This window comes from Streptomyces sp. NPDC127108 (assembly GCF_042677545.1).
Classification (GTDB): Bacteria; Actinomycetota; Actinomycetes; order Streptomycetales; family Streptomycetaceae; genus Streptomyces.
The window spans coordinates 66426-124096 of sequence record NZ_JBHXTE010000007.1 but is presented as its reverse complement, the minus strand read 5'-3'; the positions used below and the strand labels follow the sequence as shown (position 1 = coordinate 124096).

Here is a 57671-nt window from a genome sequence, read left to right as displayed (position 1 = left end):
GAATACGAAGACGACTGCGTGGAGAGCTTCCTGGTGAACCGCCCGCCGGACAAGGTGCCGGGGTCGCCCGCGTGGCAGGACGTGCCCGCCTGGGTGGGCGAACTCGGTGCCGTCTCGGCCCGTGAGCAGTTCGTCGAGGTCACCGTGCAGGGCACGGACAAGGATCCGGTCGTCGTGAAGGACATGAACGTCCGCGTGCGGTCCACCGGTGAGCCGCTGCCCTGGAACAACTTCCTGATCGGGAACGGCTGCGGCGAGACCGTGGAGACCAAGTACTTCTCCGTCGACCTGGACGACGCGAAGCCGCGCCTCACACCGATGGCGGGCCAGGACGGCTTCCCGTACCGGGTCAGCGAGAGCGACCCCCTGGTCTTCTACGTCTCGGCCCGGGCCGAGAACCACGACGTCCGCTGGTACTTGGACGTGGAGTGGTCCAAGGGCGACCGGCACGGGACGCTCCGGATCGACGACCAGGGCAAGCCGTTCCGCACCAGTGGCGCGAAGGGGCGCCCCACGTACCAGTGGGGCGGTGCGGACGAGTGGCTGAGGGACACACGGGGGGCCGGGGGCGTTCCGTAGGCCGGCCGACGGCCTGTTGCCGAGCCACCGGGGTGCCCGAGTAGGGTCGGAGGCCGCGTGACGGCTGACGGCTGCGTCCTGGCCTCCCTGCCCCCGCGGGGGCAGATGTCGTACGGGCCCCTCCCGGCCCCACCCGGGAAGGGCGCGGGCATGCGCGCGCACGGAGGGCTCCGTGCGCGCCGGGCACCGGGATGCGGCTTCTGACGTCTCACGGGCAGTACCGCGGGCCCTCGGGTCCGTACCCCCCCCACATACAAAGAGTCGCGCGTGCGCGGCCGCAGATCAGGAGCACCAGTGCAGGGCAACCCCCACATAGCCAGCACACCGCACGACGGGCGATCGTCGCCCGTACCCCCTGCGCGCGGGGCGCGGCCCACGGGCCGCGACATGACACCGCGCGTGCCGTACGAGGCGATGGCGCCTCATGTGCCGCCGGTGGCGCCGCGTCCCCGTGCCGCCGACCCGGAACTCCCCGTGTTCATCGACGAGTCGGGCTGGCGCCGACGGGCCCTGCAGGGTGTCGCGGTGGTCGTGAGCTGCGCCTGCGTCGGGTATCTGGTGTTCGTCGGCACGCTGATGACCGGACTGCTGCGGCCCGTCGGCACAGAGCCGCCGAGCACGAACGGGCCGGTGCCAGCCGGTCCGGACAGCGGGGAGCGGGCGCAGGGCCCCGACGCACCGGGGCGGACCGATGCCGACCGCCCGCGGGCAGGGGACCACCGCCCGCAGTCCGACGCCCACGCCGAGGCAGGGGCCCACGCGGACCGCGACCACCACCGCCGCCCGTCCACCGGCAGATCCGTCCCACCCCCGGCCGGAGGCCCGAGGCAGTGAGGCGCGGTGCCGCTGTCCGCCGCCCGCCGCGCGGACACTGGCTCGTGCTCCTCCTCGTCCTCCTGGTGGTCGCCGTCACCCTCCTCTTCGAAGGCTGGACGACCCACCAGGTCGACGCCGCGCGCACCAAACCGCCGTGCACCCGCCCGATCCCCCGCGAAGCGGACGACGGGCAGCCGCTGCTGCGGTTCGGCCCGAAGGGCGTGAGCACCACGGGCATGCCGCCGGGAACCGTCGCGCTCACCTTCGACGGCGGGCCCGACCCGGTGTGGACGCCGCGCCTGCTCGACCTGCTGCGCAGGCACCAGGCGCGGGCGACCTTCTTCGTCTACGGGAAGGACGCGGCCCGGCACCCGAAGCTGATGCGGCGGATCCTCTACGAGGGCCACGAGGTCGGCTCGTACACCTACAGCGGCGGCGACCTCGGCGTCGCGTCGCCGCTGCGCGCCCGCCTCGAACTGTCCCTCACCCAGACCGCTCTCGCGGGCGCGGCCGGTGTCAACACCACCCTGCTGCGGCTGCCGCACACCACGGCCGCGGACACGCTCTGCGGCCCCCAGTGGCCGGCCGCGAAGCGCGCGGCGGAGCAGGGGTACCTGGTGGTCGCCTCGGACCACAAGGCCCGGAAGCCGTGGCGGGGCCTCGTGTCGCAGCACAGCCAGACCGACCTGGGCTACCGCGAGGCGCAGGACCTGCTGCGGGACCGCAGGGTGAAGCGGTTCACCACCATCAGCGGCGGGCTCGGGCGGCCGTCCTTCGTCGCCGGGGTCCCGGTCGCCGACGAGGTCGAGGGCGCGGGTCTGATCTGGTCGAAGAAGCTCGGGCAGGCCTTCCTCACCGTGATGGTGTGGACGCTGACCCTCGCGGGCACGCTCGGCGTCCTGCGGATGCTCCTGTTCGCGGTGTTCGCCCGGCTCCACGTGCGCAGGCTGCACCGGTACCGGCCCGGCGCGCCGCGTCTGCGCGAGGTCAGGGACCCGGTGACGGTCCTGGTGCCCGCGTACAACGAAGAGGCCGGAATCGCCTCCACGGTGTACTCGCTGCTCGCCTCCACCCACCCGCACTTCCAGATCATCGTGATCGACGACGGCTCGACCGACGCGACCGCCGACATCGCCGAGTCCATCGCCGACGCCGACCCGCGCGTGACGGTGATCCGGCAGCCCAACGGAGGCAAGCCCAGCGCCCTCAACACCGGCCTGGCGCACGCCCGCCACGACATCGTCGTCATGGTCGACGCGGACACCGTCTTCGAACCCGAGGCGCTGGCCCGGCTCGTCCAGCCGCTCGCCCACCCGGCGGTCGGCGCGGTCAGCGGCAACACCAAGGTCGGCAACCGGCGCAGCCTCATGGGCAAGTGGCAGCACCTGGAGTACGTGCTCGGCTTCAACCTCGACCGGCGGATGTTCGAGGTCCTGGAGTGCATGCCGACGGTGCCCGGGGCGATCGGCGCCTTCCGCAGGGACGCGCTGATGGGCGTCGGCGGCGTCAGCGACGAGACCCTCGCCGAGGACACCGACCTCACGATGGCGCTCTGGCGCGCCGGCTGGCGCGTCGTCTACGAGCAGTCGGCGGTCGCTTGGACCGAAGTGCCGGGCACCCTGCGGCAGTTGTGGCGCCAGCGCTACCGCTGGTGCTACGGCACCCTCCAGTCGATGTGGAAGCACCGGCGCGCGGTGGTGGAGGTCGGCCCCGCCGGACGCTTCGGCCGCCGGGTGATGCTCTACGTCACGCTGTTCCAGATCGTCCTGCCGCTGTGCGCGCCGGTCGTCGACATGTTCGCGCTGTTCGGGGCGCTGTTCCGGGACCCCGTGGAGGCCGCCCTCGTCTGGTTCGGGTTCCTGTCCGTCCAGCTGGTCACCGCCGCGTACGCGCTGCGGCTCGACCGGGAACGGCTGCGGGTGCTGTGGGTCCTGCCGCTCCAGCAGTTCGTCTACCGGCAGTTGATGTACCTCGTGGTCATCCACTCCGTGACCACGGCGCTGCTCGGCACCCGGCTGAAGTGGCACAGCATGAAGCGCGCCGGGACCGCCGACCCGTATCTGCTCGAAGCGCCGTCCGAAGAGACACGGCCGAGCCTGCAAGGGAGCTGACCATGACGGACCCGCTCGACCCGCGGGCCGGGCACGCCCCGCCCGCGGGGGACCCCGGCTCCCCGGAGGGCCTCGGCTCCCCGGAGGACCCCGCCGCGCCCGACCCGATCGAGAGCCCCGCCCGGCCCGACCCGATCGGGCGCTTCACCGACCGCCCCAGCTCCCGATACGGGCCCCGGCGCGCCCACGCCCGGCAGCCGAAGAAGAAGCGCCGGAGGCTGCGCCGCGCGGTGCTCGCTCTCCTCGCCCTGGTGCTCGTCGCCGTGGGCGGGGCGTACGGATGGGCCGAGACCCGGCTCCAGCGCGAGGTCGACCTCGGCGCGTACGGGGACCGGCCGCCGCCCGGCGAGGGCACCAACTACCTGATCGTGGGCTCCGACAGCCGCGACGGGCTCTCCGAGGGGGACGTGCAGGACCTGCACGCGGGCGGGGGCGGCGGGCGGCGCACCGACTCGATGATGCTGCTCCACACCGGGGCCCACGGCACCAGCATGGTCAGCCTGCCGCGCGACTCCTGGGTCACCGTGCCCGGCCGCCTCGACACGCTCACCGGCAAGACGAAGCGCCCCGAGGGCGACAAGCTGAACGCCGCCTTCGCCTACGGCGGCCCCGAACTCCTGGTCCACACCGTCGAGAAGAACACCGGCCTGCGCATCGACCACTACGCCGAGATCGGCTTCGCCGGGTTCGTGAACATCGTCGACGCCATCGGAGGCGTACGGATGTGTCTGGACCGGGACATCAAGGACAAGAAGTCGGGTGCCGACCTGCGCAAGGGCTGCCAGACCCTGGACGGCCGGCAGGCGCTCGCCTTCGTCCGCCAGCGGCACCAGGAGCGGGAGGGCGACCTGGGCCGCTCCAAGAACCAGCAGAAGTTCCTGTCGACCCTCGCCCACCAGGCAGCCCGCCCCGGCACGCTCTTCGACCCGACGGAGATCGGCCCCGCCCTGCGGGCCGGGCTCGACACCCTCATCGTCGACAAGGACATGAGCCTGCGCGACCTCGCCACGATGTTCCGCGCCGTACAGGGCGTCGCGGGCGGACGGGGCAAGCAGATCAACGTCCCCGTCTCCGGCATCGGCGTCCCCACCCCCAAGGGCAACGTACTGAAGTGGGACGCCAAGCGCTCCGCCCGCCTCTTCGCCGACCTGCGACATGACCGGCCGGTCACGGAGACGGGGGAGACGTCCCGCGAGCGCCGTCGAGCAGCCGCCCGCCCACAGCGCTGACCCGCGCACCGTCCGCCTGCCATCGGCCTCACGATTCGAGGGGGTACGTCGTCGTACTGCATGGGACCGCGGCCGTCAGCTCGCAACGGCCCCGTTCGATGCAGGAGGTACTCATGAGGATTGTTGTGGCAGGCGCCGGGTACGCCGGGACGTTGGCGGCGAACCGGCTGGCGAAGAAGCTGCCGGAGGCGGAGGTCGTCGTGGTCAACCCGCGGGCGGACTTCGTCGAACGGGTGCGGTTGCACCAGCACGTCGCCGGCACCGCGAAGGTCGCGACCCCGCTCGTGGAGATGCTGCGTGACGGCGTCGAGGCGCGGCTGGCAGCGGTGGAGAAGATCGGGGACGGCGGTGTGGCCCTGGACAGCGGGGAGTTCGTCGACTTCGACCATCTGGTCCTGGCGGTGGGGTCCACGGTCTCGCCGCTGCCGGGCACGATCCCGGTGGGGACGTGGGAGGGCGCGGAGTACGCCCGCGCCGCGCTGGCGCAGCTTCCCCCGGGCGCCACGGTGACGGTCATCGGTACCGGCGCGACCGGGATCGAGACGGCCGCCGAGATCGCCGACGGGCGGCCCGACCTGGGCCTGCGGCTCGTGGGGAACCGGCTCGCGGCCGGCTTCTCCGACGGCGCCCGGCGACGCGTGCGCGCCGGACTCGAACGGCTGAAGGTGTCGGTGATCGAGGACACCGTGACGCAAGTGCTGCGCGACCAGGGGGAGGAGGGCGCCGACAGGCTGCGGCTCAGGTCGGCGGGGCCGGGCGGGGACGTCCGTTCCGATCTGACCCTGTGGGGCGTCCTCGGCGGCGTTCCCGATCTGGCCGGGCGCAGCGGCCTCGAGGTCGACGAGCGCGGCCGCGCCGTCGTCGACGAGCATCTGCGCAGTGTGAGCGACCCGCGGATCTTCGTCGTGGGCGACTGCGCGGCCGTCCCCGGTTCCCGGGCCGCCTGCCAGACCGCGGGCCCGCAGGGCGCGCACGCCGCCGACACGCTGGTCAGGATGGTCAAGGGGCGGGGGCTCAAGCCGTACTCCATGGGGTACTTCGGCACGGGGCTCACCCTCGGTCGTCGCGACGGCGTGATCCAGCTGTCCCGGCGCGACGACACCGCGCGGCGGCAGTATCTCGCGGGCCGTCCCGCGGTCGTGGTCAAGGAAGGCGCGACCTCGGGAGCCAAGTACGGGTCCCGCACCGCCACCATCGCCTGGCTGCGGGGACCGAAGTGAGGGGCCGGGTACTCGTGGTCGGGCTCGGCATCGCGGGCATCGCCACCGCCGTGCGGCTGCGGCAGACGGGTTGGGATCCGGTCGTGGTCGAGCGGGCTCCCGCCCGGCGCTCGGGCGGGTACTACATCGCGCTGTTCGGCTCGGGAGTCGCCTCGGCGCGGCGGCTCGGCGCGCTGGAGCGAATCGGTGACCGGGGCGGCCCGCAGATCGCCCTGTACGACGTCGACCGCGGCGGCAACCGCCGCCCCCGGGTCAACCTGGGATCCCTGGAGGGCGGTCCTCGGCCGCTGCTGCGCGGCGACGTGGAACAAGGGCTGTTCGCGGCGCTGCCGGAGGACGTGGAGATCCGCTACGCCACGGTGCCCACCCGTATCGACCAGGACGAGTCCGGCGTACGGGTCCCGCTGCGCGACACGGTGGCCGACACCACCGTCGACGAGCGCTTCGACCTGGTCGTGGGCGCGGACGGCATGCGTTCCACGGTGCGGGAGCTGGTCTTCGGCCCCCGGCGCTTCCTGCGCCCGACGAACTACATGATCGGCGTCACCCTCCTGGACGGGCCGGTCGACGGATTCGGCCCGTCCGAGGGCCTGATCCTGGCCGAGCCGGGACGCTCGGTCTGGGCCTTCCCCTTCGCCGACCGGGCACCGAGCCTGCTGTTCTCGTACCGCACGCATGACGTCGACGCCGAGTTCCGTCGTCCACCGGTCGAGTCCGTCCGCGCCGCCTTCGGCCCCGAGCCGACAGGTCCGCTCCTCGAAGGCCTGCTGGCCCGCTACGAGCAGGCTCCTGACGCCCTGTTCGACTCGGTGCAGCAGGTGAGGATGGACAGTTGGCACCGCGGCCGGGTCGTCCTCGTCGGTGACGCGGCCTGGTGCATGACGCTGTACTCGGGCATGGGGGTGTCCGGCGGCATGGCCGGTGGAGAACTGCTCGGCACCATGCTCGAGCGCCACCAGGGCGACGTGTCCGGTGCGCTGCGGGCCTGGGAGGCGCGCATGCGGCCGTTCATCCGCGCCCAGCAGGACAGCGCACTGGTCTCCGGGCGGCGGATGTTCACCCCGCTGGACCGCAAAGAGCTGATCGTGCGGGCCGGGATCAGTCGGCTGATGCGCGTGCCCGGCCTCGGCAAGGCGTTCTGCAGGAGACTGCTCGACAGCAAGGACATGCGGGCCAAGAACACCGATGTCGCCGCACCCTGGGCGTAGGCGAGGCCCGAACGACGCCACGCGGCGGCCGTGGGGGCATCGGGCCCGGGCGGATCGCTTCGCCGCTACGGCACCAGGAAATCCCGCAGGTCCACCACTCCATAACCCGCCGCCCCGATCGCGTCGAGGATCCGCGGCAGCGCCTGGGCGTCGAGCACGACCCCGCCGCTGCTGCTGCCCACGTGCATCTGGATGATCGCGCCGGGTGCGAGGGCGGCGACGGCCCGCCCGACGACCCGCTCCACGGTCATGCCGCGGCCCGGGCCGAGATAGCCGTTGGTGTCCGTGGTGAACTCGATCGCCGCGTACCCGAGGGCGTTGACGTCGGCGACCGAGGCGGTCGTGGTGGAGCTGTAGGGGAAGCGGAAGAAGGGCAGCGGCTCGGTCCCCGACGCGGCCCGGATCGCCGCGTCGGCGCGGCGCACCTCCCGCGCGCGTGCGGCGGTGCTCAGGCCGTCGAAGTACGGGTGGCTGTGGGAGTGGTTGCCGAGGCCGTGCTCGGCGCCCATGGCCCGCACCGCCGAGGGGTGGGTCTCGGCGTACCTCCCGGTCGGGAAGAACGTGGCCGCCAGGCGTCGGCGCCGCAGCTCGGCCAGGACGACGTCGACGCCGCTCTCGTCCCACGCCGCGTTGAAGGTCAGCGCCACCACTGCGCGTGCCGTGGGCAGTCGGCGGATCTCCCGGCCCAGCAGTGAGGCGGGAGGGCGGGGGCGGGCCGCAGTGGCGCGTGCCGTCGCGCCGGGCGTGAGGGCCGCGGTGGTCAACAGGCCCGCCAGGACGGCTCGTCGTGTGGGGTTCATGGGTCGTGAGTCTGCGCGGGCGGGGCCTGTCGCTCCTGTCCGCCATGCCGCGCAACCGGGTGGTCCCGGCCGGCCGCCTGGCGGGGCGGCGCCGGGGATGACCGTGATGTCCCGCCACCAGGACGCCTCGACGCGGCACCACTGCCGGGAAGTTGGATGAGGGCGGGGGAGGGCGGACCCGCGGGGGTGGCGGACGCCGCCGGGTGGGTCCGTGCCTGACCGTGCCGCGGCTTCTTTGCCCTCTCCGTACCTCCTGCGCGCGCTCCCGTCGCCACGGGGTGCTCTTGCCTGGACACGGGGTGCTGCCGGTCCGTTGACTTCTGGTCCGGGAGCGGACGTCCACCGCTCGTCGTCCCCGACCACACCGGAGCCATGACCACACCCATCGGCAGCCCGCTGCCCCACATGCGCGCCTACGTCCTCGGCCCCTGGCTGACGCCGCTTCCGACGGGCGTCGTCGGTGAGTTGTACGTCGCCGGGCAGCTGGCCCGCGGCTACCTCGGCCAAGCGGCCCTGACCGCCCAGCGGTTCGTCGCCGACCCGTTCGGCCCGCCCGGATCCCGTCTGTACCGCACCGGGGACCTCGCCCGCTGGAACGACGACGGGCGCCTGGAGTACGCGGGCCGCGCCGACACCCAGACCAAGATCCGCGGCTTCCGCGTCGAACCCGGCGAGGTCGAAGCCGTCCTCACCGCCCACCCCGACGTCCAGCAGGCAGCCGTCATCACCCGGGACACGCCAGCCGGGAAGCAGCTCGTGGCCTACGTGACGGGCGCGGGCGTCGACGTCGGGGCCCTGCGCGCGTACGCGTTCGGCAAGCTGCCCGACTTCATGGTCCCTTCGGCCGTCACGGCCCTGGACCGGATCCCGCTGGCCCCCAACGGCAAGCTGGACCGTGCCGCCCTGCCCGCCCCGGACCTCGCCGTCGGCGCGGCGGCGTACCGGGCCCCGCGCACCGCGCACGAGGGGACGCTGTGCGCCCTGTTCGCGGAGGTCCTTGGCGTGGCACGGGTCGGCGTCGACGACGACTTCTTCGCCCTGGGCGGCCACTCGCTGCTCAGCGTGCGCCTGCTCGCGCGCGTGGACGCCGAGTTCGGCGTGCGCGTCGCGCTGCGGGACTTCCTCGGCGGGCCACGGCCGGGCGACCTCGCCCGGACCGTCGCGAACACGGCGGCGGGCCACCCGGCGGCCGCCCCCGCCGTGGTGCCGTGCTCGGAGGCGCGGCTCGCCCCGGGCCTGTGCTTCCCGGACGCCGGAGGCTTCGGCGCGCCCCCGCGGCAGGTGCTGCTCACCGGAGCCACGGGCTTCGTCGGCGCCTTCCTGCTGCGCGAGCTGCGCACCCGGACCGACGCGGAGGTGCACTGCCTGGTGCGCGCGGAGTCGGAGCGGGCGGCCCGCACCCGTCTGCACGCCGTCCTGCGCTCCTACGGCATCGACCCGGACATCGGCTCCGGGCGCGTGCACATCGTGCTCGGCGACCTCGCGCGCGAGGGCCTCGGCGTCGACACCGACCACTGGGCGCGGCTGCGGGCCGAGGTCGACACGATCGTCCACGCGGGCGCGTACGTACACCACTTGTCGTCGTACGAGCGGCTGAAGGCGGCGAACGTGGCGGGCACCCGGACCCTGCTGCACCTCGCGGCCGAGGGCAGGCCCAAGCGCTTCCACCACGTCTCCACGCTGGGAGTCTTCGGAGCCGCGGCCGTTCCTCGGCTGCTCACCGAGGACTCCCCGGTCGCGCGGGCCCGGCACACGTCCGCCGACGGCTACGGGGCGAGCAAGTGGGTGGCCGACGTGATGGTGCAGGACGCCGTCGCCCGCGGGGCGTCCGCCCGCGTGTACCGGCTCGGCCGGATCTGGGCCGAGTCGGAGCGGGGCGCCATCAACACGGACGACATGTTCTGCCGCCTCCTGGCCAGCTGCGCCGCCCTGGGCTGCCATCCGCAGGACGCGGCGCTGCGGGCCGAGCTGCTGCCCGTCGACGTCGCCGCCCGCGCCCTGGTGGCCCTCGCCCGCACCGCCGAAGGGCCGGACCCCGCCGTGGTGCACCATCTGCACCACCCCCGGCAGACCAGCGTGGGCGCGTTCCTGCGGGTGCTCGACGAGCGGCGGGGCGGCCGGTCGGAGCCGGTGGGGCTCGGCGTGTGGCTGCGCCGCCTCAGGCAGGCGGGCGAGGCCGGGCGCGAGCTGCCGTTCCTGCCGTACCTGGACGTGTTCCGGCAGTTCGAGGACGGCCTCGGGGACACGGCGGACCTGCCGTGCGACACCTGGCGCAACGAGCGGACGCTGCGCGCCCTGGAGCGGATCGGCGTGACCTTCCCCGAGGTCGACACCCGGATGATCCAGGACTTCTGGCGGCACTTGGAGGGGGCCGGGGAGATCGTCTGAGGGGTCGCGACCCGGTGGGAGCGGCGGCCTCCGCTCCGCTTCGGTGCAGGGGTTTCTGGCGCGGACTCGCGGGTCGTTTGGCCGATAGGCATACCTGTATGACTCGTTGGAGTGACAGCGTCGCGGGATCGGTTTTCTGGTTTCCGGGGCGGGCATCCCGTGGAGCGGCACGCTGTCGACGCGCGACTCGGCCCACGCGGTTCGGCATCCGGCGCCAAGAGGCTCGCCAGGGGGTGGCTGGATGCGTACGGGGGACAGGCGCCGGTTTCGGCAGGATCCACTGGAATATCTCGAGGACCTCCGTCGGCAGAGCACGACGGGCCTGATTCCGCTGCCCGGGGGCGGCTGGTGCGTCAGCGACGCGGAGCTGGCACAAACGTTGCTGCGCGGCCCCGAGTACAACACGGGCAGGTCGGGCTTCTTCGGCGAACTCCTGCCCACCCGCGGCGCACAGATCGAGGTCGGCCACGCGGTCCGCGACCTGATGCGGTCCGGCGTGCCGCACTACCGCGCCGCCCTGACCGGGGCGGTGGCCGCGCTCCCGGCCGTCGGCCGCTGGCCCGACACCGGTACGCGACTGGTCCACCGAGGCCTGGAAGACCTGCTGCTGCACCCCGAAACCCCCATTCGTACGCGGAAGTTGATGCGCAAGGCCGCCCTCGGGGGCGTGGCGGTCCGCGCGCCGCACGTGTGGCAGCGGGCCCGGGCGGAGGTCCTTCGTCCCAAGCTGGTCGCCGCCCTGACCGAGGAAGCGGGGCGCCGCAGGAAGGAGTGCGGCGGCCAACCGCGGGACGTGCTGGACGCGGTGCTCGGCGCGTGCCCTCCTGGCGAGACGGACTACCGGACCGTGGCCGAGCTGCATCTGATGATGTTCCGGGCGGTCATGGCTCCGCTCAGCGCCTCCCTCGCCTGGTCGGTGCTGCTGGCCTGCCTGCGCCACGAGGCGGCCTCGCCCTGGCCGTGGCCCGCCGACGCCGTCGTGCGCGAGGCGCTCAGGCACCGCCCGATGGCCTGGATGCTCGGCCGCGTCCTGCCGCACGCCGTCAAGCTCGGCGACACCGCCTTCGAAGCGGGCGACCTCGTGTCCGTCAGCCCGCACCTGCTGCACCACGACGTCCACCACTGGAGCGACCCGGACACGTTCCGGCCCGAGCGCTGGGCCGAAGCGGACGCGCGGCACGGTCCCTACATCCCGTTCGGCGCGGGCCCCTTCACCTGTGCGGGCGCGGCGGTGGCGCACACGCTGATCACCGAGTCGCTGACCGCCCTGTCCCGCGACGCCCACCTGACCGTCACGGGCGGCGACACCCGCCCGGCCATGGCCGAGGGCAACGTCCCCCGGCCGTTCACGCTCCGCCGCACGCTCAAGCCACCTGTCGCAGACGACACCGGACACGACACAGGAGGGAGGTGAACAGCAATGGCCGCGATGCGTCGCATCTTCACCAACCAGCCGGCTCGCCGCTGGTACTGGTACTGACCTTGACAGTGCCACCACCGGCCCGGACGTCGCCCAGACGTCCGGGCCACCCGGGCGCCGCCCACGCCCGTCCGCTCAGCCGCGCAGACACCACTCGACGAACACCGCGACACTGGGGTCCACGCGCCCCCGCTCGTCCGCCACCGCCGCCGTGCAGAAGAAACGGACCTCGCCGAACTCCAGGTCCATCGCCTTCACCAGGTTCCGCAGCCCCAACTGCTTGCGCAGCCACTCCCGGGTGGCGTCGCTGTCGTCCGGGCGGTCCGGCAGGAGGGCGGGCTGCCCCGCCAGCAGATCCCTCTTGCTGACGGCGACGGCGAGCCGTGCCTTGTCGAGACGGGTGCCCATCGTGCGGACCGTCTGCACCGAGCGCGAGAACACGTCCTCCGGGTCGACCGTCGAGGCCAGCGTGCGGTCCACCTTCGGGTGCTCCGGGGCGAGACGGGTCCAGAACGCGTCGACGGCCATCGGGTCGAGGACGAAGACGAAGGTGCGGGCCTCGCGGACGTAGCGCAGCGCGTCGGTCTCCTCCCGGTTGACGAACCGCTCGCCGGCCGTGTCGAAGACGTGCACCAGGCGCTCGGCGCGGCCACCTCCGAGCACGAACGAATGCGCTCGGGGCAGCGTCTTCTGCGTGGGACGGGTGTGGCCCTGGATCTCCAGGACCTCGTTCAGTACCTGCTGGTTGGCGGTCGACTCGGGGTCGGCGAGCCGGACCGCGGGGCCGCCGTTCGCCGCCGCGTCCTCCAGCGACTTCACCATCGCCGCCATCAGCTGCGTCTTGCCCGCGGCCCGGCCGCCGACCAGCGGCAGGATCAGCTCGGGCATGTGCCCGGCGTCCGGGTTCATCGGCTTGCCGCAGTTCTCGTGCACGCACGTGCCGTCGAGGCGGGCGTCCCGGCTCATGAGCAGCAGCAGGGTCGGCATCCGGTGGCCGCAGGCGCACCGGCGCCGGAAGAGGCCGAAGGTGCCCGGACGGATGTCCGTGTGCCGACGCCGACAGGTCGGGCTCGGGCAGTCGTACGCCGGGTGCGGGACCCGTTCGAAACAGCTCGGGCACAGCATCCCCCGGGGCAGCCCGCGCAGGCTCATCACCGCGCGGTCGGTGCCCCGCAGGGCGAGCGCGAGCAGCCGTGCCCCGACGGTGAGCAGGCCCACGCCGAGGGCCTGGGCGGCGAAGAGCACCCCCCACAGCGGCAGTGTGACGGCGGCGCCGAGAGCGAGGCCCAGATAGAGGGTCAGACCGTACGGGATCGAGACCGCCCGGTGCGTCGTCGGCGCGGTGAACTGGTGGTCGGTCACCCGGCGGTAGGCGTCGTTGACCGAGCGGACGTACAACCGGCGCCCCTGCGTGAGGAGTTGGCGCAGGTCGCGGACGGCCGGACCGAAGAAGTAGTTGCGGTGGGCCAGTTCGTCGGCGGGCCGGTACGGCGGGATCGTCACGAACGCGGGGGTGCGCAGGCGCAGCACGCCGTGGAGCAACTGGACGTAGCGCCACAGGAGTTCACTGACCAGGGCGGCCCCGCGCAGGACCGCGATCAGGGGGGCGACGAACAGATAGAGCAGGAGCAGGACCAGATAGAGCGCGGGGACGACGATGAAGGTCAGGATCTCGGACATCGCGCGCTCACCCCTCTTCCGGTCGGGGGGCGTCCGTGGAGCGCCGCTGGGTGAGCTTGCGGCTCCACTTCTTCACGCGGCCCAGACGGTTCGCCGCGTACTCCTGATAGGTGTCCGCGAGCCGTGTGTCGTAGGGGCGGACCGCACGGGCGAGGCGGTCCAGCTCGTCGGGCGGCCAGTGCATGGCCAGGTGCAGGCGCAGCGCCCGGATGATCTCCAGCTGCGCGTGCGGCAGCCCGACCCGTGCGTCGTTGATCGCGACCACCCCGGTGACATGACTGAACAGCACCCCGTCGGGTCGCCCCGAGGCCAGCACGGCCGCCTGCACGGCGCGCAGATAGGCGTCGGCCAGGGGGAAGCCGAACTCCCCGATGTCCGTGCGCAGCCGCGCCGGGTCGGCGGGCAGCGGCAGCATGGCGGGGACCAGGCGGTGGCGCTTCAGGGCCAGGGGCGCCGCCCAGACCTCGATCTGCGGGATCCGGAACGCGCGGGCGAGCGCGGTGGCCTCGGCGGCCTCGCGCAGGGCCACGTCCAACCGCAGGGTGACGTGCACGCACTCCCGGGTGACGGGCCGCAGCCAGTCGAGGCGGCCGGGCGCGGAGAGCGTCTCGCACAGCACCAGACAGGCTTGGAGATCCCCCTCGTCCCGGATCTTCTGCTTCACCGCGCGGTCGAACCACTCGCCGACCGCCTCGGTCACCGGCTCGTCCTTCGGCAGCCGGCGGGCGATCTCGATGGCCTCCTCGTGCGTCCACGTCGGCGACGGCTGCGGCCACATCCTGCGCAGCAGCGCGGCGTCCGGTGACGCCTCGGCACGTACCGCCAGGGTCCGGAAGAGCAGCTCGATCGTGCGGTCGGGCTGCCGCTCGGCCTGCGCCGCCCAGTAGTGCTCGAGAAGCTGCCGCTGCCCACCGAGGTCACGCTCGACCAACAAGGCGGCGGGGAACTGGGTGAACAGCTGCTCCTGGCCGCCCCGCTCCTCCAGGGCCTCCCGCACCGCCGTGGCCAGCGCGGCCCTGAACTCCGGTACGGCGTTCACGAGACGGCCGACCTCCTCGCGCAGCCCCGGGCCGGCGTCACCGGAGCCGAGCAGGGCGCGGGCCAGGTCCAGGCTCTGCGCCGCGAGCAGCTCCGGCGCCGGATCGAGCCGCGCGCCCACCGCCCACAGCAGCAGCCGGACCCGCTGACGGCTGGTGGTGGCCTCGCCGAGCAGCCGCTGCCACAGGGCCGTGGCCCGCCGCTGCTCGGTGGGGCGGGTGATCGGCACCGGGCCCGGCGCGTTCTCCACGCCGGTCATGTAGGCGCGGATCCGGGACTGGTGGAGCTTGCCCTCCAGCTCCTGGTGCAGCGCCGCGTCGCCGCCCGCCTCGGCGGCCGCGCTCAGCAGCGCGAGCTGGTCGTCGGCCAGGTCCCGGTGCCGGTGGTGGATGTCCGCCGCCACCGCCGCCCGGCGCGGCCCCAGATGAGCCGCGCCCGGCAGCCAGTCGACGACCGCGCGCACGTCGGCGTCGGTCAGCTCGATGCCGCCCGCCGCCGCGGCCGCCGCCACCGGGGCGTGCCAGTCGCCGAGCTCCCGCTCCTGGCCGTCCGTGTACTCGGCCGTCCAGGACCACACGGAGCGGATCGAGCCGACGCCGATCCGGGTGAGGAGCCGGATCAGATGGTGGGTGGGCACCACGTCGGGGAAGCGGCCCGCGCGGAAGTCGAAGACGGTGTACGACTCCTCGTCGTCGGGGCCGAAGTCGGGGTGCGCCTCGGGCACCGTGCCGATCAGGTGCAGTCGGCTGCGGGTGGGCCGCAGGAGGTAGGTGGCGAAGGTGAGGGTGCGGGCCAGCGGGGGCGGCAGGAGGTAGGAGACGGCCGCGAACCAGTGGGCGATCCGGTCCGTGGTCTCGTCGATCACGACGACCGAGCCGTCCTCCGCGAGCGCCGCGAACACCGCCGCGAGCAGGGCGGGGAGTTGCCCGGCGCCCGGGTGCCCGCGCAGGAACGCGTGCGCCGAGCGCGGGGACAGCGGGCCGCGGGGCAGGGGCGCGGGCAGCTCCGGGATCTCGGTGGTGTCGGCGACGCGGGTGGTCCACACCGGGGACTCCCACAGCTCGATGGCGAGCGGCCCGCCGCCGTCCCGTACGCCTTCGCGCTCGGTGTGCAGGGCGTGGGCGAAGTAGTTGCCGAAGCGGCGCGCCGAGTCCCGGCCGACGTACCGCACGCACAGCGTGGTGGCGCCGCCCTGGCGGTCCCGGGTGTGGCACAGGTTCACCGGGCAGCGGGCAAGGAGCTCCGGGGCGTCCGACTCCAGCAGGGAGCGCGGCGGTTCGTACCCGGCGAGGCCCTCCACCCGGTGCCGGGTCTCGGCCGAGACCTGCTCGCTGACCGCGTTGAACTGGAAGCCGGACGAACCGCTGAGGCCGTGCTCGCAGGAGGTGTAGTAGAGCTGCTGGAAGCCGCTCATCCGCGGCCCGCCCTCGGCACCGATCCGAACTCGCTCAGCAGCCACAGGAGCGGGTCCGCGACCCGGTAGGGCTGGATGCCGGTGGCCGCGACGCGGGCCTCGGGCGTGGCGCTGCGGCCGAGGGCGGAGACACCGAAGTAGCGGTAGCGGGCGAAGGTGTTCTCCAGGGACTGGTCGATGGGCACGCCGTCCCACTCCTTGAGCAGCTGGCGCACCTCCTCGTGGACGCTGAGGCTGTCGCCGACGTCGAAGCGGCCGCGCGCGGGCGCGTGCGAGCGCAGCGGGCTGCCGTTCTCCATCAGGTGCCAGAAGGCGTCCATCTTGGAGAACACCACCGCGATCGGGGTGTCGATCTTCGCCGCCTTGCCGCCCCGGGCGGCGAGCAGCATGCCGCTCACCCGGCTCAGTACGTTGATCGGCGGATCGATGCCGTCGGTGCCGGGCAGGGCCGTGCCGGGCGCCGCGTTGTCCCGGGCGCCCGGCATCTGCAGCGGGTCGAGCAGCAGGATGATGCCGTCGGCGTTCGTCAGGTAGCGGGTGTTCAGCTCCACGCTCTCGCGGCTGTTGAAGTCCTCGCCCGCCGTGTCGAAGAACGACAGGACGCTGTGCTGCGGCCGCTCCCGGAACAGCACCTTGCGGCGCAGGCCGAACCTGAACACCAGCGGATCCACGCGGTTGGCGTTGGTCGTCGCGGTCTGGGTGGGCGGGAACATCTGCCGGTCGCGGTAGAGCCGGTCCTCGTACTCCGAGCTGTAGCGGCGCATGGTCGTGTCGTCCAGGCCCATCAGCGAGGCTCCGTAGGCCTCGCCGACCTGGTGGCGCATCTCGTGCAGGAGCACGGTCATGTAGATCGTCTTGCCGGAGGAGCGCGCGCCCACCATCGCGATCAGCCGGTTGTCCACCATCCCGAACTGCACCGGCAGTTCGACGTGGCAGACCGGGCAGACGCGGTAGGCCGTCTCGCCGTCGCAGTCCGGGCACACCGCCGTCGACTTGCGGCCGTCGGCGGCGAAGTCCGGGCCCACGTCGTGGCTCGGGCGCCTGCCGAAGCGTTCGTCGAGCACCGGGTCGCGGCGGCGCTGGCACTGCTTGCGGGTGCGGCTGAGCCGGCTGTTGCAGCGGAACCGGATCTCACGCGGGGAGAACGTCTCGTAGCAGTAGGGGCAGGTCAGTCGTTTGGCCATTCAGGTCACTCGCAGCCGGTGCAGCGCCGTGGGGCGGAGGTCGATGTCGGAGTCGGGGGCGTCCGCCGGGAAGCAGACGAGCCAGGAGGGGCCCCGGGTGGCGGGGAAGGGGAACTTCACGACGAGCGGGGCACCGGAGTGCAGGCGCTGGGCGGGGACCTCGTGCAGGACGGTGCCCTCGGCCGTGCTGGTGGGGCGGTAGCGGCCGAGGCCGTGGACGACGCGGACCACGGGGAGGTCGCAGCCGGTGCGGGTGGTGAAGGTGACGGTCGCGACGCGGGTGCCGTTGAGGCGGCGGCGCAGGGTGGGTTCGTACTCGACGATGGGCGGTTCGGCCGGGATGCGCAGGGAGGAGGCGCCCTCGGTGTCGACGGCGGGGTCGGGGACCAGGGCCTCGACGGTGAGGGTGACGGCGCCCCGGCCCAGGCGGAGGTCCAGGCCGCCGTCGTGTTCGTAGACCCGGCGCTGACAGCGGATGTCGCCCTCACGGGGGCCTTCGCCGCCCGCGGTCACGTCCTCACGGCGCCAGCGGACCCGGGCGGTCAGGGCGGCGTCGGGCCAGGCCCAGAGGACGAGGAGGTGGTCGTCGCGGCGGATGGCCTGGAGTTGGGGTACGGGAACGGAACGCTGGCGGGGCGCCTCCGGGGACGGGTGCGGTTGGGGTCGGGGGTGCGTTTCGGCTTCTGAGTCTGGGGTTGGGTCCCGTTCGGGGGTGGTTGTGGGTGGTGGTTCGCTGCGGGGTGGTGGGGGTTGTTCGCGCAGTTCCTCGCGCCCCTGAGGGGTGGTTTCTGTTCGTGGTTCGCCGCGGGGCGGTGGGGGTTGGTCGCGCAGTTCCCCGCGCCCCTCGGGGGTGGATTCCGTTGGTGGATTGCTGTGCGGCGGTGGGGGTTGGTCGCGCAGCTTCTCGTGCCCCTGCGGGGCGTTCGCGGGTGGGGCGCTCTTTGGGTCGGGGTCTTCCGGTGGCGTGGGCCAGGCTCCCGGTTCCGGGTCCTCCAGGGGAGGGGGGAAGGCGGTGCTCGTCGGTGCGGGGCCGGTGGCGATGCGCAGAAGGCCGAACTCGTCGAGGAGCAACAGGCCCTGTACGACGGCCAGTTCGGGGGTACGGCAACGGATCATCAGGCCCTGCGCGGCGGGCAGGTTCTCGATGTCCGTGCGGCGGGCGGGCGTGGCGTACAGGTCGCCGGAGAGCAGGACGGCGTCCGGAGCCGAATCCGCCAGCTCCCGGGACAGCGCCGCCAGTGCGTGGTCGTGGGCCAGTTGTTCCGTGCGCGTGCTGACGACGCGCACCGTCAGGTCCGGGGTGATGGCGAGGACCGTGAGGTCCACCTCGGCCGCCGTCTGGTCGGCCACCAGGACCGTGCGGTGCACGCCCTCGGCTATCGCGCCGTAGTGCAGGGCCGCCGCGACCGGCTCCGGGACGATCCTGCCGACGCGCAGACCGATGTCCTCGGCGGCGCGCCGCAGCCGGGCCCCGGCCTGGCGGTCCGCGGACGCGGGCAGCGCGAGCGCCGCCTCCTCGTCGATGGCTCCGGCGCCGAGTGCGGCAAGGGCGGCGGCGGGGTCGGCGACCGGGTCCGTGCCGGACAGGTCCGTCACTGTCACGGTGGGGCGGCCGTCCGGGTCGAGTCGGCCGACGCGGGCGACGCGGTGGCCGATGGCGATGCCGAGCATGTGGTCAGCCGTTCCCTTCCTCGGTCCTGCCCCACGACCCGTCGGCCCCGGGCGGTGGCTCCTCGGCCCTGACCCACGGCGTGCCGTCGGCGTCGACGCCGAGCCGGATCCGGCTGCCCGGGGTCGGACGGCGGGCCAGGAAGTGGGTGACGACGGCGGCCCGCAGCCGCTCCAGTTCGTTGCGGATCTGACGGCCGCCGTACGCCTGGTGCTCCGGATCGCTCATCCGCTCGGTGATCCAGGGGTGCAGGCTGTCCGGGTCGGCGACGAGCTCGACCTGGTGGCGCTCGCGGACGGACTCGGTGAGCTGGCCGAGCAGCCGGTCGGCGATCTTCACGATGTGCTCGCGGCGCAGCATGTCGAAGACGACCACGCCCGGCTTGAGGCGGCCGTAGATCTCCGGTCGCCCGATCGCCCGGAACTTCTCCTCCACGGCCCGCGTGAAGTGCGTCTCCAGGGCCGCGTACGGCACGTCCTCGTCGCCGTCGGCCAGCAGGTCCTGGACCGCGTCCGCGCCCGTGTTGGAGGTGAAGATGATCAGGCACTGGGAGAAGTACGCGGTCTGGCCGCGGCCGTCGGTGAGGCGGCCGTCCTCCAGGATCTGGAGGAACTTGTCCAGGACCCGCGGGTGCGCCTTCTCGATCTCGTCGAAGAGAAGCACGCTGAACGGCCGTTCCTGGACGCGCCGGGTCAGCTCGCCGCCCTGCTCGTGGCCGATGTAGCCGGGCGGCGCGCCCGCGAGCCGCTCCGCCGCGTGTTCCTGCTGGTACTCGCTCATGTCGAAGCGGGCGTACGCGCTCTGGTCGCCGAACATCAACTCGGCGACGGCCTTGGCCAGTTCGGTCTTGCCGACGCCGGTCGGGCCGACGAAGAAGAAGGCGCCGCGGGGGCGGGCGTTGCCGGAGCCGCCGAAGTCCACGCCCACATAGGCCGACCGGAGCGCGGCGGCCACCGCGTCGACGGCCGTGGACTGGCCGACCACCCGGTCGCCCAGGACGTCGGCCGCACGGGCGACGGTGTCCCGGTCGAGCTGGGTCCAGGGGTCGACGCTCACGTTGAGCCGGTGCAGTTCCAAGAGCTTGTCCGGTTTCTGGAGGGGGGCCTCGCGCAGCCACGAGGTCCGGGCGAGCGCGTCGATGTCCCAGCCGCGCATGCCGTCGGTCGCGCCGACCAGGGCTTCGAGGTCGTGCCGGGTGGCGTCCGTGGCGCCGTTGAAGTCGCCGCGCAGCCAGGACAGCCACAGGCGGCGCTCGCTCGGGTCCGGCGGGCCGACGTGCAGGGTGGCGATCCGGGGATCCTCCAGGTGGAACCAGCCGGGCAGCCGGCCGACGTCGCCCACCGCGCACAGGACGGCGTTGCGGGCGTGCGGGCGGCGTCCCGCCAGGGCCGAGTGCGGGGGCACGGCGTCCGTCATCGCGGCGCGCAGCCGGAGGTAACCGGCGTTCGACTCGGGCTGGCCGGGCGGAAGATGGTGGTCGACGTCCTGGAAGACGAAGGCCGTGGCGGCGTCGGGGGACGCGGCGAGCCGGTGTGCGACGGCGACGGCGTCGTCGAAGGCGCGGGGCGGGGCGGCCTGGCGCGGGGCGAGCAGGCTCGACCGGTCCCGGCGGCGTTCGGCGCCGCGCCGGGTGCGCGCGTCGGGCTGTGGACGGCCGTCGTCGGGGGTACGTGAGTCGACCTGCGGCCGGTCGTCTTCGAGGGGGCCCGATTCGGCCCGTGTCCGGCCGTCGTCGGGGGTGCCCGGTTCGGCCCACGGCCGATCGCCTTCAGGCGCGCGGGAGTCGGCCCGCCGATCGGACCCGGGCGCGGCAGGTCCCTCGCTCCTCGCGGCGCCCCCCGGCCGGTTCGCCGCCAGCTGCGCGAAGCGCTCCGCGTGGCCCGGCAGCGGGAAGGTGAGCCCGGCCACCGGGTCCCACCAGCCCACCACGTCGGCGCCGCGCACTTCAAGGACCCCGGCGACCAGCTCACGGAAGGAGGCGGGCCGGTCCTCGAACCACCAGCGGTCCCGGATCTGCCCGCTGATGACCACCTGACGTCCGCGCCGCAGCTCCCAGCCGAGCGACACCGCCCACAGGGGCATCATGCCGTCGGCGGTCACGGGCCCCGAACCGCCGTCGTCCTTGGTGAAGTCGAACGCGCTCACGGAGCCGTCCACCTCCAGCCGGTTTCCCGGGGCAGCGGTTTGGCGCGTCGGCCCGGCGGTTTGCCGTCCCAGGTGAGCTCGCCCGGCACGAAGCCGTCGTCGCCGCCCAGCGCCTCGTGCACCCGCTCCAGGAGCGCCTCGGTGGTGTCGCACACCGCCTCGTCGCGCGGGGCGTGCAGCGTCACGTCCGGCTCGCCCTCCACGCGGTAGACGAGGACAGGCGTGCCGTCGTGCTCGACGCCGACCGTCGTCTCGTACGTCGCCCCGGTCGGCCGCGTGAAGTGCAGCCGGAAGCTGCCGCCCTCGTCCTCGCCGCCCTCGAAGGCGAACCCCTCGCCTGTCATGGCGTCCCGGAGCGCCGCCACCAGGTCCCGGCTCCGCTGGTAGGCCAGCTCCAGCTCGTCCAGGCGGCGCTCGGCGTCGGGGAGCCGGTGTTCCAGGTCGGAGACGGCCGTCAGGGCCTCCGTCGCCGAGCGCGCGGCGAGGGCCTCGGTGGCCGCGCGCAGGGCGTCACCGATCTCGTCGGCGAGCCCGGGGTCGCCGAGTTCGGCGGCGGTGTCGACGACGCCCCTGGCCGCCGGACGCACGACGTCGAGCCGTTCGGTGGCCTCGGTGAGGGCCAGCTCCAGGGCCGCCGCCGCGGCCTCGGCGCGCTGCCGTTCCGCCGCCTCGCGCTCCTGCTCCTGTTCCTGTTGCAGCGCCTTCCGCTCCTGCTCCGCCCGGGTGTGCCGCTCGGCGGCCGCTCGTGCCTCGGCGACCGTCGCCGCGTGCCGGGCCAGGGCGTGCTCGACCGTGCCGAGCAGGGCGTCGAAGCGGACCCGCCGGTCCGGACCGGCGGCCGCGCGCAGCTGGTCGAGCAGCTCCGCGCACCGCCGGTGCCCGTCCGCGTCGAGGGCGGCGCCGTCCGGGCCGGTCGCGGTGAACCCGCGCTCCAGGTCGGCGAGGACGGCGGCGGGGTCGCCCGCAGGGCCGTCGGCGGCTGCCGGGCGCAGGCTCACGACCCGGCCGCGCAGGCGCTCCACCGCGTCCCCGAGCTGCTCACCGCGCGCGACCCGGCCCCGCAGCTCGGCCAACTGACCCTCCAGGGAGCTGACATCGGACCGCGCCCCGGACCGCTGGGCTTCCTCGATGAGCACCCGCACCTCGTCGAGGCCCCGCTCGTCGGCCCGGTTCTGCTCCGCCCGGGTGCGGGCGAGCCGGGCGTCGCGCTCCGCCTCCCGACGGGTGGCCAACTCGGCGTCCCTGCGCGCGAGCTCGGCGCGGAGGGCCGCCAACTGGGCCCGCTGGGCGGCGCGTTTGCGTTCCTTGGCCCGGCGCTCCTCGGCCCGGCGCCTGCGCTCGGCCGCCTCCCGCTGGGCGTACAGCACGCCGATACGGACGCTGCTGTACTTCGGTGATCCGCTCATCGTTCCCTCCGTGCCTCGGTGTGCAGCACGAACCCCCGTGCCGCGAGCCGGTCCTCAAGTCTTCTCCGGAATCCGGGGCTCGGCGGCACTCCGGCCCAGGAGAGCGATCCGCCCGGCTCCACGGACAGTTCGACCCCGGCGGTCGTGTCCGGCTCGGCCAGGCTCCGGGCATAGCGGTCGGTGAGCGGGATCAGCCGCTGGTTGTCCGAGCCGCGCCAGCGCAGACTGCCGTGCCGCGCGGCGACGTAGGGTCCGTCGACCAGCAGGTCGAGCCGCTCCAGGAGGGCGAGCCCGTCCGGTCCGCCGCGCCGCAGAGCCTCGTGCCGGAACCCGGAGTACGCCATCGCGCCGAAGTCGGGTCGCCGCTCCCGCACCGCGTCGAGCAGCTCGGCCAGCGCCCCGGCCTGACTGAACGGCTCACCGCCGGAGAACGTGACGCCCTCGATGCCATCCAACTGGCAGAGCCAGTCCGCGAGTTCGGTGACCGTCCGGCTGGTGCCGCCCTCGAAGGGCAGGGTCTCCGCGGCCACGCAGCCCCGGCAGCGCAGCGGGCAGCCCTGCACCCAGACGACCGCGCGGACGCCGGGGCCGAGGACCGTGCAGCGGTCCAGTGTCCGGGCGACGGATATCAGGGTCCCCTCGCGCGAGCTGGGCCGTGGGTGGGGGAGGGCCGTCATGCTTCCTCCTGCGGCTCGTCGGGGTAGCTGTCGGAACCCTGCTCGGCCTGGTCGCACCACGGGCACCACGGGCGTTCCACGGTGTGGATGTGGCGGGGGTTGAGCGCGCAGACACGCAGGCGGCCGGGGGCCAGTTCGGCCGCGAGCGCCTCGGCCCACGCGGTTGCCGCCGGGCGGCGGGCCGCGTCCGTGAAGGCTCTGCGGAACAGCTCCGCGAGCCGTCGCGGCAGCAGGTCGGCGGGCGGCACGGAGCGGGGCAGCAGCACCGACGTGCGGTCCACGATCCGGCAGCGGCCGTGGAGGACGTTGTCGTCGTACGACCGGTAGTCGCCGCCGTCCGCCGGGTGACCGGCGAACGGGTGCAGCCCGGCGAGGAGCAGTTGGTGCACCAGGACGGCCAGGGCGAAGTCGTCGGACGCGGTGTCGGGCGGCTTGCCGGTGGCCGCGCCGAGCCGCTCGGGGGCCGTGTAGCCGGGGGTGCGCATCCGGCCGGGGAACAGCTCGCGGCCGTCCGTGAACTGCCAGGAGTCGACGTCCGCCATGCCGACACGGCCGCTCTCGCCGACCCACAGGTTGTCGGGCTTGAGGTCGCCCACCACATAGCCCTCGACGTGCAGTTCGCCGAGGAGCCGGGCGAGGGCGACGGCGGCGCGCAGTGCGGTCGCCCAGGTCGCCAGGGGCAGGAAGGCCCGCCGGGCGGAGACGCTGAGGAGGTGGCTGAACGGCTGGTAGGCGTGCCGCATGTCGGGCATCACATAGCCGTCGACGCGGTCCGTGGCGGCGCCCTCCGCCGTGCGGACCGGGACCAACGGCCAGGCGAGCCGGACGGGGGTGCCGGAGAGCAGGCCGACGGTGCGCGGTTCGCGGCGCTGGCACACCAGGCGGGCCACGCGGCGCCGGTAGGCCTCGGGGTCCGGCGGGTCCGGGACGAGCTTCGCGACGAGGGGGCGGGCGTCGTCGACTCCGTACACGAACCCCTCCGAGCCGCTGCCGATCTGCTCGGTGAGGCGCCATGTGTGTCCGTGCCCGGACACCACTGTCAGTCCCACGCTCACCCCCCTTCGACGAGAGCACACACGACGGTCAGATCGTCACCGGTCCGGCCCGCCTCCGGCCCGGAGAGGCGACGGCGAAGGGGCTCGGCGTCCCCGTGGTTCTCGCGGAGCGCGGCGGCGAGGCCGAGGAAGAAGCCCTCGGCCGGTAACGGCCCCGCCTCCGGCGGGAGTTGGCGGACGGCCGGGTGGTCAAGGGCGAGCGCGGCACAGCCGTCGGTGGCCAGGACCACTCCGGCGAGGTCCGGTTCCCACACGACGAAGGTACGGACGCGCAGGGCCGCGCCGGGGGAGGAGAGGAAGGGGGCCGGGGCGGTGGGCGGCGGCAGAACCAGGTGGCAGCGCCCGTCGTGGGTCAGCAGCGTCCCGAACCCGTCACCCACGCAGACGAAGGCCACCCAGGGCGGGGCGACGACCACCGCGGTGAGGGTGGCGGCCAGGGCGCCGGGATCCGGTGCGCCCATGTCCGCGCTCACCGCGCGGGGGGCCGCAGAATCCGCGCCCGCGCCTCGCAGGCGGGGGTCAGCCGAGTCCCGCCCCGGGGCCGATGCCCCCGCCACTGCGCCGGTGCCGGCTGCGCTCGCGTCCGCGCCCGGTACGCGGGGGGCAGCCGAGTCCGCCCCTGGGCTCGACGCCCCCGCCACTGCGCCGGTGTCCGCTGCGCTCGCGTCCGTGCCCAGCACGCGGGAGTCCGCCCCACCCGCATCCGCCCCCAGCGCGCGAGGGCCCGCCGCACCCTTGTCCGCGTTCAGCACGCGAGGGCCAGCCGAGTCCACCTCCGCGCCCCACACCCCCGCCACCTCGTCGCTTCCCACCGCACCCGCATCCGTCACCGCCGCGCGGGGGCCCGCTGCCTTCGTATCCGCGCCCACCACCCGGGGCTCCACTGCCCTCGCATCCGCGCCCAGCGCGCCGGAGACCGCTCCACCCGCACCCGCACCGGCACCCGCACTCACCCCCAACACCCCCACCACCGCCCGCAGATACTCCTCGACCACCCTCCTCCCGCGCTCCGCGATCCACCGGGTCCACACTTCCGGCCTCTCCGTCGCGTCCGGTACGTCCTCCGACAGGAGGCGGCACGCCGCGTCGACCGCGATGTGGGCGCCCAGGGCGCTGCGGTCGCGGCTGCTCGCGCCGTCGGACACGGCGAGGACGGCCGTGTCGCCGAGGTCGGCCGTCTTGAAGGCGTCCTGGCAGCCCTGTGCGCTCGCGAGGTGGGCGGTGCCCTGGACGGAGGTGCCCGCGATGATCACCGGAGGCCCTCCTCCAGGCGGTTCATACGGGCCAGGCGGGCGGCGCGGGCGTCGACCTGCTGGTGGATGAGGTCCGCGTCCTGGTCCGGGCTGCTGTCGTCGGTGCTCTGGAACAGCAGGTCGAGGATCCGGCCGAAGTCGAGGTTCGCCAGGGGGGACGTGGCCTTGGGGGCGAGGACCCGGAGCATCGGCAGGTCGGCGCCGTGCACCCCGATCACCTGGAAGACCCACTCGCCCCGCACCTCGCCCTGGCGCACCCGCCCCGCCGTGCCCTTGAGGGCCGTCGCGTCCAAGGGGCGGCCCTGGCCGTCGCTCGGCGCGCCGTCCGTCAGGACCCACACGAAGGGGCGCCGCACCGGCACCCGTTGCCGTTGCAGGGTGCGGTAGCGGGCGCGGGCCAGCTCCAGGGCCGTCTCCACGGCGTCCGTCAGCCGGGTGAGGCCCTCGGCGCGCAGCGCGGGCGGGTGCATGCTGTCCACCGGGACGAAGAGCCGGTCGGCGGCGGCCTCCTCGACCGGCACCAGACGGGCGGGGCCCGGGTCGTAGACGCGCACGGCCGAGTCGAAGGTGAGGAGGCAGACCTCGACCCGGGTGCGCAGGCGCTCCTGCACGCGGACCCCGTCGAACCAGCGGTTCAGCGCGTGGTTCAGCTCGTCGATCCGCGGGTTCCCCTCGGGGCGCCCCATGGAGGCGGAGGTGTCGAGGAGCAGCAGCACGGGCTGCCGTTCCTCGTACCCGCTCCCGAACCCGATGCCGTCGGCGCTCATCCGGCCGCCCCCTCCGTGTCGTCGGCGTGGGCCACCAGCCGCCGCCGTTCGGGATCGTGGCGCACGGTGACGGCCGTGCCCGGCGGCAGCCCCGGCGGCTCGGACACCATGCGCAGCAGGACACCGTCAACGAGTACGTACGTGTCCGGGGCGGGCCAGGTCACTGTGCGCCCCGCGCAGCCGTGCGCCCATGCGGCCATCCCCCCGGTCATAGGGTCACGGTAGGTGGCGTCGTCCCCAACATGCTTGTTCCTTACGTGAATTGACACCGCGTCGATATTCGGTGGCTGCCCGCGGAGGTGCGGGCCGCCCGGGGAGGCTCCCCCGATGCGTTGTCCCCGGGCGGCCCGCCCTTTCAGTGAAGCGGACCGGCCGGGCGCGGACTGGTCGCGTCCCGGTCGGGTCCTGGCCGGTCGGCGGGCCCGGGTGCCGGGCTCAGCGGCGCAGCGGCTCCCTGACCGCCGAACGCAGCGGTTCGAGGAGCTGGTTGACCTCCTTGATGCCGTCCGGGGAGCCGAGGTCCGGGATGGCGCGGTACGGCAGCGCTTCGAGGGGCCCGTCCGTGCGGTCCGCGAGGCGGTCCCCGAAGAGCACCAGGGCCTGCTGGGACGGGTTGCGCCGCGACTCCCAGATCATTCCCATGGCCTCGGGCGCCTGGGCCCGGATCTCCCGCGCCCAGGTCCGCGTGCGCGCGTAGTGCTCCGGCCCCTCCCTCTCCAGCAGGAAGTTGTCCTGGCAGACGGCGGCGAGGGCCGCCCCGGAGCGCAGCGAGACCAGCCTCAGCTCGCACCGGGTCCGCACCACGTGCAGCGACTTGCCCCGCACCCACAGCCAGGGGACCAGCCGCATGCTGGTCTCCTTGTCGAAGTCGACCGAGCGCAGCAGGGTCTCGGCGAGCGCGGTCTCCGGGTCCGTCGCGGCGTACAAGCAGGGGTAGGGGTCCTCCGGTGTGCCGTGGAAGCGGCCGGGCGCGCGGTCGTGCGCGTCGAACGGCTTGAACTGCTCGGCCGCGAACCGGGACGAGTGCATCCGCCACAGGTGGGAACCCGCGGGCAGCACCTCCCAGTGCGGCTGGAAGCGGTACGCGGAAGGTGACACGGTCGCGTCGTGCATCAGCTTCCCTCCGCCAACACCACGGCCGCGCCCACCAGTTCTCGGTCAGGACGGATGCCGAGGAGATCGGCGGGCGGGCCTCCGCCCAGCCAGGGATTGCGGCTCAGCCACCACTCGGCGGCTCCCCACGGGTCCGCGTCGGCGAGCAGCACCCGGTTGACCTCGAGGACGACCTCGTACGGCGCGCCGCCGTCGGGCTCGAACTGGAACTCCGGGTAGCGGTCGCCGAGTTCGGGGTGGGCGAGCCGGATCAGCTCGGGGGGCGGCGCCGCACCGGCGTACCGGATGCGGACCTCGGCGGCCGACAGGGCGGGCGCGCGCAGCAGCCGGTCCTCGGCTGCGGCGATGATGGCCGCGGTGTCGGGGGGCGGATCCGGTTGGGCCGTGATCCGGGCGAGCAGCAGCTGCGTCCGTGCGACGGCGAGGTCGCCGACCGGGGCGGTACCGGTGAGCCGGACGGCGTCCAGGGCCTCGCGGACCGGGTGGTCGAACGGCAGCGGCACCAGAGCCAGGCGTACGTTCTGGAAGGCCCGTCGGACGGCCCTGGCGTCGCCCGTCGGGGTTTCGGCGAGCGCGCGCAGGTGGGTGAGCAGCAGCTCGTACTGCTCGTCGCTCAGCCGCTCGCGGACGCTGTCCAGGTGTTCGTCGACGAGGCGGAGCACCTTCGCCCCGCCGTCCTCTGCCTGGTTCATGCGCTCTCCTCTCCCCGGCCGGGGTGGCCCTGATGGATGAACGCGGCCCAGACGGCGGGCCGTTGCAGGTCGGTGCGGCGCACGTCCGCCCGCACCTCGGCGCTCAGGCAGCCCGGATCCTGCCGCTCCGGGTCGAGCATCCACAGCTGCGCGGCCCGCAGCGCGTCGACCGGGCTGAGCCCGGCCCGCAGCTGGTGGTGGAAGACCGTCATCAGGAGCATCGAAGCGCCGTCCCGCGCGGTCCACCGGGACCCCACGACATCGCGTGCGCCGCCCGAGACGAACGCCGTGGTGAGGGTCAGGGCCTCGTCGTGGTCACGGGTGCTCAGGTCGGTCTCGCAGGCACTCAGGACGATCAACGGGCCGTCCGGAGCGTCCTGTTCGGCGGGTTGCGGGCGGTCCAGGAGGCGCGTCACGGTGAGCCGCCCGACCTCCTCGCCGGGCTCGCCGGGGGCGAGGTGCAGGGCCGACTCCGTCGGTCGCGTTCCCGCCATGCCGTGCGTGGCCAGATGGACCATCGAGTGGTCCTGGCCGAGCAGGGCGAGGAGCTGGTCGGGAGTCCCGGCCGGCACCGAGTCGGGCGGGAGCGTGGCGAAGTCGCCGTACAGCCGCGCCCCCGGGTAGAAGGCGTGGCGCAGCCCCATGACCTCCAGCTCCGCGTACGTCAGCGAGATGCTCGGGTCGGCCACCATCGCGGGCGCCGAGATCGGGTCGCGCGGCGCGCGTTTCGCCGTACGCAGGAACTGGCTGCCGGAGGCGGCGTAGCTGATCACCGCGGCCTGGCACAGGTAGTCGTACGGGGCGTCGGCGGGGAAGCGGGCCGCGTGCCAGGGGACGATGCCGAGGCGGCCGCAGGGGACCAGGACGACGCGGGGGGTGCGGTGTTCCTCCGGGTCCTGCGGGAGGTGTTCCGTGAGGCCGGGCAGGATGTGGGCGAACACCTCGTGGGCCCAGTCGCACAGGTCGGCCAGGGCCTCCTCCCAGACGCGTTCCGCCTCCTCGTCGACGTGATCCGGGGGGCGGGCCGCGGCCGCGTCCAGATACCGCTCAAGTGGGGCGCTCCGCGCGGCCGAGAGCGTGGGCAGCGGGCCCACGCCGACACCGATCTCGGGGCCCACGGCCAGCACCATGCCGGGGGCCTCGCCGTCGCTGCCGGGCACCAGGTAGATGAGGGCGTCCGCGCCTGCCTCGCCCACGCCGTCCGCCAGTTCGCGCAGGGTGGGGGTGGCGAGCAGTCCGCCCTCCGTCCGGTAGCCGAGAGCCTCCAGGGCCTGGCGGCGCAGGGTGCTCGGCAGCTCGGCGGGCAGTTCGGCGCTGTCGGCCGCGCCGGACTTCCGCCAGGCGGCGGCGAGTTCGGGGTGGCCGCGCTCCTCCAGGAGTTCCGGTACGGCCCGGGACGTGGCCGCCGCCTGCAGCACCAGCGCCCTGCCCAGTTCCAGCGCGGTCACCGCGTCGGGCACCCGCTCGTGCGCGGCGGCCCACAGGGCGGCCCGCAGGCAGAGGGAGGCGCCGGTGCGGGCGGTCGTCAGCCGGTGCTCGGCGCCGCGCTGGAGGAGGACGTCGGCGGCGAGGGTGGCCATGGCCTCGTTCGCCGTGTCGGTGACGGCGTCCGCGTCGGACTTGTCGTGCTCCCGGTGCCAGCGGGCGCGGTAGCAGTCGGCGAGCGACCACAGGGCGTCGGCGGCGACACGCGGGGCCCGGCCCTGCCGGACGTGCTCGCGGAGCCGTTCCAGGGTGGCGATGACGGCGTCGAGGTCCGCCGGGTCCTTGGTGACGTCGTAGCGCATGCGCAGGCGGGTCGCGGCGGAGTGCAACTGGTCGGCGGGCGCGTCCGGCGGCGGCACCTCCCGGTCCGGGGTGCCGGTGCTGTCGCCGTTGAGGATCGCGCGCATGGCCGCCGCGTCGGGAGCGATGGCCGCGAGTACGTCGTCCCCGATCGGGAGCTTGCTGTTCCCCGCGGCCGCCTTGCCCTCTTCGAGGTCCGCGAGGCCGCCCAGGAGCAGTTCCTTGTCCCTGGTGCACCGGCCGAGCATCATGCGCGCCATGGCGCGGGCCAGGACGGCCACCGCACGCAGGGCGTGGTCCTCGGGGACGGTGTCGGCGAAGGCCTCGGCCCTGGTCAGCAGGGCGCGGAGCCGCTCCACGTCCTCGGTCTGCCCGGCGGTCCTGGCCTCCGTCATCAGGTCCATCGCCTCGGCCATGACCGGGAAGAGGTCGGCCATGGGGATGGAACTCTCCCCCTTGCGCCGCAGGTAGTCGGTGACCGTCCGGGTGTGCGCGAGGCCGAGGGCCTGGTCCTGGAGGGTGCCGCCGGCGCCGTCGCTGACGCCGAGCAGCAACGCCATCAGCCCGTCGAGAGCGTCCTTGTCCGGCATGTCGTCCGGCAGCCCGTCCCGGGCTTCGCGCAGCCGCGCGAGCTGCTGGTTGAGGGCGGCCGGGTCGCCGCCACCGGCATGGTTCACGAAGTCCACGGACGTGGTCTGGACGGCTTGCCAGGCGGCCAGGAGCCGACGGATGTCGTCGGGGGTGCGGGGCGTGGCCGGGGCGTCGGCAGCAGCGGGGGCGGGGGCGGGGTTCGAGGGGCCTGAGGGGTCCGAGGAGCCCGGTGTGTTGGCCTCGGTCCCGGTGGTGGAGGTCCGGGTGGGGGCGTCGGTCCTGGCGGCAGGGGGCGGCATGTCGTGCGTGGCGCTCGTGTCGGCGCCGGTGCGGGACGCCGTGCCCGTTCCGGCCTTCGGGCCCGCGCCGCCGGTCATCGTGGCCAGCAGGTTCATCATCGTCTGCCGCATGTGGTCGGTGCCGGGGAGCCCGTCGTCGGGCATGAGGCTCGTGAACAGCTCGGTGAGTCCGGCGGCCGAGGGCTGGGTGTACAGGTCGCGCACCTGCCGGAGCTGCCTCAGGTGCTCCGGCGGCAGCGGGAGTTCGGCCGCCTCGGTCACCAGTTCCTGGATCTCGGCTGCGAAGGCGGCCATCCCGCTCGGCCCGTTCCGCATGATCATGTCGAACATGGCGGTCGCGTCCGGCTCCGGCGCGAGCCCGCCGAGCATCTCCTGCAACGGCATCGCGTGCGTCAGCAGGAACAGCGCGGCCCACCGCCGGTCCTCGGCGCGGACCGAGGCTCCGGTCCGCGTCGCCGGGTCCCGCGCGTCCCGCAGCAGCGTGTGCGCCCGCTCCCGGTCCCCGGGTGTTCCGCCCCCGGCGGCGTGGCGCAGGGTGAGGGCTCCGCCGAGCCATACGGTCACCGAGCCGCGCAGCTCCGGATCGTGGTCCAACAGGTGGGAGAGGGCGTCGAGTTCGGTGATCGACTCGTCGTGGGCGCGCGTGGGCACGGCGACCGCGGGCGGCGCCGGAAGCAGCGCCCTGGCCCGCGCGACGGCGTCACGGGCCCAGCCCCGCACGGCCTGCACGCCACCGCTCTCCTCTTCTTCCCCCACCGGCACTCCTCACGTCCTGAAGATCTCAACAGCACTTTGCGGACTCCATGATGACGAGATGTCAGCCACCGCGAAGCCCGATCGCCGAGGTTTTCCTCCAGCGCCCGATCAACGCCCCGAACCCGCCCGGAACGCGCCCGGACCGGTGGGGGCGGGGTGCGGCTCGGGGGCGGCGGGGCGGCCGGGCCGGGACGGGCCCGAGGCTCCGAGGTCCGCGCGCATGCCCCTGCGCAGCTCCCGCAGCCGTTCCCACAGGGCGTCGATCTCCCGCTGCGCGGCGTCGAGGGAGTCACCCGGCCGGGGAACGCCGTCGTCCAGGCGCCGGAGCCGGCCGTAGAGGGCACCGAGCGCGTGCGTGGCCTCCCCGGCGAGGGCGAGCACCGGGTCGGGCAGTCGCAGCTGGGCCTCCGCGTACACGTCCCGGTGCAGGTCCCGGGCCTCGATGAGGCGTTGGCGCGCCGCGCGTGGATCCTCGGCGCGGGCCAGGGCGTGCGACTGGTCGGTGAGGGCGGCCAGATACTGCCGGGACGCGGTGTTGAGCGCGATGCAGCAGGCCCGCCGCTCCTCGGTCTCCCTGGCCCACGCCTGGGTCCGCTCGGCCCGCTCCATTTCGCGCTGCCGACTGCGCTCGGCCGCCCGCTGGGTGAGCAGGGCCGAAAGGAGGGTTCCGAGTACGCCGACGATCGCCACGACCGGCGCGCCCGCACCCGTGATGTCCATCGCCCTCACCCCCGAGTCGCCGCACACCTCCAGCGAACCGGTGCCGCCCGTCCCGGGGAACCCCACGACCGAGGACCACCCGACCTTCGCCCGGTCCCCGCCCGGTTGCCCCGCATGCCGAGGCGCACGCCGGGGTGGTCCCGTGCCACGGCGACGACCGTCACCGGTCCCGGCCGGGGGACCCGGTGGGCGCTCCGGCGAGGGTGGAGCGCAGGATCTCGGTCCACCAGCGCAGCGTCTGCTCGCGCGCGGCCGCGTCCAGGCCCGCGCTCCTGCGGAACTCGGCGCCGAACAGGGGCTCCATGGCGACGGCTTGATGCAGCGCGGCCACCGTGAGCTGGACGGTCTCGCGGGCCGGGGGCGTCCGGCCGGTGTCGGCGCAGGTCGCCCGTGCCTGTGCGTGGAGGCGGTCCACGATCTCGTCGAGCAGCCCGCTCCCGGTGTCCCGCCAGCCCGACTGGTGCAGCGCGAGGGCCAGTTCGGCGTAGCCGTCGGCGTAGGGCGCGGACAGCGTCCGCACCAGGTCGGCCGGGTCGGCGGGCCCGTCGGACCAGGTGTCCAGGGCGGCGCGCAGCTCGGCCTTGAGCTTCTTCCCGCCGAAGCGCAGCAGCGCCGACAGCAACTGCTCGCGGGTGCCGAAGTGGTGGTTGACCGCGGCGTCGGACACCCCGACCGCGGCGGCCACGGCCCGTACCTGCACGGCCGCCGGGCCGCCCGCGGCGAGCAGCTCGCCCGCGGCTTCCAGGATCAGTCGCTTGGCCTCGTCGGGAGTGCGTCGTCTACGGGTAGCCACCTCACAAGCTTACCTTGACGGTCCAAGGTAAGGGGCTTACCTTGGGCCCTCAAGGTAGGGAGGTCGCGGTGAACGAACGGACCTCGGCCCCGTCGATGGCCGATCTTGCGGCGTCGCTGGGCGTGCGGATCCACGATCCGGCACCGCCGCGCGACGTCTTCTGGTCCCGCGCGGGCTGTCGGCTGCACGGATTCGACTGGGGCGGCCCGGGCCCCGGAGTGCTCCTGCTGCACGGCGGCGGACTGAACGCGCACACCTGGGACTTCGTCTGCCTCGGCCTGCGCGGGGCCGCACGGCTCGTCGCACTGGACCTGCGCGGCCACGGTGACAGCGACTGGTCCGACGACTACCGGATCGCCGCGATGGCCGACGACGTGGTCGCCGCGGCCGACCACCTCGGCTTCGACCGGGTGCGCCTCGTCGGCATGTCGCTGGGCGGCGCGGTCGCCGCCCACGCCGCCGCCGCGCACCCGGGCCGCGTCGAACGCCTCGCGCTGATCGACGTCGCACCCGGCGTCGACTTCGAGAGCACCGAACGCGTCCGGACCTTCATGGCCGGGCTCGGCCCGGTCGACGAACTCGACGCGGTGGTGGACGCGGCGCTGCGCGTGAATCCGCGGGCCGACCGCACCCGCGTCGCGTACCGGATGCGCGCGCTGTTCCGCCGCGCGCCCGGCGGCCCGTGGGTGCCGAAGGGCGATCCGCGCCCGCCCGACTTCCCCGCCATCCTCGCCGCCACCGACCGGATCGCCGCCCATCTCACCGGCCTGCCGGTGCTCCTCGTGCGCGGCGGCCGCAGCAAGGTGCTCCCGCAGCCCACCGCGGAACGCCTCGTCGAGCGCCTCCCCGAAGGCGAACTCGTGGTCGTGCCGGACGCGGGCCACAACGTGCAGGAGGACGACCCGGCCGCGCTGGTCGCCGCGCTCCGCGCCTTCCTGACGCGCTGACCGTCTCCAGCGCGCGCCCGCCGGCCCTCGGGCCCTGCCGGGACGGCGCACCGCCGTCAGGGGCCGCCGCGCGTCAGCGGTCCACCCTGACCGCCTCGACGACACACATGGGGCCCGCCGTCTCCACGGTCCGGTCCAGCCGGAACCCGCCGCCCGCGAGCAGGGCGCGCCAGTCCTCGAGGGTGCGCTCGCGTCCGTCGAGCATGCCCATCATGGTCAGGTCGAGGAGGGTCGCGACCTCGGGTGCGGGACCGAGGCCGAGGACGGTCTCGACGAGGAGGAGCCGGGCGCCGGGCGCCGCCGCCTCGTGGACGCGCTCCAGGATGCGGGTGCTCTGCTCGTCGTTCCAGTCGTGGAGGATGAAGCAGGCGAGATACGCGTCGGCGCCCTCCGGGACGCTCTTGAAGAAGTCGCCGCCCCGGGTGTCGACGCGGTCGGCGACTTTGGCCCGGCTCAGGGTGGCGTGCGCGGCCTCCACGACATGGGGCAGGTCGAAGACGGTGCCGCGCAGCCGCGGGTAGCGGGCCGCGAGGGTGGCGAGGCCCGTCCCGTCGGCTCCGCCGATGTCGACCAGGTGACCGACACCGGTCAGGTCGAGGGCGTCGATCGCGTCCCGGCGGATGGCGCGCATCATGTCGGCCATGGCGGCGCTGAACCCCGCGACCCGGTCCGGGTCCTCGCCGAGCCAGTCGAAGAACGGCTTGCCCAACTCCCGCTCCGCGGCGGGCACTCCGTCGTGCAGCGTGGACCACAGCCGGCCGAAGGGCCGGTAGTGGGTCTCCATCCACATGAGGGCGATGTCACGGACGGACTCGTCGGAGTCACCGCGCAGGGTGTGCCCGAGCGGCCCGAGAGCCACGGAGTCCCGCTCCTCGTCGTACGCGAAGACCCCCTCGGTGGCGAGGCTCCGCAGCAGGCGGCGCAGCAAATCGGGCCGGAGCCCCGTGGCCTCGGCCACCGTGCCCACCGGCCGGGGCCCGCCGCCCAGCTCGTCGGCGACCCCGGCCCGGGCCGCGACGTACAGGGCCTGGGATATCTGGAACCCCCCGAGCAGCCGCAGCATGGCGACGGCGGGGGAGCGGGTGGTCGTGCCGGGGGCGGATGCGCTGGTCGCGGTCATGATCACATCTGTACCCGGCCCGCACGACCACCGCGATTCAAAGGCTCGCGCGGGTGAACATCAGGTGCGTGACCCCGCTGGGCGACGGCGCGTCGCGGCTCGGGCCCTCTCCGGTCGCGAAGCCATCGAGGGAGAGGGAGGCGTGGGGGACGCGGACGGGTGGCATGGCGGATCGTTCCTGTCCCGGCTACTTCGGCGGGTTGAGCTTGCGGAAGTACGTCCAGCTGGTCTCGTTCGGCTCGCTCCACCGCTGCGGCGCGTGCGCGAACTCCGGCTGGTGGTCGGCGATGTAGGCGCGGGTGCGCTCGGGGACCTCGGCGTACGAGGCGAGCTTGCGGCCCCGGCAGTGGAAGGTGAGACCGCCGGGCCGCTGCCCGCGGGCCATCCAGGGCAGCCACGGGGACATCCGGGTCCACGACATGGTGGCCGGGACGCTGGGCGCCGGGCCCGCGAGGTCGGCGCGGTCGGCGAAGAACTGGAACAGCTCGAGGGCCTTGTACGTGTCACCCGCCGAGTGCGCCGGATACTGGGCCACCGGCAGGGGCGAGGGGTAGGACAGCGGGATCTCCAGGCTGAAGCAGACCTGGCCGCCCAGCTCGGTCGTCGGTATCGGGAAGGGACGCCACTTCTGGTTCGCGGGGTCGTTCCAGATGTGCGCCACCGGCAGGTCCTGCCAGGTCTCCAGGATCTCGCGGGTGCCGGGATCCAGGAAGAAGGCCGCTTCGCGGGTGAGCAGTCGGTAGGCGTCAGGACCGGCTTCGGCGTCCTGGACCAGGCGGGCGACATTGAGCCCTTCAAAGCCGAAGACCCGCTGGTAGGGCTCGTCGGGCGCCCAGGTGTACACGTCCCCGGACCACCAGTACGTGACCTCCTCGCCGTCGAGCGAGGCGCGGGTGCGGGCGAACGAGCGGAGCAGCTCTGCGGGAGTCGTCATGGGGACCACTCTGCGCGGTCCCGGCCGGGCGGGCTCAGCCGGGGCGCAATCGGCCGGAAAGAGTCGGCAAGATCCACCGCATGCGGCGCACGCGCGGGGGTGCGCGCCCCACGCCGACGGTTGCCGCCCCGGCCGGTCGCGCGCGCCCGTTTTCGAGCCAAGGCTCCCGACTCCACCCGACTCCATGAGAAGGTGACTTCTTTGAAGCCGAAGTCGACAGTTTGCTGATGCCCCTTGGGGCAGAAGGGTTCTGACCTGGGAGACTCAAGGGTTCTCACGGACCATACCGGTCGCGCCCCGATCACCCACAGAACGATTCCATGGCCAAAAACACCACCTCATCGACCACCGCCCCCGACACCGCGTGGCTGGGGCGCGGGCGCCACCTCGGGCCCGAGCCCGAGCAGGACGTCCGACGCAACCTGATCGCCCTCAAGGCGGCCGGGGTGCTCGACGACTTCCTGGACCTCGACCCCGCCGAGGCGGCCCGCACCACCGTGCTGCACCCCCGGGACGAATCCGCCGACCCCGGCCCCCTCGCCCGCCGTGTCTTCGAGGCCCGCTGGCGCGTGGACGACGACGTCACGGTGCGCGCCCAGCTCACCACGTACGACTCGGAGAGCCGCCGCAAGGACGGCGACGGCGTCACCTGGATCCTCGCCGCCGAGGCGGACCGGGTGTGGGACGCGCGCTGGCCCTCGCCCGCCACCATGCTGTGGCCCGACAGCGACCAGGTCGCCTGGGACCACGACACGGTGTCGGACGTCCGCCTGCGCGCGGCGAACCACCTGCCGAAGGACGACGACGAACTGCGCCGCCGGCTGCGGGACTGCACCCGGCAGAGCTGGTTCATCCATGTCGTGGTGCACGAGGCGATGACACCGGACGCGGTGGGCCAGCAGCCGATCGCGACGTTCCTGCCGCCGGGCCTGCGGCACCGGGTGATCGAGCACCGGGGCACACCCGAGCAGGCGCAGATCGCCGACTTCGCGATGAAGCGGGAGCTGGGCGTGCGGATGCCGCGCGGCGGCGCCGTCGTCCTGGCGATGGAGCCGCCGAGCGCGGACTACGACGCGGACCGCTTCACGGTGCGCAGCGTCTTCCTCGACGGCTCGGAGCCGACCGAACTCCTCGACCGGATCAAGGAGTTCGCCGCCCTGCCGCGACCGCTGCCCGCCGAGGCCGAGCAGGCCCTGACGCGGCTGCGCCAGGGCTGGCACCTGCTCACCCCGGACGAGGAGCTGGTGCACGCCCAGGGCATGGTGGGCAAGTATGCCGAGGCGCTCGACGCCATGACGAAGTCCCGTGACCTGTACCGCGAGGCGGCCGAGGCGGCGCAGGCCGCCCTGGCCGAGGTCACCGGCGGCGACGGCGCGGCCCGGCCGTCCGGGGACGGGGCCGCCAAGGGCGAAGGATCGCCGCTGAAGGCCCTCTCGAAGGCGTTCGGGCGCTTCCGGGAGCCGAAGAAGTAGGGGCTTGCCGCCAGGGCCATCGGCGTCGCGGGCGGGCCAGAGCCGTCGGCGTCGCGGGCGGGCCGGTGTCAGGGCGCGTTCGCTCCCGTCACGAGCGGTGAGTACGACGGCCGCACCGGCGGCAACGGCGGGTTGAGCGCCGCGTGTTCGGCCCCGGCGTGGACCACGCGGCCGCCGACCATGGTCAGGACCGACGCCATCTCCGGGATGCGCTCCGCGGGCACGGTGAGGTAGTCCTCGCGGAGCACGGCGAGGTCGGCGTACCGGCCGGGGGAGAGCGTGCCCTTGTCCCTGTCCTCGTCGGCGAGGGCGGCGCTGCCCTGGGTCAGCAGGCGCAGCGCGGTGATCCGGTCGAGCCGGTTCTCCGGCGGGTGCAGGACCCGGCCGCCGACGCTGCGCCCCGTCACCAGCCAGTGCAGCGCGATCCAGACGTTGTCGCTCGCCACGCGGGTGGCGTCGGTGCCGAGGCCCACCGGGACGCCGGCCCGCAGCATGCGGCGTACGGGCGGGGTGTGCGCGGTGGCCGCGGCGCCGTAGCGCCGCATGAACGTCTCGCCCTGGAAGGCCATGCGGTGCTGCACGGCGATCCGGCCGCCGAGGCGGGCGACGCGGTCGATGCTGCGGGCGCTGATCGTCTCGGCGTGGTCGAGGACGAACGGCACGTCCGGGCCGCCCCGCCCGTGGACGTCCTCGATGACGTCGAGGAACCGTTTGATCGACTCCTCGTACGTGGCGTGCAGCCGGAACGGCCAGCGCCGCTCGCCCAGGAAGGAGAGGACGCCGCGCAGCTGGGCCTCCATCGTGTCGGGCAGCCGGGGCCGTGGCTCCTCGAAGTTCTCGAAGTCGGCGGCGGAGTAGGCGAGCATCTCCCCGGCGCCGAGCATGCGCAGCATCCCGTCGCCGTCGCCCGGGGACACGAGGTCCGCCATGCGCCGGAAGTCCGCGAGCTCGTCGCCGGGCCGCTGAGTGAAGACGTGGTAGCCGATCCTCGCGGTGAGCTGCCCGGCCCGGTGCAGACGGCCGATGACGTCGTAGTCGTCGGGGAACGTCTGGTGGCCGCCGCCCGCGTCCATGACGCCGGTGACGCCCCGGGCGTTGAGGTGGCGCAGATAGTGCCGGGTCGAGACCGACTGGTCCGCGGGGGACAGGCCGGGCAGCCGGGCGAGGGTCGAGTACAGCAGGGTGGCACTCGGCCTCGCGATCAGGAGCCCGGTCGGGTTGCCCGCCGCGTCGTGCTCGATCTCCGAACCGGGCGGCGCCGGGGTCGACTTGGTGAAGCCGAGTATCCGCAGCGCCGTGCGGTTCAACAGGGCGCGGTCGTACAGGTGGAGCAGGAAGACGGGCCGGTCGGGCACCGCCGCGTTGAGCTCCGCGAGCGTCGGCAGGCGGCCGTCCGCGAACTGGTGCCGGGTGAAGCCGCCGACCACCCTGACCCACTGCGGCGGCGGGGTGCGCTCGGCCTGGTGGCGGATCAGCCGCAGCGCCTCGGCGGCCGACCGGACCCCGGCGAGCGACAGCTCCTGGGTGTAGCTGAGCCCTTGCCGGATGAGGTGGGTGTGGGAGTCGGTGAGGCCCGGGACGACACGGCGGCCGCGCAGGTCGATCAGCCGGGTGCGGTCCCCGGCCAGCCGATGGATCACGGCGTCGGGGCCCGTGGCCAGGACTCTGTCGCCGCGGACGGCGAGCGCGGTGGTCTCGGGGCGGCGTGGATCGAGCGTGGTGACACGGCCGTTGAACAGGATGGTGTCGGCGACGGGGCGCTCGCCGCGCTCACGGGCGGAGGCCGTGCCCGGCGCGAGGACCGGGACGGTGGCGGTGGCCGCGGTGGCCGCGAGCGCGGCGAGGGCCTGCCTGCGGGTGGTGTGCGGGGTGTGCGGGGGCGCGGTGCGGGACGGAGCGGGCGACGGGTCGCGTGACGCGAGGGGCGACGGGTCGGGGGACGGGGTGGATCCCACCTGGATACCTCCTGGGTTCGTGGGGTGCCGGGGTGCTGGAGTGCCGGGGAGACGGCGGGCCCCGGCGGCGATGTCAGCCAAACCCGGGGCCGCCGCCGCGAGCCATAACGCTTCCGTTCCTCACCGATGCAGGATCGTGCGTGGTCAGAGGCCCTTCGCTAACCGGCCGCTAACCATCGGTGGGATCTGCTTGGCGTCGTCGTACCGGGGCGGTGAGCGCCCCGGCAGCAGAGAGGATCCGCCCGATGAAGCACACGTCCCGTCGTCGCGCACTGCCGGTCGCCTCGGCCGCCGTGGCCGTACTGGCCGGGCTCGCCGTCACGGCGAGCGCGACGGCAGCCGTCCCCACACCGTCCGGACCCCGCGCCACCACACAGGACACCGCCGCCCCGGACCCGGCCGCGCGCGCCAAGGCCGCCCTCGTCCACGCCCTCCCCGGCGACCAGGTGTTCCCCGAGAGCGTCGCCGTCGACCCCGCCACCGGACGCTTCTACGTCGGCTCGGTCAAGGACGGCACGCTCTACACGGGCCGCGTCGGCGCACCCGGTGACCTGCGGGTCTTCTCGCCCGCCGGAGCGGACGGACGCACCATCGCGACGGGCCTCGCGTTCGCCGGCGGACGCCTTGTCGTCGCCGGTCGGCAGACCGGGCAGATCTTCGTGTACGACACCAGGACGGCGCGCCTGGTGAGCCGCCTCGACACCGGCCTGCGCGCCGGGCAGACGTTCCTCAACGACGTCGCCATCGCACCCGACGGCAGCGCCTACGTCACGGACTCGGTCGCACCCGTGCTCTGGCGGGCCAAGCCCCGGGGCACCGGCTACGACCTGGAGAAGTTCATGGACTTCACGGGCACGCCCGTCCGGTACGTGTCCGCGCCGGGCGCCCCCGGCATCAACGTCAACGGGATCGCCGCCGACCCCTCGGGCCGCCACCTCGTGATCGGCAAGCGCAACGAGAACGCCCTGTACCGGGTGGACATCGCACAGCGCCGGGTCACCCCGGTGACCACGCCGTCCGGCACGCTGAACACCCCCGACGGCCTGGTGCTGCGCGGCCGGACCCTGTACGTCGTACAGAACCAGCCCGGCTCGGTGAAGAGCCTGGCCCTCGCCGCCGACCTCGGCTCGGCGCGCGCCCTCAAGGACACGGCGCACTCGACGTTCGCGTTCCCGACGGGGGCGGCCGTCCACAAGGGGCGGCTGCTCGTCGTCAACTCGCAGTTCAACACCCTGGGCAGCCCGGCGGCCGTCAGCGGCACGACCCCGCCGAAGCTCCCGTTCTGGGTGTCCGAGCTGCGCGTACCGGCGCCGTGACCGACGTCCCGCCGGTCGGCGACGACCTGCCCCGAGTGACCTGCCGCCCGGGCCGGGGGTGACACTGCACCATGCGCATTCTCGTCGTGGAAGACGAATCCGACCTCGCCGAAGGGATCGCCGACGGTCTGCGCGGTGACGGCTACGCGGTCGACATCGCCCTGGACGGCACCACCGCCCTGGCCCAGATCGCCCACACCCCGTACGACCTGGTGTGCCTGGACGTCCTGCTGCCCGACATGCGCGGCGACGAGGTGTGCCGACGACTGAAGGCGGGCGGGGCGACCGCGCCGTCGGCCCGGGTCGCCCCGCGCGTCCTGATGCTGACCGCACTCGACGCGGTCGGCAGCCGGATCCACGGCCTGGACTCCGGAGCGGACGACTACCTGGTCAAGCCCTTCGACTTCGACGAGCTCGCCGCCCGGATCCGGGCCCTGCTGCGCCGGGACGGCGGCCGCTCCGGCGCCGTCCTCAGCTGCGGGGACCTCGTCCTCGACACCGCCGGGGGCGAGGCGTGGCGCGACGGCAGGCCGCTCGGCCTCAGCCGCAAGGAGTTCGCGCTCCTGCGGTACTTCATGACCCACCCGGACCGCGCGATTCCCGCCGAGGAACTCATCGACCACGTGTGGGACGCGCACCTCGACCCGTTCAGCCAGATCGTCAAGGTCGCCGTGCTCGGGCTGCGGCGCAAACTCGCCGCGGACGGCGCGCCCCAGCCCCTGGTCACCGTCCGCGGGCTCGGCTACCTCCTCAGGAGCACCCCATGACACCGGCCCCGCCGCGGCGGCTGCACTCGGCCCGCAACCGGCTCGCGTTCGTCTACTCGTCGGTCGTCTTCGGCCTCGCCGCCGTGCTCGTGACCGCGCTGTACTTCATCTGCGGGGCGGCGCTCACCCGGCGCTCCCTGTCCGACGAGGTGGCCCGCACCGGGGGCGTCGTCACCGGCGGCCACTTCGCCCGGGTCGACGCGGACCCGGCCTCGCTCGTGCCGTTCGAGGCCGCCGCGAACCGCGCCACCCTGTCGACGCTGCGGGAGCTGCTCGCCTGGAGCCTGCTCGGCCTCTTCCTGGTGAGCGTGTTCGTGGGGCGGCTCATCGCGGGGCGGGTGCTCGCGCCGGTCGACCGGCTGATCTCCACCACGCGCCAGATCCAGGCCACCGACCTCACCCGCCGCATCCGGCACAAGGGCGCCGACGACGAGCTGAAGCGCCTCGCCGACACGATCGACGACATGCTCGACCGCCTCGACACGGCGTTCACCTCCCAGCAGCGGTTCGTGGCGGACGCCAGCCACGAACTGCGCACACCCCTGGCGATCGTGCGCACCAACCTGGACGTCGCCGTGCGCGACCTGCCGTCCGGCGCGCCCGCCCGCCGGTCCCTGGAACGCGTCGACCGCGCCACCCAGCGCATGACGGCCCTGGTCAACGACCTGCTCGCGCTGGCCCGTTGGGAGTCGCGGCAGCAGGGCCACCAACGCGTCGACGTCGCCGCGCTGAACCGGCAGATCCGCGAGGAGAGCCGCGCCCTCGCCCCGCCGGACACCGGCGTCACCCTCACCGGATCCGACGACGGCACGACCCTGCCGGTCCTCGGGGACCCGCTCGCCCTCCAGCGCGCCATCGGCAACCTCGTGGACAACGCCCTGCGGCACGCGGACCCCGGCACCGCCGTGCGCCTGACCGGCACCGCGACGGACGGGCAGGTCCGCGTCACCGTCCACAACGAGGGCCCCGCCATCCCGCCGACGGACCAGAAGCACCTGTTCGACCGGTTCTGGCGCGGCGAACGGCGCGCCGACCGGCCGGGCTCCGGACTCGGCCTCGCGATCGTGCAGGGCGTGGTCACCGCCCACGGCGGCACGGTCACCGTCCGCTCGGAGCCCGGGGCGGGGACGGCCTTCACGATCACGCTCCCGGGCGCCGACCGTGCACAGGGCCTGCCGAGCAGCGCACAGAGCCGACCGGGGCCACCGGGTCCGCAGAGCCCATCGAGCCCACCCGGCCCACCGGGTCCGCAGAGCCCACCGAGCCGGTCAAGTCCCCCCGTCCGCGAAGGCGTTGTCGAAGGAGCCCACCGGCCATGACCCACCGGGCGGATCTAGGTACCCTGCGCAGCTTCCTCGCCGTCTACCGGTCGGGCGGTGTCGCCAGGGCGGCCGACACGCTGGGACTTTCGCAGCCCGCCGTGTCACGGCACGTCAAGGCGCTGGAGCGGCTCGCGGGCCGGGCCCTGTTCGAGCGGTCCGGCCGCGGCGTCGCGCCCACCGAGGAGGCGCACCTCCTCGCCAACCGGATCGCCGGACACCTGGACGCGCTCGACGGGGCGCTCGACGTCATGGCTCCGGGCGCCGACGACAGCGCCACGCCGGTGCTCCTGGGCGCGCCCGCCGACCTCCTGGAGGCGCGGGTGCTGCCGCGCCTCGCCCCGCTCCTGGCCGCCGGGGCCCGTACGGTCCACTGCCGCATCGGACTCTCGCCCGAGCTGACCGAGGCCCTCCTCCAGGACGAGCTCGACCTCGCCGTGGTCACGAAGATCGAGGGGGCGCCCACCCGGAGCCTGTACCTGCGACACCTCTGCGACGAGGAGTTCGTGCTGATCGGCCGCCCCGGCGACCCGCCCTACCGCGAGCCGCGGGACGCCCGCCCCTTCGTCGGCTACTCCCGAGCGATGCCGATGGCCCGCCGCTACTTCCGCTCCTGCTGGGACACGTTCCCGCCGGAACCGGCGCTCACCGTCGCCGACATGCGCGCGGCCGTCGCCGCGATCCGGGCGGGCGCGGGACTCGGCGTCGTCCCCCGCTACCTGGCCCAGGCGGGCCTGGACGCGGGGGCACTGGCGATCCTCCACACCCCCGAGGGCCCCGTCGGCAACGCGATCTACCTGGCCGCCCGGCGCGGCAGGGAGCGACTGCCCCGCGTCCAGGCGGTGTTCGAGCAGCTCTGTCAGAGGGTTCCGGCCCGGACGGAGGGGGTGCGGTCGGACCAGGGGGCGGCTCGTTCGAGCTGGGAGGCGAGCCGGAACAGGGTGTCCTCGCGGCCGTAGGCGGCGGCGAACTGGAGGCCTACGGGCAGGCCCGTGCCGGGGTCGGCCGCCAGCGGGACGGACATGGCGGGGGTCCCGGCGACGTTGAAGGCCACGGTGAAGGGGGCGCGGTCGAAGATCCGGTCGATCCAGCCGAGGCCGTCAAGGTCCGCCACGCCCTCGGCGAACACGCCGAGCGGCGGCGGCAGTTCGGGCAGGGTCGGGGTGAGCAGGACGTCGTACCGGTCGAAGCGGCGGCCGACGGCGCGGGCGACGGTGTTGCGCACGCCGAGCGCGCCGACGAAGTCCGCGCCGGAGACCCGGTGGCCCCAGGCGTGGCTGGCGAGCGTCTCGGGCTGGACGGTGGTGGCGTCGACGCGGCGGCCGGAGGCGGCGGCCAGAGAGTCGAGCCAGGGGGCCAGGTTGGCCGTCCAGAGCCGGGCGTTGGCCAGGACGAACTCCTCCCACCCCACACCGGTGTCCAAGGTGGCCTCCTCGACGTGGTGGCCGAGCGAGGTGAGGAGTTCCGCGGTGCGGGACACGGCGTCGAGAACCGGGGCCGCGGTGCGGCGGCGGCCGTCGCCCTGGGTGATGACGCCCACGCGGAGGCGGCCCGGGGCGCGGGTGATCTCCTCGGTGTAGGGGTGCTCCGGCTCCGCGGCGAAGTACGGGTCGCCGCTCTCCGGGCCCCGGATCGCGTCCAGCAGCGCCGCGCTGTCGCGCACCGTGCGGCTGACGCAGCCCTGGACGGCCAGGCCGTTGAAGATCTCGTCGACATCGGGGCCCATGGACACCCGGCCGCGGGTCGGCTTGAGGCCGAAGAGACCGGTGCTCGCGGCCGGGATGCGGATCGAGCCCGCCGCGTCCGTGGCGTGCGCGACCGGGACGATTCCGGCGGCGACGGCGGCCGCCGCGCCGCCGCTGGAGCCGCCCGTCGAGCGGTCGAGGTCCCAGGGGTTGCGGGTCGGCCCGTACAGGACGGCCTCGGTGGTGATGCCGTAGGCGAACTCCGGGGTCGTGGTGCGGCCGAACGTGGCGAGCCCGGCCGCGCGGAAGCGCCGCATCAGGTGCGAGTCCGCGGCGGCGACGTTGCCCTCGGCGAGGCGGCTGCCCAGCTCCGTGCGCTTACCGGCCATGGTGACGCCCAGGTCCTTGAGCAGGAAGGGGACTCCGGCCAGCGGAGCCCCGGCCGACGTGGTCCCGGCCGTCGGCGTCCCTGCGGCGGATGTCTCGGCCCCCTCGGCGGGCCAGGTCTCCACCACGGCGTTGATCTGCGGATTGACGGCGGCGACCGCCTCCAGCGCGACGCTCTCCAACTCGGCCGCGGTCACCTCGCCCCGGGCGACCAACTCGGCAAGCCCGACGGCGTCATGCGCCACGTACTCCGACAGCTTCATGTGAACCCCTCCGACCTGTGAAACCGATGAGTCCCGTACGATACCGATCGGTATCATCTGAGACTGCTCGGTACCGTAGCATGGGGGTGGCGCGGCCTGAACGGCCGGAAGCGGCGCGGAGGGACGGGGCATGACGGACACGGTGCGGCCGGGCCGGGCGGAGCGGGTGGCGAAGCTGCCGCCCCGCGAGCGCATCCTCGACGCGGCGGAGGAGCTGTTCCACTCCGAGGGGATCAGGGGCGTCGGCGTGCAGGCCGTCGCGGACCGCGCCGGGACCACGAAGGCCGCCCTGTACCGGCACTTCGGCACCAAGGACGCGCTGGTGGCGGAGTGGCTGCTCATCGTCGCCGCCGAGTACGCCGACGCCTTCGACCGCATCGAGGAGCGGTGGCGGGACGACCCCCGGGAGCAGATCAGGGGCGTCGCCGCGTTCGTCGCCGACGGTCTCTCGGCGATCTCGCACCGCGGCTGCCCCTTCGTCAACTCCCTCGCCGAGCTGCCCGACGCGGCACACCCGGCGCGCCAGGTGATCGAGGCCCACAAAACGCGGCAACTGCGCCGTCTCACCGCCATGTGCGTCGCGGCCGGACTCACCGATCCCGCGGGGGCCGCCGCGGAGATCACCTTCGCGCTGGAGGGGGCGCAGGTCAGCGTGCAGAACGGCAGTGTGGAGCGGGTCGGTGAGCGGGTGGTCGCGTTCGTCGACGCGGTGATCGCCTGGCACGGGGGCTGAGCGAAGGGCCCGGCTCCGGGTCCCGGCAGCGGCCGTTGACGCGACGCCGTGCCGCATTAGCTAGGTCAGGCTTGTCTTGTGATGCGGGGGGCTGGGGGGATGGCCGGGCTCGTCAACGTGCCACCGCACGAGGCGAGTTGACGCCCACGTCACCCGCCCCCACGCCGCCATCGGTCCGCATGCTGGACGGATCCCGCGAATTTCCCTCGCAGTTTGGTCTAGACCTTGACAGGTCCAGACCATTTTCGCTTGAGTCGCGGCACCCCCGATGGCGTGGCGGGAGACGACTTCCGCTCTGCCCGTAAGGAGAGTTGGCATGATCAGACGCATCACCAGCTTCATGGCCGCGGTGGCCACGATCGGCGCGTTGATCGTCCTGGGTCCGGGCGCCGCCACGGCGTCCGCCGCCGAGTGCGCCGCGCCGTGGAACTCCTCGTCCGTGTACACGGGCGGCAAGCAGGCCTCGTACAACGGGCGCAACTGGACCGCCAAGTGGTGGACCCAGAACGAGACTCCGGGCCGCTCCGACGTGTGGGCGGACCAGGGCGCCTGTGGCGGTGGGACGGATCCGGGCAACCCCGACCCGTCCGGCTTCATCGTCAGCGAGACGCAGTTCAACAAGATGTTCCCGAACCGGAATCCCTTCTACACGTACAAGGGCCTGACCGACGCGCTCGGCGCCTACCCGGGCTTCACGAAGACCGGCAGCGAGACCGTCCGCAAGCAGGAGGCGGCGGCGTTCCTCGCCAACGTGAACCACGAGACCGGCGGTCTCGTGCACATCGTGGAGCAGAACCAGGCGAACTACCCGCACTACTGCGACCGGAACCAGCCCTACGGCTGTCCGGCAGGGCAGGCCGCCTACTACGGCCGCGGCCCCATCCAGCTCAGCTGGAACTTCAACTACAAGGCCGCGGGCGACGCGCTCGGCATCGACCTCCTGAACAACCCGTACCTGGTGGAGCAGAACCCGGCCATCGCCTGGAAGACGGGCCTTTGGTACTGGAACACCCAGAACGGCCCCGGCACCATGACCCCGCACGCCGCCATGGTCAACGGCGCCGGTTTCGGTGAGACCATCCGCTCCATCAACGGCGCCCTGGAGTGCAACGGCGGCAACCCCGCCCAGGTCCAGAGCCGCATCGACAAGTACAAGGCCTTCACACAGATCCTCGGCACGACGCCGGGCTCCAACCTGAGCTGCTGACACCCCGGCCGCGCGATCCGTCCCCACGCGCGGCCCTCGCCGGGCGGTCCCGTCCCCACGGGCCGCCCGGCACACATGTCGGTGCTCAGGCGGTACGGCCGCCGCCCGCGCCCGGTCCTTCGTCGAGGGACCGCGCGCAGCGGAAGCCGGTGTGGCCGCCCCCGCCGTCGACGGCGTCGGCCGTGCGGGCGGCGACCCGGTAGCGGTTGCAGTACGAGTCGTGGCACAGGTGGGAGCCGCCGCGCACGACCTTCGCGGAGCCGGTGGGCGGGCCCTGGGGGTTGTGGGCGGGGCGCGCGGTGGCGTGGTCGGTGGACCACCAGTCGGCGCACCACTCCCAGACGTTGCCCGACATGTTGTACAGGCCGAAGCCGTTCGGTTCGAAGGCGTCGACGGGTGCCGTGCCGCGGTAGCCGTCGGCAGCGGTGTTCTTCGTGGGGAAGACGCCCCGCCATATGTTGCAGCGGTGCTCCCCGTCCGGGTCCAGCTCGTCGCCCCAGGGATAGCGCCGCTGCTCCAGGCCGCCCCGGGCCGCGTACTCCCACTCCGCCTCGGTCGGCAGCCGCTTGCCCGCCCACCGCGCGTACGCCCGCGCGTCGTTCCAGGACGTGTGCACCACCGGGTGGTCGCCGCGCCCGTCGGCCGAACTGCCCGGCCCCTCGGGCGCACGCCAGCTCGCGCCCTTGACGCCGCACCACCACGGCGTGTGCTCGGGCCGCGGCGAGACGCGCCGCAGCTCGGCGCGGAGGAAGCCCGCGAAGACGTACGACCAGCCGATCCGCTCGGCGTCGGTGACGTACCCGGTCGCCGCGGCGAAGGCCGCGAAGCGGTCGTTGCTCACGGCGTACGCGTCGAGCCGGAACGCGTCCACACGGACCGGACGCACCGGCCCCTCACCGTCCTCGGGGAACCCCTCGGCGTCGTCCGCCCCCATCAGGAACTCGCCCCCCGGCAGGGTGACCATGCGGTCCACGTCGGGGGCGGTCACAGAAGGCGCGGTCACAGCGGGGACGGTCACGGAAGGGGCGGGCGGCGGGGCGGCCGGTGCGGGGAGCGGGGCGGCGGCATCGCTGAGCGCGGCGGCACCCCGCGGGGCGCAGCACCTGCGGGGACGCGGCTCTGGGGCAGACATGGGGTCCTCCTACTGCGGTGGTGATCCCCAGTGTCGTACGGGCTGCTTCCGCCGAGTCGGCCGGACTCCGGTCGGCCGGGGGAGGGGCGGGACCGGTGCGCGTACGAGGATCAGCTCCACGCCCGCCGTTCCTCGCCACGGGGGTCGTCGACCTGAACCCACTCGGCGTCGATGCGCATCGTCGCCCTCCGCTCGCTGTCGTACGGGGCCCAGCCGGGATCGCCGGTCCTGGCGAACCGGATCCAGGTCCCGTGCACACGAGCGGCGAGGTCCGCGGGCGGCTCGTCCGGGCCGAGCAGGGCGGCGGGGCCGCGCAGCCGGGGGAGGTGCGCGAGGTCGAAGACGAACGGCAGCTCGACCGCGTGGGCGGCGCCGAGCTCTCCGTCCAGGGCGTGCGACCGCCAGGCGAATTCGTAGCCGAACGTGGCGGACCCGGCGTGGGCGGCGTGCGCGTCGGCCAGGGCCCGGCTCCCCGCGCCGAACAACGCGTCGCCCATGATGGCGGACCGCAACTCGGCGAACGACGCGCTGGGGCGTGCCTTCCGGTAGGTCTCGACGAGCCACGCCGCACCGTCGCGCGAGCGTGCCGCCCGGTGCGACCGCGCCGCCGCTTCGTCGACGTCCTCGGCGGTCGAGCCGGCGTACTTGCCCACGGGGACGAGGTAGAGGTTTCCCTCCTCCGCGTTGGTCCCGATCAGCAGGTCGACGTCGGCGCCGAGGCCGGCGGCGACGGATGCGGCGGGCTGGGTGTCGAGAACCAGACTGAACGGACTCAGCCCGATCAGCGGGTCGCGGTGCGTCGCGGTCCGCAGGTCGATGCCGGCGAGCTGGGAGGCGGCCTCGACGAGGCGGTCGTCGGAGATCTCCGCGAAGGCGTCGGCGTGGGGCGGGACGCCCAGACGCCGGGCCGCCGCCTCGGTGACGCGGGCGGCCTGCTCGGTGGTGAACGCCCCGAGGCCGCTGCCGCTCTGGACGATCGCGCGGCGGACCAGGCCCGCGGCTCCGGGGTCGGCGAGGACGCCGCCGACGAGGGTCGCCCCGGCCGACTGGCCGAAGAGGGTGACCTGGTGCGGGTCACCGCCGAAGGCGGCGATGTTCTCCCGGACCCAGCGCAGCGCGGCGACGACGTCGAGCAGGCCGCGGTTGGCGGGCGCGCCGGGGAGGTCGAGGAACCCGGCGATGCCGAGCCGGTAGTTGAGGGTGACGAGGACGACGCCGTCGCGGGCGAAGGCCGAGCCGTCGTACAGCGCGGACCGCGTCGACCCGGCGACGAACCCGCCCCCGTGGACGAACACCATGACGGGCAGGCCGCCACCGCCGGAGGCGGGCGTCCAGACGTTGACCGTGAGGTAGTCCTCGCCGCGGCTCCAACCCGTGCCGAAGTAGGGGGACATGTCGACGGCGCCGAGTTCGCGCGCGGACTGCGGCGCGCCCGGCCCGTGCTCGGTGGCGTTCCGTACGCCGTCCCACGGCTCGTGCGGCCGGGGCGGCGCGAACCGGGCGGCGCCGCGCGGCGGGGCGGCGTAGGGGATGTTGAGGAAGGCGGTGGTGTCGCCCTGGCGCAGGCCGCGGACGGCCCCTTGGGCCGTGGTCACGACGGGGTCGGGGTGGTGGTTCACGAGGGTTCCTCTCTGCGGGTCTCAGGCCTGCTCGGCGTACGGGGTGAAGGGGGCCCAGCCCTTGATGGCGAACTTGTCCGCCTCGCGTGCCACTTCCGCGGCGCCGTGGCCACCGAGGTGCGCGGGGATCACGAGTGCGTTGTTGTCGGCCGCCCAGCCGAGGACCTTGCGGCGGGTGGCGCGGGCGCCCGCGGGGTCCTCGCAGAAGCAGCTGTTGGCGTCGGGCTCCAGGACCTGCACGGGGCTGTGCAGCATGTCGCCGACGAAGACCGCCCGGTCCGTCCCGGAGGTGAGGGTCAGGACGCAGGAGCCGGGGGTGTGCCCGGGAGCCGCGTCGAGGCGGAGGGCGGCGTCGACCTGGTGGCCGTCCTCCCACAGCACCGTCTGACCGGCCTCGTGCACCGGGGCCACGCTGTCCTCGAAGACGTTCTGGTTGCCGCGGCCGAGCAGCGGCTCGTGGCCGTTCTCGGGATTCCAGAAGTCGAAGTCGTCCTTCGGTATCAGATACGTCGCGTTGGGGAACGTGGGCACCCAGCGCCGACCTTCCAGGCGCGTGTTCCAGCCGACGTGATCGACATGGAGATGCGTGTTGATCACGATGTCCACGTCCTCGGGCTTGACTCCGGCCCGGGCGAGATCGGCGAGGAAGCCCGTTTCGAGGCGGCTCCAAATCGGCGCGTACGGGCGCTCCTTGTGATTGCCCACCCCGGTGTCGACAAGAATGTTCTTGCCCTCGCTGCGCAGCAGCCAGGTCTGGATCGCGGAATTCACGACACGGGTATCGGCGTCCAGGAAATGCGGGGTCAGCCAGGAAGCGCCGTCGTCCCAAACCGCTCGGGGGCTTTCCGGGAAGAAGGTCTCGGGCGTCATGTCGACGGGGCCGAAGTATTCCCGGACCCGGGTGACGGTGACGTTGCCGAGCTCGATTGTTTCCATGCGGCTTCCCTGGTGATTCGGAGGATTTCCTGGACCGTACGACCGGCCTCGGCGGGCCCGGTATCAGTCACGTGACTGCACCCGTGCGCACGGCCCGCACACCGGGCACGGCCGCTTGTAGCCTGGGCGGGAAGGCAGGGCGACTCCTGTCGGGGAGCCACGATTCCTGGAGCACCGGTGGACGAGCGGACGGGCGGCGTCGGTGCGGGCGCGGGACGGGAGCGGGGGCCGGACCTGGATTCGGGTTCGGGGGAGCTGATCCTTGGCCGTGACGTGGAATTGGCCCGGTTGTTCCGTGCGGTGGACTCGGCGGCCGCCGACCCGGTGGTGATGCTGGTCGGCGACATGGGCACGGGAAAGAGCGCGCTCCTCGACCGCGCGGTGCGGCGGGCTGAAGCCGGTGGCGCCCGCGTCCTGCGTGCCGAGGGGAGCGAGGCGGAGTCGAGCCTGGCGTTCTCCGCGCTGCACCAACTGCTGCGGCCGGTACGGGCCGGGGTGGACGAACTGCCGGAGAGACAGCGCGCGGCGATGCGTGCCGCCTTCGGCACGGCACAGGACACGGCCTTCGGCGCCGGGCAGGACTCGGACCGGAATCCCGACGCCCCCGATCCCATGCTGCTCGGGGTCGCCGTCCTGAGCCTGCTGTCCGCCCTCGGCGACCACCACCCCGTGCTCGTCGTCCTGGACGACGTCCAGTGGTTCGACCGCGCCTCCCTGGACGCCCTGTCCTTCGCCGCCAGACGCCTGGAGGGCGAGCCGGTGACGATGCTGATCGGGACCCGTGGCGGCGCACACCTCCCGGGATTCGACCGGCGCCTGCCGACGCTCACCCTGGGACCGCTCGACAAGGCCGCGGCGGACCGGCTCCTCGACAAGCAGCCGAAGCCCCCCACCGGTCGTACCAGAACGCGGATCCTCGACCAGGCGGGCGGCAACCCGCTGGCGCTGGTGGAACTGACGAGGGCGGCCACCGCACACGACACCGCCGCCGGGCTGCCGTCCGCCGGTCCGCTCCCGCTCGGCGACCACCTGGAGCGGATCTTCGCCGCCCGCCTGACCGGCCTCCCCGCCGCCACCACGCGGGCCCTGCTGCTCCTGGCCGCCATGGACAGCGCCGACTCCGCGATCACCGTCCTGGCCGGGCTGCCGCGCGCCGAGGACGAGGTCTGGCTGCCCGCCGAACAGGCCGGGCTCGTCCGGCGGACGGGCCGGGACGTCCGCTTCCGCCACCCGCTGGTCCGGTCCGCCGTCTATCACGCCGCGTCCTCGGGCGCCCGGCGCGAGGCCCACCTCGCGCTCGCCGCGTCGCTGCGCGACGAGCCGGACCGGCGGGCCTGGCATCTGGCCGCCGCCTGCCCCGGCCCGGACGCGGCCGTGTCGGCGGACCTTGAACGGACCGCCGTCCGGGCCCGACGGCGCGGCGGCCACGCGGCGGCGGCCAAGGCCCTGCAGCGCGCCGCGGACCTGGCGCCCCGGCGCGAGGACAGCGCCCGGCTCCTCGTCGAAGCCGCCGCGGCGGCCGTGTTCACCGGAGACATCGCCTGGGTCGAGGAACTGACCGCCGGGGCACACGCGCGCACGCAGGACGCGGCGCTCCTGACCGCCGCCGCCGTGCAGGCCGGACGCCTCGCGGTGCTGACCGTCCGGCACGCCGTCGTGTTCTCCCGACTGGCCCACGCGGCCGAGCAGTTGGCGCTCGCGCGGCCCGCCGCCGCGCTGGACCTCCTGTCCGGCGCCGCCGTGGTCTCCTTCTACTCCGGCGACGACGCCCAGCGACGCCGCGTCCAGGACATCCTGCGGAGCCTTCCCGAGGACGGCCCGCGCACAGGCCCGCACTCAGGTCCGCACACAGGCGCACGCACCTGGGTGCGGGCCGTGTCGGACCCCCTCGGCGATCGGGCCGAACTCCTGCGCCTGCTCCCGCAGTTGGCCGCCGAGGCGGAGGCCGGGCCGGAGCGGCTCACCACCGTCGGCATCATGGCGTGGCTCCTCGACGAGACCCCGCGGGCCGTCCGGGCCTTCGACGAGGCCTTCGACCGCTGGGAGTCGCAAGGAACGCTCCCCGAAGGCCTGGGCGGCGCGGTCGCCTGGGCCTACGTGGAACGAGGAAGGTGGGAGCAGGCCCGCGAAGCCTGCGTCCGCACCGCCGAGGTCGGCCGGGCTGCAGGCCTCGACCACGCCGTGGCCTGCGCGGCCGCCGTCCACGCCACCGTGCTGGCGTGCCAGGGCGACACCGCGGCGGCCCGCGCCCGGGCCGAGGAGGCGCTCGCGCTGATCGACCCGCTGGAAAGCCGCTCGGTCTGCGTCTACGCCCGGCGCGCGCTCGGTGCCGCGGCGGCCGCGGACGGCGCCCACGAGGCCGCGTACGACCAACTCCGCACGGTCTTCACGGCAGCCGGCGCCCCCGTCCACCACCACGCCTCGTACCCGGCCCTCGCGGATCTGGCCGCCGCCGCGGTGCGCTGCGGCCGCCGCGCGGAGGCCCACGCGATCGTCGAGCGTTCGGCACGCGCCCTCGCGGACAACGCCTCACCCCGCCTGCGCGCGCTGATCAGCCGGGCCCGTGGCCTCCTGTCCGACCCCGAGGACGCCGAGCCGCACTTCAGGGCGGCCCTGGCGGACCCCGTACTGGAGCGCTGGCCCTTCGAGTACGCGCAGACCCTCCTCGACCTCGCCGAGTGGCTGCGCCGCCGTCGGCGCGTCGCCGAGGCGCGCGGGCCGCTCACCGAGGCCCTGGAGACCTTCCGCCGCCTGGGCGCCCGCCCGTGGGTCGAGCGTGCCCTGGCCGAATCGCGCGCCGCGGGCCTCGACGTCACGGACCCGGCCCCCGACGCGCTGGCCGAACTCTCCCCGCAACAGCGGCAGATCGTCCGGCTCGCCGCCCGCGGCCTGACCAACCGCGAGATCGGCGAGAGGCTCTTCCTCTCCCCGCGCACGATCGGCTCGCACCTCTACCGCAGCTTCCCCAAACTCGGCGTCACCGCCCGCTCCCAACTGCGCGACCTCATCGAGGGCCCCCTCGCGACGGTCGGCCGTCAGGACTAGGGACGGCTCCCGGAAGGTCCGGATACGTCACGAGGCGCACCCGGATCTAGGCTCCTCGTATGAAAGCTCCCGCCCCACCCGCACGCCGCCTCGCCCTGGCCGCCGCCGCACTCGTCGCCGTCGCCGCAGTCGTCCTCGGTGTGACCCTCACCAGCGGCGACGACTCGGACAGCGGTGGTCGGGACGGGGCGCGTGCCACCGGGGACGGCGGGCTCACGGCCGAGCAGCGCCGCCGGGCGGACCAGTTGGTGAGCGTCTTCGAGAACGGCACCACCAAGATCCAGTACGCGTACGCGGAGAACCTCGACGACGGCCGGGGCGTCACCGCGGGCCGGGCGGGCTTCACCACCAACGACGGCGACGCCCTTCAGGTGGTGCGCGCCTACACCGCCAAGGTCCCGGACAACCCGCTCGCCCGTTTCATCCCCGCACTCCAGCGTTTGTCCGACGGGGAGGGCGCGGACGGGGCTGACGGATCCGACGCTGACGGCCCGGACGGGGCTGACGGCTCGGACGGCTCCCGCACCCGCGCCCTGCCCGACGCCGACTACATCGCCGCGTGGAAGCGCGCCGCCGCCGACCCCGTGTTCCGCGCGGTGCAGGACGCCCAGGTCGACGAGCGCTACTTCACCCCCGCCGCGCGAGCCGCCGACAAGGCGGGCCTCCGCAGCCCGCTGGCCGTCGCCGAGCTGTACGACGCCTCGATCCAGCACGGCAACGGCTCCGACGGCGACGGCCTCCCCGCGCTGATCCGGCGCACGACGGCCAAGGTCGGCACCCCGGCCGAGGCGGGCGAGAAGGCGTGGCTGGACGCGTTCTTCGACGTACGCGTCCACGACCTGACCCACCCCGTGAACACCGACACGGCCGACGAATGGCGCACGTCCGTCGACCGTGTCGAAGCGCTGCGGAGGCTTGCCAGGAGCGGGCATCGGTCGCTCGACGGCCCGTTCACCGTCACCGCCTTCGGCAGCCGCTACACCGTCCGCTGAGCAGCCGCTGCACCCTCAGCTGATCCGCGGCCGCGGGGCCGTCGGCCGGGCGGGAGTGCCGGAGAGCAGGGAGGCGACCTGGGCCAGGCTGTCCGGTTCGGGGCGGGCGCTGGGCTCCCACCACACCAGATTGTCGGCCGCGGCGGCCGCCGGTTCGAGGATCTCCCACGCCTCGGCGATCAGCCCGTCGTCGAACCGCCAGATGTCGACGCCCGTGATCTCGGCGCCGGTGCCGGGATGATGGCGCCGGGAGTGCATCACGACGTGGTCGCCGTCGGCCAGCATGTGCAGGATCTCGACCCGCATGGCGTCGAGCGGTGACGCGCGGACCGCGGCGAGCCACTCCGCCTTCGTGCGCGAGGTCGCGTCCGGCCGGTGATGGACGAAGTCGTCGCTCAGCACCTTCGCGAGCGCGTCGACGTCACCCGTGCCGACCACCTCCGCCAGTGCCTGTTGGACGATGAGCTTGTTGTTCGCGTTCTGCGTGGTCATGGCGGCAGTGTCGCCACCGCCCGCGCGGGCTGTCGATGAACTCCGATGTCATGGCGGTCGGCACCACCGGGACGTAGCCTCGACGATCGTGAACACGGTCGGGGAGCTCTTGCGGCAGTGGCGGCGACGACGGCAGCTGAGCCAGCTCGACCTGGCCCTCGCCGCCGACGTCTCGGCCCGGCACGTCAGCCTCGTCGAGACCGGCAGGTCCCGCCCGAGCGCCGACATGGTCCTCAGGCTGGCGGACCAGCTGGATGTGCCGCTGCGCGAGCGCAACCGGCTGCTGCTGGCCGCCGGGTTCGCGCCACGGTACGCCGAGCGCCCGCTCGGCGACGACGCGCTGGTGGCGGCCAGGGACGCGGTCGAGCGGGTGCTGCGCGCGCACGAGCCGTACCCGGCGCTGGTCTTCGACCGCCGGTGGAACATCGTGATGACCAACCGCGCCGTCGACCCGTTCTTCGCGGGCGTCGCCCCCGAACTGCTGCGCCCGCCCGTCAACCTGCTCCGCCTCGGCCTGGACCCGCGCGGCCTCGCCCGCTACGTCGTCAACCTCGCCGACGTGCGCGCGGTGTTCCGCACCCGCGTCACACGTCAGCTCGCCGCCGCCCCCGACCCCGAACTCACCGCCCTCTACGAGGAGTTGCTGGCCCCCGACGCCGAAGAAACGGGTCCGCGCGTGGAGTCCGACGTCCTGATCCCGATGATCATCCGCTTCGACGGCCGTGAACTGCGGCTCTTCTCGACCATCACCACGTTCGGCACCCCCACGGACATCACGCTGGACGAGGTCGCGGTCGAGTCGTACTACCCGGCGGACGCGGAGAGCGCCGCGTACTTCACGGAGGCGCGGCGCGGGGCGGAAGCCGGGACCGGGGCGCCGGACGGGCGTCGGAGGCACCTGCCCGGGGGCACCCGATGGAGGGTCGAAAATGAGTCGGGTTAGCATATGAGCGCCGCCTAGCTCGAAAGATACTCCTGTGACTGTCAATGACGACTCGTTCACCAATTGGAAGAACCGCGAGGAGATCGCGGAGTCGATGATCCCGATCATCGGGAAGCTGCACCGCGAGCGGGACGTCACCGTCCTGCTGCACAGCCGCTCCTTGGTGAACAAGTCGGTGGTCAGCATCCTCAAGACGCACCGGTTCGCCCGGCAGATCGGCGGTGAGGAGCTCTCGGTCACCGAGACGCTGCCGTTCCTGCAGGCCCTCACCGCGCTCGACCTCGGCCCTTCGCAGATCGACATCGGCATGCTGGCCGCGACGTACCGGGCCGACGACCGCGGTCTGACGGTGGCTGAATTCACCGCCGAGGCCGTCGCCGGTGCCACCGGCGCCAACAAGATCGAGTGCCGCGAGGGCCGCGACGTCGTCCTGTACGGCTTCGGCCGCATCGGCCGCCTCGTCGCCCGGCTGCTCATCGAGAAGGCCGGATCGGGCAACGGTCTGCGGCTGCGGGCCATCGTCGTCCGGCGGGGTGGCGATCAGGACATCGTCAAGCGCGCCTCGCTGCTGCGCCGTGACTCCATCCACGGCCAGTTCCAGGGCACGATCACCGTCGACGAGGCGAACAGCACGATCATCGCCAACGGCAACGAGATCAAGGTGATCTACGCGGGCGACCCGTCGGAGGTCGACTACACGGCGTACGGCATCAAGGACGCCATCCTCATCGACAACACCGGCAAGTGGCGCGACCGCGAGGGCCTCTCGCAGCACCTGCGCCCCGGCATCGACAAGGTCGTCCTGACCGCCCCCGGCAAGGGCGACGTGCCCAACATCGTGCACGGCGTCAACCACGACATGATCAAGCCGGACGAGCGGATCCTGTCCTGCGCGTCCTGCACCACCAACGCGATCGTCCCGCCCCTGAAGGCGATGGCCGACGAGTACGGCGTCCTGCGTGGCCACGTGGAGACCATCCACTCGTTCACCAACGACCAGAACCTCCTGGACAACTACCACAAGGCGGACCGCCGCGGCCGCTCGGCGCCGCTCAACATGGTCATCACCGAGACCGGTGCCGCCTCCGCCGTCGCCAAGGCGCTGCCCGACCTCAAGGCGCCGATCACCGGCAGCTCGATCCGGGTCCCGGTGCCGGACGTCTCGATCGCCATCCTCAGCCTCACGCTGGGTCGCGAGGCCACCCGCGAGGAGGTCCTCGACCACCTCCGCGACGTCTCGCTGACGTCCCCGCTGCGCCGCCAGATCGACTTCACCAGCGCCCCCGACGCGGTCTCGAACGACTTCATCGGCTCGCGCCACGCGTCGATCGTCGACGCCGGCGCCACCAAGGTCGACGGCGACAGCGCGATCCTCTACCTCTGGTACGACAACGAGTTCGGCTACTCGTGCCAGGTGATCCGGGTCGTGCAGTACGTCTCCGGGGTGGAGTACCCGACGTACCCGGCCGTGGCGGTCTGAGTCCGCGGGAACATGTGATCGTCCGGAGTCCCGGGCGGGGGGGGGCGGGGGGGGGGGCCCCCCCCCCCGGGCGGTTGTGGTTTGCGGGGGGGGGGGGGGAGTTTGCTTTTTGGCTTTTT

45 protein-coding genes (1 of these 45 only partly in view) are annotated in these 57671 nt (G+C 73.9%); 20 read left to right on the top strand and 25 right to left on the bottom strand.

Annotated elements, in window-relative coordinates:
• From ACFVHO_RS08090 to ACFVHO_RS08065, 6 genes are all read left to right on the top strand, one after another.
• Window positions 1-579 carry the final stretch of a helix-turn-helix domain-containing protein gene (locus ACFVHO_RS08090; protein ID WP_385711396.1) on the top strand. The gene continues 822 nt to the left of window position 1, outside the view, so the window shows 579 of its 1401 coding nt (coding positions 823-1401); its start codon lies off the left edge, out of view; its stop codon occupies window positions 577-579.
• Between the two features lie 387 nt (window positions 580-966).
• Window positions 967-1413 carry a hypothetical protein gene (locus tag ACFVHO_RS08085; protein ID WP_385711394.1) on the top strand — a complete coding sequence of 149 codons (447 nt, stop codon included), beginning with the start codon at window positions 967-969 and terminating at the stop codon, window positions 1411-1413.
• A 44-nt stretch (window positions 1414-1457) separates the two neighbouring features.
• Window positions 1458-3506 (top strand): bifunctional polysaccharide deacetylase/glycosyltransferase family 2 protein, encoded by a 2049-nt coding sequence (locus ACFVHO_RS08080; RefSeq protein WP_385711392.1) that lies wholly within the window; start codon window positions 1458-1460, stop codon window positions 3504-3506.
• Window positions 3507-3508: 2 nt separating this feature from the next.
• On the top strand, window positions 3509-4735 hold the full coding sequence (locus ACFVHO_RS08075; RefSeq protein ID WP_385711391.1) for an LCP family protein: 1227 nt from the start codon (window positions 3509-3511) through the stop codon (window positions 4733-4735).
• Window positions 4736-4848: 113 nt separating this feature from the next.
• Window positions 4849-5955 (top strand): NAD(P)/FAD-dependent oxidoreductase, encoded by a 1107-nt coding sequence (locus tag ACFVHO_RS08070; RefSeq protein WP_385711389.1) that lies wholly within the window; start codon window positions 4849-4851, stop codon window positions 5953-5955.
• Entirely contained in the window at window positions 5952-7163 is a 1212-nt protein-coding gene (locus ACFVHO_RS08065) for an FAD-dependent monooxygenase (protein ID WP_385711387.1), read from the top strand. Before ACFVHO_RS08070 ends, ACFVHO_RS08065 begins: the two co-directional genes overlap by 4 nt.
• A 65-nt stretch (window positions 7164-7228) precedes the next feature.
• On the opposite strand, the gene ACFVHO_RS08060 is transcribed toward ACFVHO_RS08065, so the two are convergent.
• Window positions 7229-7963: a polysaccharide deacetylase family protein gene (locus ACFVHO_RS08060; protein WP_385711385.1), complete on the bottom strand. Its 735-nt coding sequence runs from the start codon at window positions 7961-7963 to the stop codon at window positions 7229-7231.
• Window positions 7964-8335: 372 nt separating this feature from the next.
• On the opposite strand from ACFVHO_RS08060, the gene ACFVHO_RS08055 reads away from it, so the two are divergent.
• Together ACFVHO_RS08055 and ACFVHO_RS08050 are read left to right on the top strand one after the other, a co-directional pair.
• Complete coding sequence (locus ACFVHO_RS08055; RefSeq protein ID WP_385711383.1) at window positions 8336-10351, top strand: thioester reductase domain-containing protein; 2016 nt, start codon at window positions 8336-8338, stop codon at window positions 10349-10351.
• A 241-nt stretch (window positions 10352-10592) separates the two neighbouring features.
• Window positions 10593-11765 carry a cytochrome P450 gene (locus ACFVHO_RS08050; protein ID WP_385711381.1) on the top strand — a complete coding sequence of 391 codons (1173 nt, stop codon included), beginning with the start codon at window positions 10593-10595 and terminating at the stop codon, window positions 11763-11765.
• A gap of 141 nt (window positions 11766-11906) precedes the next feature.
• Here ACFVHO_RS08050 and ACFVHO_RS08045 read toward each other — a convergent pair whose 3' ends face one another.
• The 16 genes from ACFVHO_RS08045 to ACFVHO_RS07970 all read right to left on the bottom strand — a co-directional run bounded on the left by ACFVHO_RS08045 (window position 11907) and on the right by ACFVHO_RS07970 (window position 32808).
• Window positions 11907-13451, bottom strand: a complete 1545-nt coding sequence (locus ACFVHO_RS08045; protein WP_385711379.1) for a hypothetical protein — start codon at window positions 13449-13451, stop codon at window positions 11907-11909.
• 7 nt (window positions 13452-13458) lie between these two features.
• Window positions 13459-15903, bottom strand: a complete 2445-nt coding sequence (locus tag ACFVHO_RS08040) for a GTPase-associated protein 1-related protein (protein ID WP_385711377.1) — start codon at window positions 15901-15903, stop codon at window positions 13459-13461.
• On the bottom strand, window positions 15900-17087 hold the full coding sequence (locus tag ACFVHO_RS08035) for a hypothetical protein (protein WP_385711375.1): 1188 nt from the start codon (window positions 17085-17087) through the stop codon (window positions 15900-15902). The genes ACFVHO_RS08040 and ACFVHO_RS08035 overlap by 4 nt, the downstream gene beginning before the upstream one ends.
• Window positions 17088-18758, bottom strand: coding sequence for an Hsp70 family protein (locus ACFVHO_RS08030; RefSeq protein ID WP_385711374.1), 1671 nt, complete (start codon window positions 18756-18758; stop codon window positions 17088-17090).
• Window positions 18759-18762: 4 nt separating this feature from the next.
• Window positions 18763-20901, bottom strand: a complete 2139-nt coding sequence (locus ACFVHO_RS08025; RefSeq protein ID WP_385711372.1) for an AAA family ATPase — start codon at window positions 20899-20901, stop codon at window positions 18763-18765.
• A complete protein-coding gene (locus ACFVHO_RS08020; protein ID WP_385711370.1) occupies window positions 20898-22307 on the bottom strand; it encodes a hypothetical protein in 1410 nt (469 codons plus the stop codon). Before ACFVHO_RS08020 ends, ACFVHO_RS08025 begins: the two co-directional genes overlap by 4 nt.
• Window positions 22304-22984, bottom strand: coding sequence for a 4Fe-4S single cluster domain-containing protein (locus ACFVHO_RS08015; protein WP_385711368.1), 681 nt, complete (start codon window positions 22982-22984; stop codon window positions 22304-22306). The genes ACFVHO_RS08020 and ACFVHO_RS08015 overlap by 4 nt, the downstream gene beginning before the upstream one ends.
• Window positions 22981-24033, bottom strand: a complete 1053-nt coding sequence (locus ACFVHO_RS08010) for a hypothetical protein (protein ID WP_385711367.1) — start codon at window positions 24031-24033, stop codon at window positions 22981-22983. The genes ACFVHO_RS08015 and ACFVHO_RS08010 overlap by 4 nt, the downstream gene beginning before the upstream one ends.
• Before the next feature lie 2 nt (window positions 24034-24035).
• Window positions 24036-25292: a protein phosphatase 2C domain-containing protein gene (locus tag ACFVHO_RS08005; RefSeq protein WP_385711365.1), complete on the bottom strand. Its 1257-nt coding sequence runs from the start codon at window positions 25290-25292 to the stop codon at window positions 24036-24038.
• The gene (locus tag ACFVHO_RS08000; protein WP_385711363.1) at window positions 25289-26059 is read right to left on the bottom strand and encodes a hypothetical protein; all 771 of its coding nucleotides are present in this window, start codon (window positions 26057-26059) and stop codon (window positions 25289-25291) included. The genes ACFVHO_RS08005 and ACFVHO_RS08000 overlap by 4 nt, the downstream gene beginning before the upstream one ends.
• Window positions 26056-26271 carry a hypothetical protein gene (locus tag ACFVHO_RS07995; protein ID WP_385711362.1) on the bottom strand — a complete coding sequence of 72 codons (216 nt, stop codon included), beginning with the start codon at window positions 26269-26271 and terminating at the stop codon, window positions 26056-26058. Before ACFVHO_RS07995 ends, ACFVHO_RS08000 begins: the two co-directional genes overlap by 4 nt.
• 223 nt (window positions 26272-26494) lie before the next feature.
• Complete coding sequence (locus ACFVHO_RS07990; RefSeq protein WP_385711360.1) at window positions 26495-27172, bottom strand: RES family NAD+ phosphorylase; 678 nt, start codon at window positions 27170-27172, stop codon at window positions 26495-26497.
• Complete coding sequence (locus ACFVHO_RS07985) at window positions 27172-27864, bottom strand: hypothetical protein (protein WP_385711358.1); 693 nt, start codon at window positions 27862-27864, stop codon at window positions 27172-27174. Before ACFVHO_RS07985 ends, ACFVHO_RS07990 begins: the two co-directional genes overlap by 1 nt.
• Window positions 27861-31295 carry a CHAT domain-containing protein gene (locus ACFVHO_RS07980; protein ID WP_385711356.1) on the bottom strand — a complete coding sequence of 1145 codons (3435 nt, stop codon included), beginning with the start codon at window positions 31293-31295 and terminating at the stop codon, window positions 27861-27863. Before ACFVHO_RS07980 ends, ACFVHO_RS07985 begins: the two co-directional genes overlap by 4 nt.
• Window positions 31296-31403: 108 nt before the next feature.
• Window positions 31404-32015, bottom strand: coding sequence for a hypothetical protein (locus tag ACFVHO_RS07975; protein WP_385711355.1), 612 nt, complete (start codon window positions 32013-32015; stop codon window positions 31404-31406).
• A 160-nt stretch (window positions 32016-32175) separates the two neighbouring features.
• Complete coding sequence (locus ACFVHO_RS07970; protein ID WP_385711354.1) at window positions 32176-32808, bottom strand: TetR family transcriptional regulator; 633 nt, start codon at window positions 32806-32808, stop codon at window positions 32176-32178.
• A gap of 68 nt (window positions 32809-32876) precedes the next feature.
• On the opposite strand from ACFVHO_RS07970, the gene ACFVHO_RS07965 reads away from it, so the two are divergent.
• The gene (locus tag ACFVHO_RS07965) at window positions 32877-33755 is read left to right on the top strand and encodes an alpha/beta fold hydrolase (protein WP_385711352.1); all 879 of its coding nucleotides are present in this window, start codon (window positions 32877-32879) and stop codon (window positions 33753-33755) included.
• 73 nt (window positions 33756-33828) lie between these two features.
• Here ACFVHO_RS07965 and ACFVHO_RS07960 read toward each other — a convergent pair whose 3' ends face one another.
• Complete coding sequence (locus ACFVHO_RS07960) at window positions 33829-34875, bottom strand: methyltransferase (RefSeq protein ID WP_385711350.1); 1047 nt, start codon at window positions 34873-34875, stop codon at window positions 33829-33831.
• Window positions 34876-35062: 187 nt separating this feature from the next.
• Entirely contained in the window at window positions 35063-35809 is a 747-nt protein-coding gene (locus tag ACFVHO_RS07955; protein ID WP_385711349.1) for a DUF1838 family protein, read from the bottom strand.
• A 320-nt stretch (window positions 35810-36129) separates the two neighbouring features.
• On the opposite strand from ACFVHO_RS07955, the gene ACFVHO_RS07950 reads away from it, so the two are divergent.
• Complete coding sequence (locus tag ACFVHO_RS07950) at window positions 36130-37281, top strand: hypothetical protein (protein WP_385711347.1); 1152 nt, start codon at window positions 36130-36132, stop codon at window positions 37279-37281.
• A gap of 68 nt (window positions 37282-37349) precedes the next feature.
• On the opposite strand, the gene ACFVHO_RS07945 is transcribed toward ACFVHO_RS07950, so the two are convergent.
• Window positions 37350-39236 (bottom strand): amidohydrolase, encoded by a 1887-nt coding sequence (locus ACFVHO_RS07945; RefSeq protein WP_385711345.1) that lies wholly within the window; start codon window positions 39234-39236, stop codon window positions 37350-37352.
• Between the two features lie 245 nt (window positions 39237-39481).
• Here ACFVHO_RS07945 and ACFVHO_RS07940 point away from each other — a divergent pair, with 245 nt between their 5' ends.
• From ACFVHO_RS07940 to ACFVHO_RS07925, 4 genes are all read left to right on the top strand, one after another.
• On the top strand, window positions 39482-40552 hold the full coding sequence (locus ACFVHO_RS07940; protein ID WP_385711344.1) for an SMP-30/gluconolactonase/LRE family protein: 1071 nt from the start codon (window positions 39482-39484) through the stop codon (window positions 40550-40552).
• 71 nt (window positions 40553-40623) lie between these two features.
• Entirely contained in the window at window positions 40624-41319 is a 696-nt protein-coding gene (locus ACFVHO_RS07935) for a response regulator transcription factor (protein ID WP_385711342.1), read from the top strand.
• On the top strand, window positions 41316-42638 hold the full coding sequence (locus tag ACFVHO_RS07930; RefSeq protein WP_385711340.1) for a sensor histidine kinase: 1323 nt from the start codon (window positions 41316-41318) through the stop codon (window positions 42636-42638). Before ACFVHO_RS07935 ends, ACFVHO_RS07930 begins: the two co-directional genes overlap by 4 nt.
• A complete protein-coding gene (locus ACFVHO_RS07925; protein WP_385711339.1) occupies window positions 42635-43597 on the top strand; it encodes a LysR family transcriptional regulator in 963 nt (320 codons plus the stop codon). The genes ACFVHO_RS07930 and ACFVHO_RS07925 overlap by 4 nt, the downstream gene beginning before the upstream one ends.
• Here the strand turns inward: ACFVHO_RS07925 and ACFVHO_RS07920 are convergent.
• Window positions 43498-44973 carry an amidase gene (locus tag ACFVHO_RS07920; RefSeq protein ID WP_385711337.1) on the bottom strand — a complete coding sequence of 492 codons (1476 nt, stop codon included), beginning with the start codon at window positions 44971-44973 and terminating at the stop codon, window positions 43498-43500. The two genes, ACFVHO_RS07925 and ACFVHO_RS07920, sit on opposite strands and share 100 nt — an antisense overlap.
• A gap of 130 nt (window positions 44974-45103) precedes the next feature.
• Between ACFVHO_RS07920 and ACFVHO_RS07915 the strand changes: the two genes are divergently transcribed.
• Window positions 45104-45706, top strand: coding sequence for a TetR/AcrR family transcriptional regulator (locus tag ACFVHO_RS07915; protein WP_385711335.1), 603 nt, complete (start codon window positions 45104-45106; stop codon window positions 45704-45706).
• A gap of 316 nt (window positions 45707-46022) precedes the next feature.
• On the top strand, window positions 46023-46913 hold the full coding sequence (locus tag ACFVHO_RS07910; RefSeq protein WP_385711333.1) for a glycoside hydrolase family 19 protein: 891 nt from the start codon (window positions 46023-46025) through the stop codon (window positions 46911-46913).
• Between the two features lie 85 nt (window positions 46914-46998).
• Here the strand turns inward: ACFVHO_RS07910 and ACFVHO_RS07905 are convergent, their stop codons facing one another.
• The 3 genes from ACFVHO_RS07905 to ACFVHO_RS07895 form a co-directional block, all read right to left on the bottom strand.
• Window positions 46999-48045, bottom strand: coding sequence for a formylglycine-generating enzyme family protein (locus ACFVHO_RS07905; protein WP_385711331.1), 1047 nt, complete (start codon window positions 48043-48045; stop codon window positions 46999-47001).
• A 110-nt stretch (window positions 48046-48155) separates the two neighbouring features.
• Entirely contained in the window at window positions 48156-49664 is a 1509-nt protein-coding gene (locus ACFVHO_RS07900; RefSeq protein ID WP_385711330.1) for a carboxylesterase/lipase family protein, read from the bottom strand.
• A 21-nt stretch (window positions 49665-49685) separates the two neighbouring features.
• Window positions 49686-50600 carry an MBL fold metallo-hydrolase gene (locus tag ACFVHO_RS07895; protein ID WP_385711329.1) on the bottom strand — a complete coding sequence of 305 codons (915 nt, stop codon included), beginning with the start codon at window positions 50598-50600 and terminating at the stop codon, window positions 49686-49688.
• Window positions 50601-50777: 177 nt separating this feature from the next.
• Here ACFVHO_RS07895 and ACFVHO_RS07890 point away from each other — a divergent pair, with 177 nt between their 5' ends.
• Window positions 50778-53645 carry an ATP-binding protein gene (locus tag ACFVHO_RS07890; protein ID WP_385711327.1) on the top strand — a complete coding sequence of 956 codons (2868 nt, stop codon included), beginning with the start codon at window positions 50778-50780 and terminating at the stop codon, window positions 53643-53645.
• 59 nt (window positions 53646-53704) lie between these two features.
• Window positions 53705-54637: a chitosanase gene (locus tag ACFVHO_RS07885; RefSeq protein ID WP_385711326.1), complete on the top strand. Its 933-nt coding sequence runs from the start codon at window positions 53705-53707 to the stop codon at window positions 54635-54637.
• A 15-nt stretch (window positions 54638-54652) separates the two neighbouring features.
• Here ACFVHO_RS07885 and ACFVHO_RS07880 read toward each other — a convergent pair whose 3' ends face one another.
• Entirely contained in the window at window positions 54653-55129 is a 477-nt protein-coding gene (locus tag ACFVHO_RS07880) for a nuclear transport factor 2 family protein (protein ID WP_385711324.1), read from the bottom strand.
• Window positions 55130-55217: 88 nt separating this feature from the next.
• Between ACFVHO_RS07880 and ACFVHO_RS07875 the strand changes: the two genes are divergently transcribed.
• The gene (locus ACFVHO_RS07875; RefSeq protein WP_385711322.1) at window positions 55218-56072 is read left to right on the top strand and encodes a helix-turn-helix transcriptional regulator; all 855 of its coding nucleotides are present in this window, start codon (window positions 55218-55220) and stop codon (window positions 56070-56072) included.
• Window positions 56073-56106: 34 nt separating this feature from the next.
• Window positions 56107-57552 (top strand): glyceraldehyde-3-phosphate dehydrogenase, encoded by a 1446-nt coding sequence (locus tag ACFVHO_RS07870; protein WP_385711321.1) that lies wholly within the window; start codon window positions 56107-56109, stop codon window positions 57550-57552.
• Window positions 57553-57671: the final 119 nt, after the last annotated feature.

Bases quoted from the DNA above. Each gene is read 5' to 3' on its own strand.
- ACFVHO_RS08055 (WP_385711383.1), top strand. From the start codon at position 8,336: ATGACCACACCCATCGGCAGCCCGCTGCCCCACATGCGCGCCTACGTC.
- ACFVHO_RS07895 (WP_385711329.1), bottom strand. From the start codon at position 50,600: ATGGAAACAATCGAGCTCGGCAACGTCACCGTCACCCGGGTCCGGGAA.
- ACFVHO_RS08000 (WP_385711363.1), bottom strand. From the start codon at position 26,059: ATGAGCGCCGACGGCATCGGGTTCGGGAGCGGGTACGAGGAACGGCAG.
- ACFVHO_RS07995 (WP_385711362.1), bottom strand. From the start codon at position 26,271: ATGACCGGGGGGATGGCCGCATGGGCGCACGGCTGCGCGGGGCGCACA.
- ACFVHO_RS08070 (WP_385711389.1), top strand. From the start codon at position 4,849: ATGAGGATTGTTGTGGCAGGCGCCGGGTACGCCGGGACGTTGGCGGCG.
- ACFVHO_RS07955 (WP_385711349.1), bottom strand. From the start codon at position 35,809: ATGACGACTCCCGCAGAGCTGCTCCGCTCGTTCGCCCGCACCCGCGCC.
- ACFVHO_RS07950 (WP_385711347.1), top strand. From the start codon at position 36,130: ATGGCCAAAAACACCACCTCATCGACCACCGCCCCCGACACCGCGTGG.
- ACFVHO_RS08045 (WP_385711379.1), bottom strand. From the start codon at position 13,451: ATGTCCGAGATCCTGACCTTCATCGTCGTCCCCGCGCTCTATCTGGTC.
- ACFVHO_RS07975 (WP_385711355.1), bottom strand. From the start codon at position 32,015: ATGGACATCACGGGTGCGGGCGCGCCGGTCGTGGCGATCGTCGGCGTA.
- ACFVHO_RS07940 (WP_385711344.1), top strand. From the start codon at position 39,482: ATGAAGCACACGTCCCGTCGTCGCGCACTGCCGGTCGCCTCGGCCGCC.
- ACFVHO_RS07920 (WP_385711337.1), bottom strand. From the start codon at position 44,973: ATGAAGCTGTCGGAGTACGTGGCGCATGACGCCGTCGGGCTTGCCGAG.
- ACFVHO_RS07880 (WP_385711324.1), bottom strand. From the start codon at position 55,129: ATGACCACGCAGAACGCGAACAACAAGCTCATCGTCCAACAGGCACTG.
- ACFVHO_RS07935 (WP_385711342.1), top strand. From the start codon at position 40,624: ATGCGCATTCTCGTCGTGGAAGACGAATCCGACCTCGCCGAAGGGATC.
- ACFVHO_RS07985 (WP_385711358.1), bottom strand. From the start codon at position 27,864: ATGAACCAGGCAGAGGACGGCGGGGCGAAGGTGCTCCGCCTCGTCGAC.
- ACFVHO_RS08035 (WP_385711375.1), bottom strand. From the start codon at position 17,087: ATGGCCAAACGACTGACCTGCCCCTACTGCTACGAGACGTTCTCCCCG.
- ACFVHO_RS08060 (WP_385711385.1), bottom strand. From the start codon at position 7,963: ATGAACCCCACACGACGAGCCGTCCTGGCGGGCCTGTTGACCACCGCG.
- ACFVHO_RS08075 (WP_385711391.1), top strand. From the start codon at position 3,509: ATGACGGACCCGCTCGACCCGCGGGCCGGGCACGCCCCGCCCGCGGGG.
- ACFVHO_RS08040 (WP_385711377.1), bottom strand. From the start codon at position 15,903: ATGAGCGGCTTCCAGCAGCTCTACTACACCTCCTGCGAGCACGGCCTC.
- ACFVHO_RS08050 (WP_385711381.1), top strand. From the start codon at position 10,593: ATGCGTACGGGGGACAGGCGCCGGTTTCGGCAGGATCCACTGGAATAT.
- ACFVHO_RS07930 (WP_385711340.1), top strand. From the start codon at position 41,316: ATGACACCGGCCCCGCCGCGGCGGCTGCACTCGGCCCGCAACCGGCTC.
- ACFVHO_RS07910 (WP_385711333.1), top strand. From the start codon at position 46,023: ATGATCAGACGCATCACCAGCTTCATGGCCGCGGTGGCCACGATCGGC.
- ACFVHO_RS07885 (WP_385711326.1), top strand. From the start codon at position 53,705: ATGAAAGCTCCCGCCCCACCCGCACGCCGCCTCGCCCTGGCCGCCGCC.
- ACFVHO_RS08085 (WP_385711394.1), top strand. From the start codon at position 967: ATGACACCGCGCGTGCCGTACGAGGCGATGGCGCCTCATGTGCCGCCG.
- ACFVHO_RS07905 (WP_385711331.1), bottom strand. From the start codon at position 48,045: ATGTCTGCCCCAGAGCCGCGTCCCCGCAGGTGCTGCGCCCCGCGGGGT.
- ACFVHO_RS07960 (WP_385711350.1), bottom strand. From the start codon at position 34,875: ATGACCGCGACCAGCGCATCCGCCCCCGGCACGACCACCCGCTCCCCC.
- ACFVHO_RS08030 (WP_385711374.1), bottom strand. From the start codon at position 18,758: ATGCTCGGCATCGCCATCGGCCACCGCGTCGCCCGCGTCGGCCGACTC.
- ACFVHO_RS07925 (WP_385711339.1), top strand. From the start codon at position 42,635: ATGACCCACCGGGCGGATCTAGGTACCCTGCGCAGCTTCCTCGCCGTC.
- ACFVHO_RS07915 (WP_385711335.1), top strand. From the start codon at position 45,104: ATGACGGACACGGTGCGGCCGGGCCGGGCGGAGCGGGTGGCGAAGCTG.
- ACFVHO_RS08015 (WP_385711368.1), bottom strand. From the start codon at position 22,984: ATGACGGCCCTCCCCCACCCACGGCCCAGCTCGCGCGAGGGGACCCTG.
- ACFVHO_RS08020 (WP_385711370.1), bottom strand. From the start codon at position 22,307: ATGAGCGGATCACCGAAGTACAGCAGCGTCCGTATCGGCGTGCTGTAC.
- ACFVHO_RS07990 (WP_385711360.1), bottom strand. From the start codon at position 27,172: ATGCACGACGCGACCGTGTCACCTTCCGCGTACCGCTTCCAGCCGCAC.